64 protein-coding genes (1 of these 64 running past the window's edge) are annotated in these 57,671 nt (G+C 40.2%); 42 read left to right on the forward strand and 22 right to left on the reverse strand.

The window, feature by feature from the left end; genetic code table 11:
- Positions 1-134: 134 nt before the first annotated feature.
- Genes ACFPZG_RS16150 through ACFPZG_RS16160 form a run of 3 tightly spaced genes read right to left on the reverse strand, consistent with a single transcriptional unit; the run spans position 135 to position 1,901 of the window.
- Positions 135-986, reverse strand: a complete 852-nt coding sequence (locus ACFPZG_RS16150; RefSeq protein WP_381427993.1) for an RluA family pseudouridine synthase — start codon at positions 984-986, stop codon at positions 135-137.
- The gene (locus tag ACFPZG_RS16155) at positions 986-1,474 is read right to left on the reverse strand and encodes a thioredoxin family protein (protein WP_283734097.1); all 489 of its coding nucleotides are present in this window, start codon (positions 1,472-1,474) and stop codon (positions 986-988) included. Before ACFPZG_RS16155 ends, ACFPZG_RS16150 begins: the two co-directional genes overlap by 1 nt.
- 1 nt (position 1,475) lies before the next feature.
- Complete coding sequence (locus tag ACFPZG_RS16160) at positions 1,476-1,901, reverse strand: disulfide oxidoreductase (protein ID WP_283734098.1); 426 nt, start codon at positions 1,899-1,901, stop codon at positions 1,476-1,478.
- Between the two features lie 132 nt (positions 1,902-2,033).
- Here ACFPZG_RS16160 and ACFPZG_RS16165 point away from each other — a divergent pair, with 132 nt between their 5' ends.
- Entirely contained in the window at positions 2,034-3,578 is a 1,545-nt protein-coding gene (locus ACFPZG_RS16165; protein WP_317941199.1) for a GNAT family N-acetyltransferase, read from the forward strand.
- Positions 3,579-3,839: 261 nt separating this feature from the next.
- On the opposite strand, the gene ACFPZG_RS16170 is transcribed toward ACFPZG_RS16165, so the two are convergent.
- Complete coding sequence (locus tag ACFPZG_RS16170) at positions 3,840-5,180, reverse strand: hemolysin family protein (protein WP_283734099.1); 1,341 nt, start codon at positions 5,178-5,180, stop codon at positions 3,840-3,842.
- Between the two features lie 165 nt (positions 5,181-5,345).
- On the opposite strand from ACFPZG_RS16170, the gene chrA reads away from it, so the two are divergent.
- The 5 genes from chrA to ACFPZG_RS16195 all read left to right on the forward strand — a co-directional run bounded on the left by chrA (position 5,346) and on the right by ACFPZG_RS16195 (position 12,976).
- Positions 5,346-6,527: a chromate efflux transporter gene (gene chrA / locus ACFPZG_RS16175; protein WP_283734100.1), complete on the forward strand. Its 1,182-nt coding sequence runs from the start codon at positions 5,346-5,348 to the stop codon at positions 6,525-6,527.
- A 461-nt stretch (positions 6,528-6,988) separates the two neighbouring features.
- Positions 6,989-8,728, forward strand: a complete 1,740-nt coding sequence (locus tag ACFPZG_RS16180) for an ABC transporter ATP-binding protein (protein WP_317941200.1) — start codon at positions 6,989-6,991, stop codon at positions 8,726-8,728.
- Position 8,729: 1 nt separating this feature from the next.
- A complete protein-coding gene (locus tag ACFPZG_RS16185) occupies positions 8,730-10,481 on the forward strand; it encodes an ABC transporter ATP-binding protein (RefSeq protein ID WP_317941201.1) in 1,752 nt (583 codons plus the stop codon).
- Between the two features lie 469 nt (positions 10,482-10,950).
- The gene (locus ACFPZG_RS16190; protein ID WP_283734101.1) at positions 10,951-11,349 is read left to right on the forward strand and encodes a hypothetical protein; all 399 of its coding nucleotides are present in this window, start codon (positions 10,951-10,953) and stop codon (positions 11,347-11,349) included.
- Positions 11,350-11,710: 361 nt separating this feature from the next.
- Positions 11,711-12,976 carry an MFS transporter gene (locus ACFPZG_RS16195; RefSeq protein ID WP_317941203.1) on the forward strand — a complete coding sequence of 422 codons (1,266 nt, stop codon included), beginning with the start codon at positions 11,711-11,713 and terminating at the stop codon, positions 12,974-12,976.
- Between the two features lie 167 nt (positions 12,977-13,143).
- Here the strand turns inward: ACFPZG_RS16195 and ACFPZG_RS16200 are convergent, their stop codons facing one another.
- Both ACFPZG_RS16200 and ACFPZG_RS16205 read right to left on the reverse strand, forming a co-directional pair.
- A complete protein-coding gene (locus ACFPZG_RS16200; RefSeq protein WP_283734104.1) occupies positions 13,144-13,302 on the reverse strand; it encodes a hypothetical protein in 159 nt (52 codons plus the stop codon).
- A gap of 47 nt (positions 13,303-13,349) precedes the next feature.
- Entirely contained in the window at positions 13,350-13,553 is a 204-nt protein-coding gene (locus ACFPZG_RS16205; RefSeq protein ID WP_283734105.1) for a YheE family protein, read from the reverse strand.
- A gap of 19 nt (positions 13,554-13,572) precedes the next feature.
- On the opposite strand from ACFPZG_RS16205, the gene ACFPZG_RS16210 reads away from it, so the two are divergent.
- Positions 13,573-14,016 (forward strand): ferritin-like domain-containing protein, encoded by a 444-nt coding sequence (locus ACFPZG_RS16210; protein ID WP_381428002.1) that lies wholly within the window; start codon positions 13,573-13,575, stop codon positions 14,014-14,016.
- A 191-nt stretch (positions 14,017-14,207) separates the two neighbouring features.
- Here ACFPZG_RS16210 and ACFPZG_RS16215 read toward each other — a convergent pair whose 3' ends face one another.
- Positions 14,208-15,008, reverse strand: a complete 801-nt coding sequence (locus ACFPZG_RS16215) for an ABC transporter substrate-binding protein (protein ID WP_317941204.1) — start codon at positions 15,006-15,008, stop codon at positions 14,208-14,210.
- 7 nt (positions 15,009-15,015) lie between these two features.
- A complete protein-coding gene (locus ACFPZG_RS16220) occupies positions 15,016-16,047 on the reverse strand; it encodes a hypothetical protein (protein WP_317941205.1) in 1,032 nt (343 codons plus the stop codon).
- A gap of 155 nt (positions 16,048-16,202) precedes the next feature.
- On the opposite strand from ACFPZG_RS16220, the gene ACFPZG_RS16225 reads away from it, so the two are divergent.
- The 8 genes from ACFPZG_RS16225 (at position 16,203) to ACFPZG_RS16260 (ending at position 21,741) form a co-directional block, all read left to right on the forward strand.
- Positions 16,203-16,850 carry a glyoxalase gene (locus ACFPZG_RS16225; protein ID WP_317941206.1) on the forward strand — a complete coding sequence of 216 codons (648 nt, stop codon included), beginning with the start codon at positions 16,203-16,205 and terminating at the stop codon, positions 16,848-16,850.
- A gap of 30 nt (positions 16,851-16,880) precedes the next feature.
- Complete coding sequence (locus ACFPZG_RS16230; RefSeq protein WP_317941207.1) at positions 16,881-17,123, forward strand: hypothetical protein; 243 nt, start codon at positions 16,881-16,883, stop codon at positions 17,121-17,123.
- Between the two features lie 72 nt (positions 17,124-17,195).
- On the forward strand, positions 17,196-17,723 hold the full coding sequence (locus ACFPZG_RS16235) for a GNAT family N-acetyltransferase (RefSeq protein WP_283734113.1): 528 nt from the start codon (positions 17,196-17,198) through the stop codon (positions 17,721-17,723).
- Positions 17,724-17,860: 137 nt separating this feature from the next.
- Positions 17,861-19,021 carry an acyltransferase family protein gene (locus ACFPZG_RS16240; protein WP_317941208.1) on the forward strand — a complete coding sequence of 387 codons (1,161 nt, stop codon included), beginning with the start codon at positions 17,861-17,863 and terminating at the stop codon, positions 19,019-19,021.
- Between the two features lie 176 nt (positions 19,022-19,197).
- Complete coding sequence (locus tag ACFPZG_RS16245; RefSeq protein ID WP_317941236.1) at positions 19,198-19,728, forward strand: AAA family ATPase; 531 nt, start codon at positions 19,198-19,200, stop codon at positions 19,726-19,728.
- A gap of 83 nt (positions 19,729-19,811) precedes the next feature.
- The gene (locus ACFPZG_RS16250; RefSeq protein ID WP_283734116.1) at positions 19,812-20,591 is read left to right on the forward strand and encodes an SDR family oxidoreductase; all 780 of its coding nucleotides are present in this window, start codon (positions 19,812-19,814) and stop codon (positions 20,589-20,591) included.
- 236 nt (positions 20,592-20,827) lie between these two features.
- Positions 20,828-21,433 carry a hypothetical protein gene (locus tag ACFPZG_RS16255; protein WP_283734117.1) on the forward strand — a complete coding sequence of 202 codons (606 nt, stop codon included), beginning with the start codon at positions 20,828-20,830 and terminating at the stop codon, positions 21,431-21,433.
- Between the two features lie 32 nt (positions 21,434-21,465).
- Complete coding sequence (locus ACFPZG_RS16260; protein WP_283734118.1) at positions 21,466-21,741, forward strand: hypothetical protein; 276 nt, start codon at positions 21,466-21,468, stop codon at positions 21,739-21,741.
- A gap of 257 nt (positions 21,742-21,998) precedes the next feature.
- Here the strand turns inward: ACFPZG_RS16260 and ACFPZG_RS16265 are convergent, their stop codons facing one another.
- On the reverse strand, positions 21,999-22,520 hold the full coding sequence (locus tag ACFPZG_RS16265) for an HXXEE domain-containing protein (RefSeq protein ID WP_381428012.1): 522 nt from the start codon (positions 22,518-22,520) through the stop codon (positions 21,999-22,001).
- A 419-nt stretch (positions 22,521-22,939) separates the two neighbouring features.
- Between ACFPZG_RS16265 and ACFPZG_RS16270 the strand changes: the two genes are divergently transcribed.
- The gene (locus ACFPZG_RS16270) at positions 22,940-23,431 is read left to right on the forward strand and encodes a hypothetical protein (protein WP_283734120.1); all 492 of its coding nucleotides are present in this window, start codon (positions 22,940-22,942) and stop codon (positions 23,429-23,431) included.
- Positions 23,432-23,457: 26 nt separating this feature from the next.
- Here the strand turns inward: ACFPZG_RS16270 and ACFPZG_RS16275 are convergent, their stop codons facing one another.
- Entirely contained in the window at positions 23,458-23,772 is a 315-nt protein-coding gene (locus ACFPZG_RS16275) for a hypothetical protein (protein ID WP_283734121.1), read from the reverse strand.
- 394 nt (positions 23,773-24,166) lie between these two features.
- Between ACFPZG_RS16275 and ACFPZG_RS16280 the strand changes: the two genes are divergently transcribed.
- The 6 genes from ACFPZG_RS16280 (at position 24,167) to ACFPZG_RS16305 (ending at position 29,455) form a co-directional block, all read left to right on the forward strand.
- Positions 24,167-24,502, forward strand: coding sequence for a hypothetical protein (locus ACFPZG_RS16280; protein WP_283734122.1), 336 nt, complete (start codon positions 24,167-24,169; stop codon positions 24,500-24,502).
- 45 nt (positions 24,503-24,547) lie between these two features.
- Positions 24,548-25,024: a hypothetical protein gene (locus ACFPZG_RS16285; RefSeq protein WP_283734123.1), complete on the forward strand. Its 477-nt coding sequence runs from the start codon at positions 24,548-24,550 to the stop codon at positions 25,022-25,024.
- A 429-nt stretch (positions 25,025-25,453) separates the two neighbouring features.
- Positions 25,454-26,023, forward strand: a complete 570-nt coding sequence (locus ACFPZG_RS16290; protein ID WP_317941209.1) for an RNA polymerase sigma factor — start codon at positions 25,454-25,456, stop codon at positions 26,021-26,023.
- On the forward strand, positions 26,010-27,743 hold the full coding sequence (locus ACFPZG_RS16295) for a hypothetical protein (protein WP_317941210.1): 1,734 nt from the start codon (positions 26,010-26,012) through the stop codon (positions 27,741-27,743). Before ACFPZG_RS16290 ends, ACFPZG_RS16295 begins: the two co-directional genes overlap by 14 nt.
- A 166-nt stretch (positions 27,744-27,909) precedes the next feature.
- Positions 27,910-28,233 (forward strand): PadR family transcriptional regulator, encoded by a 324-nt coding sequence (locus tag ACFPZG_RS16300; protein WP_317941211.1) that lies wholly within the window; start codon positions 27,910-27,912, stop codon positions 28,231-28,233.
- Positions 28,226-29,455: a DUF2812 domain-containing protein gene (locus ACFPZG_RS16305; protein WP_317941212.1), complete on the forward strand. Its 1,230-nt coding sequence runs from the start codon at positions 28,226-28,228 to the stop codon at positions 29,453-29,455. The genes ACFPZG_RS16300 and ACFPZG_RS16305 overlap by 8 nt, the downstream gene beginning before the upstream one ends.
- Positions 29,456-29,598: 143 nt before the next feature.
- Here ACFPZG_RS16305 and ACFPZG_RS16310 read toward each other — a convergent pair whose 3' ends face one another.
- The 4 genes from ACFPZG_RS16310 to aepX form a co-directional block, all read right to left on the reverse strand.
- Positions 29,599-30,384 carry a YheC/YheD family protein gene (locus ACFPZG_RS16310; protein WP_317941213.1) on the reverse strand — a complete coding sequence of 262 codons (786 nt, stop codon included), beginning with the start codon at positions 30,382-30,384 and terminating at the stop codon, positions 29,599-29,601.
- Between the two features lie 245 nt (positions 30,385-30,629).
- Positions 30,630-31,745, reverse strand: coding sequence for a 2-aminoethylphosphonate aminotransferase (locus ACFPZG_RS16315; protein ID WP_381428023.1), 1,116 nt, complete (start codon positions 31,743-31,745; stop codon positions 30,630-30,632).
- 5 nt (positions 31,746-31,750) lie between these two features.
- On the reverse strand, positions 31,751-32,887 hold the full coding sequence (aepY, locus tag ACFPZG_RS16320; protein WP_317941214.1) for a phosphonopyruvate decarboxylase: 1,137 nt from the start codon (positions 32,885-32,887) through the stop codon (positions 31,751-31,753).
- A gap of 5 nt (positions 32,888-32,892) precedes the next feature.
- Positions 32,893-33,795 carry a phosphoenolpyruvate mutase gene (gene aepX / locus ACFPZG_RS16325; RefSeq protein ID WP_283734133.1) on the reverse strand — a complete coding sequence of 301 codons (903 nt, stop codon included), beginning with the start codon at positions 33,793-33,795 and terminating at the stop codon, positions 32,893-32,895.
- A gap of 245 nt (positions 33,796-34,040) precedes the next feature.
- Between aepX and ACFPZG_RS16330 the strand changes: the two genes are divergently transcribed.
- The 6 genes from ACFPZG_RS16330 to ACFPZG_RS16355 all read left to right on the forward strand — a co-directional run bounded on the left by ACFPZG_RS16330 (position 34,041) and on the right by ACFPZG_RS16355 (position 39,895).
- The gene (locus tag ACFPZG_RS16330; RefSeq protein WP_283734134.1) at positions 34,041-34,877 is read left to right on the forward strand and encodes a sugar nucleotide-binding protein; all 837 of its coding nucleotides are present in this window, start codon (positions 34,041-34,043) and stop codon (positions 34,875-34,877) included.
- Between the two features lie 51 nt (positions 34,878-34,928).
- On the forward strand, positions 34,929-35,522 hold the full coding sequence (locus ACFPZG_RS16335) for a DUF2441 domain-containing protein (protein ID WP_317941215.1): 594 nt from the start codon (positions 34,929-34,931) through the stop codon (positions 35,520-35,522).
- 357 nt (positions 35,523-35,879) lie between these two features.
- Complete coding sequence (locus tag ACFPZG_RS16340) at positions 35,880-37,049, forward strand: DUF445 domain-containing protein (RefSeq protein WP_381428029.1); 1,170 nt, start codon at positions 35,880-35,882, stop codon at positions 37,047-37,049.
- A 12-nt stretch (positions 37,050-37,061) separates the two neighbouring features.
- On the forward strand, positions 37,062-37,409 hold the full coding sequence (locus ACFPZG_RS16345) for a YlbF family regulator (RefSeq protein ID WP_283734589.1): 348 nt from the start codon (positions 37,062-37,064) through the stop codon (positions 37,407-37,409).
- 69 nt (positions 37,410-37,478) lie between these two features.
- Positions 37,479-38,990, forward strand: a complete 1,512-nt coding sequence (locus ACFPZG_RS16350; protein ID WP_317941216.1) for a coproporphyrinogen III oxidase — start codon at positions 37,479-37,481, stop codon at positions 38,988-38,990.
- A gap of 125 nt (positions 38,991-39,115) precedes the next feature.
- On the forward strand, positions 39,116-39,895 hold the full coding sequence (locus ACFPZG_RS16355) for an enoyl-CoA hydratase (protein ID WP_283734136.1): 780 nt from the start codon (positions 39,116-39,118) through the stop codon (positions 39,893-39,895).
- Between the two features lie 405 nt (positions 39,896-40,300).
- Here ACFPZG_RS16355 and mgsA read toward each other — a convergent pair whose 3' ends face one another.
- A complete protein-coding gene (gene mgsA / locus ACFPZG_RS16360) occupies positions 40,301-40,732 on the reverse strand; it encodes a methylglyoxal synthase (protein WP_317941238.1) in 432 nt (143 codons plus the stop codon).
- Between the two features lie 76 nt (positions 40,733-40,808).
- Positions 40,809-41,024 (reverse strand): YhzD family protein, encoded by a 216-nt coding sequence (locus ACFPZG_RS16365; RefSeq protein ID WP_381428034.1) that lies wholly within the window; start codon positions 41,022-41,024, stop codon positions 40,809-40,811.
- A gap of 159 nt (positions 41,025-41,183) precedes the next feature.
- Between ACFPZG_RS16365 and ACFPZG_RS16370 the strand changes: the two genes are divergently transcribed.
- The 8 genes from ACFPZG_RS16370 to yhaM all read left to right on the forward strand — a co-directional run bounded on the left by ACFPZG_RS16370 (position 41,184) and on the right by yhaM (position 49,603).
- Positions 41,184-41,360 (forward strand): helix-turn-helix transcriptional regulator, encoded by a 177-nt coding sequence (locus ACFPZG_RS16370; RefSeq protein WP_381428037.1) that lies wholly within the window; start codon positions 41,184-41,186, stop codon positions 41,358-41,360.
- A 4-nt stretch (positions 41,361-41,364) separates the two neighbouring features.
- Positions 41,365-41,676, forward strand: a complete 312-nt coding sequence (locus ACFPZG_RS16375) for a hypothetical protein (protein WP_283734138.1) — start codon at positions 41,365-41,367, stop codon at positions 41,674-41,676.
- Between the two features lie 19 nt (positions 41,677-41,695).
- Positions 41,696-41,998, forward strand: coding sequence for a DUF3796 domain-containing protein (locus ACFPZG_RS16380; protein WP_317941217.1), 303 nt, complete (start codon positions 41,696-41,698; stop codon positions 41,996-41,998).
- Positions 41,999-42,061: 63 nt separating this feature from the next.
- Positions 42,062-42,961, forward strand: a complete 900-nt coding sequence (locus ACFPZG_RS16385; protein WP_283734140.1) for an ABC transporter ATP-binding protein — start codon at positions 42,062-42,064, stop codon at positions 42,959-42,961.
- On the forward strand, positions 42,954-44,213 hold the full coding sequence (locus tag ACFPZG_RS16390) for an ABC transporter permease (protein ID WP_317941218.1): 1,260 nt from the start codon (positions 42,954-42,956) through the stop codon (positions 44,211-44,213). Before ACFPZG_RS16385 ends, ACFPZG_RS16390 begins: the two co-directional genes overlap by 8 nt.
- Before the next feature lie 338 nt (positions 44,214-44,551).
- Complete coding sequence (locus ACFPZG_RS16395; protein ID WP_317941219.1) at positions 44,552-45,769, forward strand: metallophosphoesterase family protein; 1,218 nt, start codon at positions 44,552-44,554, stop codon at positions 45,767-45,769.
- 10 nt (positions 45,770-45,779) lie between these two features.
- The gene (locus ACFPZG_RS16400; protein WP_317941220.1) at positions 45,780-48,668 is read left to right on the forward strand and encodes an ATP-binding protein; all 2,889 of its coding nucleotides are present in this window, start codon (positions 45,780-45,782) and stop codon (positions 48,666-48,668) included.
- On the forward strand, positions 48,665-49,603 hold the full coding sequence (gene yhaM, locus ACFPZG_RS16405) for a 3'-5' exoribonuclease YhaM (protein WP_283734145.1): 939 nt from the start codon (positions 48,665-48,667) through the stop codon (positions 49,601-49,603). Before ACFPZG_RS16400 ends, yhaM begins: the two co-directional genes overlap by 4 nt.
- Positions 49,604-49,669: 66 nt before the next feature.
- On the opposite strand, the gene ACFPZG_RS16410 is transcribed toward yhaM, so the two are convergent.
- The gene (locus ACFPZG_RS16410) at positions 49,670-50,536 is read right to left on the reverse strand and encodes a peptidylprolyl isomerase (RefSeq protein ID WP_283734146.1); all 867 of its coding nucleotides are present in this window, start codon (positions 50,534-50,536) and stop codon (positions 49,670-49,672) included.
- A gap of 144 nt (positions 50,537-50,680) precedes the next feature.
- Between ACFPZG_RS16410 and ACFPZG_RS16415 the strand changes: the two genes are divergently transcribed.
- A complete protein-coding gene (locus ACFPZG_RS16415; protein WP_283734147.1) occupies positions 50,681-50,779 on the forward strand; it encodes a YjcZ family sporulation protein in 99 nt (32 codons plus the stop codon).
- Positions 50,780-50,820: 41 nt separating this feature from the next.
- On the opposite strand, the gene ACFPZG_RS16420 is transcribed toward ACFPZG_RS16415, so the two are convergent.
- The 3 genes from ACFPZG_RS16420 to ACFPZG_RS16430 form a co-directional block, all read right to left on the reverse strand.
- The gene (locus ACFPZG_RS16420; RefSeq protein WP_381428048.1) at positions 50,821-51,012 is read right to left on the reverse strand and encodes a hypothetical protein; all 192 of its coding nucleotides are present in this window, start codon (positions 51,010-51,012) and stop codon (positions 50,821-50,823) included.
- Positions 51,013-51,064: 52 nt separating this feature from the next.
- Positions 51,065-51,655, reverse strand: coding sequence for an HTH-type transcriptional regulator Hpr (locus ACFPZG_RS16425; protein ID WP_283734148.1), 591 nt, complete (start codon positions 51,653-51,655; stop codon positions 51,065-51,067).
- Positions 51,656-51,823: 168 nt separating this feature from the next.
- On the reverse strand, positions 51,824-52,186 hold the full coding sequence (locus tag ACFPZG_RS16430) for a YtxH domain-containing protein (protein ID WP_283734149.1): 363 nt from the start codon (positions 52,184-52,186) through the stop codon (positions 51,824-51,826).
- Positions 52,187-52,913: 727 nt separating this feature from the next.
- Here ACFPZG_RS16430 and ACFPZG_RS16435 point away from each other — a divergent pair.
- Together ACFPZG_RS16435 and ACFPZG_RS16440 are read left to right on the forward strand one after the other, a co-directional pair.
- Positions 52,914-53,357 (forward strand): GNAT family N-acetyltransferase, encoded by a 444-nt coding sequence (locus tag ACFPZG_RS16435; protein WP_283734593.1) that lies wholly within the window; start codon positions 52,914-52,916, stop codon positions 53,355-53,357.
- A gap of 331 nt (positions 53,358-53,688) precedes the next feature.
- Positions 53,689-54,027: a hypothetical protein gene (locus ACFPZG_RS16440; protein WP_283734150.1), complete on the forward strand. Its 339-nt coding sequence runs from the start codon at positions 53,689-53,691 to the stop codon at positions 54,025-54,027.
- Between the two features lie 311 nt (positions 54,028-54,338).
- Here the strand turns inward: ACFPZG_RS16440 and ACFPZG_RS16445 are convergent, their stop codons facing one another.
- Both ACFPZG_RS16445 and ACFPZG_RS16450 read right to left on the reverse strand, forming a co-directional pair.
- Positions 54,339-54,863, reverse strand: coding sequence for a tryptophan transporter (locus tag ACFPZG_RS16445; protein ID WP_283734151.1), 525 nt, complete (start codon positions 54,861-54,863; stop codon positions 54,339-54,341).
- 118 nt (positions 54,864-54,981) lie between these two features.
- On the reverse strand, positions 54,982-55,410 hold the full coding sequence (locus ACFPZG_RS16450; protein WP_283734152.1) for an HIT family protein: 429 nt from the start codon (positions 55,408-55,410) through the stop codon (positions 54,982-54,984).
- 147 nt (positions 55,411-55,557) lie between these two features.
- On the opposite strand from ACFPZG_RS16450, the gene ACFPZG_RS16455 reads away from it, so the two are divergent.
- From ACFPZG_RS16455 to ACFPZG_RS16465, 3 genes are all read left to right on the forward strand, one after another.
- Positions 55,558-56,298, forward strand: coding sequence for an ABC transporter ATP-binding protein (locus ACFPZG_RS16455; protein WP_283734153.1), 741 nt, complete (start codon positions 55,558-55,560; stop codon positions 56,296-56,298).
- Positions 56,291-57,499, forward strand: a complete 1,209-nt coding sequence (locus ACFPZG_RS16460; RefSeq protein WP_283734154.1) for an ABC transporter permease — start codon at positions 56,291-56,293, stop codon at positions 57,497-57,499. Before ACFPZG_RS16455 ends, ACFPZG_RS16460 begins: the two co-directional genes overlap by 8 nt.
- 143 nt (positions 57,500-57,642) lie before the next feature.
- On the forward strand, positions 57,643-57,671 hold the 5' portion of the coding sequence (locus ACFPZG_RS16465) for an IDEAL domain-containing protein (RefSeq protein WP_381428059.1). 166 nt of this gene lie beyond the right edge of the window; only the first 29 of its 195 coding nucleotides appear in the window; it begins with the start codon at positions 57,643-57,645; its stop codon lies beyond the right edge, outside the window.

Below are 57,671 nucleotides of genomic sequence, written 5' to 3' on the forward strand. Positions count from 1 at the left end.
AAACGGTGATTACGTGCATTTTTTTGTTTAATTTGCGTGAACACCCCAACAAATATTATAGAACCATAAATTTGATGAGGCATAATATAAGAAAAAACCGGAGGATGGTAATCATCTACTCCGGTTTTTTTTTACTAAATTTCTATATTGGTTTGTTCACCCGTAAATGGATGTAAGAATTGTACTTTCTTTGCTGTCAAACGATACTTACCATCTTCAGTTTCGCTGCCCCCGTATAATGTGTCCCCTTTGACAGGATGTCCAATATGGGAAAAATGTACGCGAATCTGATGCGTTCGTCCAGTTTCAAGGCTTGCTTCAACGAGTGTTGAAGCATCGAACCGTTCAATAATCTTAAAACGTGTGACGGCATCTTGTCCGCCCGGTGAGACTCGTCGTCGTGTTGGATGGTGCCGGTCGCGTCCAATGGGATATTGAAGCGTTCCCCTCACTCGTTTCAACCTACCATCCACTTCAGCTTGGTAGATCCGTGTGATCAAGCGTTCCTCTATCATCCGGTCGAAAAGTGCTTTCGCAATAGGATGTTTTGCAACAAGTACGATGCCTTCCGTGCCTTTATCAAGGCGATGGACATGTTCGGCGTATGTACCGCCGTTTTTAACGACATGAGCCATGACCGCATTCATGAAAGTATGGCCCTTATCGTTCTCATCGGGATGCGTTGCCATTTCTGCCGGCTTTGTGGCGGCGATAAGATGTTCATCCTCGAAAAGTATTGTAACGTTTCTTTCCTCATCAGGTTTGTAGGAAGACATTGCGTCTTTGAAGTGAAACAGCAGCTCTGTCCCATCTGTGAGGGGAGTACGCCAATCCAATGGAACCCCTGCTTTATCTGTAACTGCCTTGTCCATCCTCATTTGATGGACGGTTTTTTTACCTGCTTGCCATTCATTCCGTAGAAGTTCTTCAATTGTTACTCCGTCGCTGCTTGTTTTATAGTGAAATGAAATCATGTTGCTCTCCATCACTTTTCATCGTACTCATCAAAGAACGTGCGAATTGTTTCTTTGACATCCTCATCGCTTCCTTCAGGCAAACCAACCATGCGTTTCACTTCTTTGCCATCCTTGTAATGGATAAGGGCAGGCCAAGATTGGATCCCATAGGGTTGAGATTGATCACCGAATTCCAACATATTGAATTGATAAACATGGATGTTTTCTTCTTTTGCAACTGGCATTAAGAGAGGTGTCATCGCCATACAATATTGGCATTCTGGATGAAAGAAGTAGGCTGTGACGGACTCGCCGGAACTTACCTTATCGTATAATTCATCAGGAAGTACGATATTGCTGTAATTTTCATTACCAATAAGTGCAATAGTCGGCTTCTTCAGATCGTCTTTTCCATAAGGATTGTTTTTCAACTTCTCCTTATCAGATTGGTTGGATAACACAACGATCAATGCGAAGATAGCGATAATGACGCCACCAATAATAAATAATTTTTTCAATTCAATTAGACTCCTTCTGCCATTTTATCAAGAAAAGGCTTGTAATGAGGATTAACACGAATGCCGTCAAAGCCATGAACGGAATCGTGATGAATCCAAGATAATTTACATACTGCCCTGTACAAGGGACATTTCCACACGCGGGAGCGCTGTCATGCAAGAACGTTAACTTTTGTAGGCCGTAATGATAAATTGATATGGAACCGCCCACAATTGAAAATATTGCTGTCGTCAAAGCGATTTTGGCATTTTTTTGATACAAAGCGATTCCCGAAATTAAGACAATCGGATACATAAGGATTCGCTGATACCAGCAAAACGTGCAAGGTTCAAACCCTCGGACCTCCGAATAATACAAGGAACCAAGCGTCGCGATGAGGGAAGTAGTGAAAATGAAAATTAGGCCATTCTCCAACCTTTTCTGCATTGCCTCAACTCCTATTTATAGACTCCCATGATTGATTATACGGTGCTGTTGAATGCAAGTAAAATAATCGGAATCACATGATTTTTCTTCGTTAATTATGGGTATAAAATATGAAGAAAGGGTGAACTGAGGATGAGCGAAGAAATTGATTTATCGTCATTTGAAATGAGCATGATCATCCGAGAGATGGAAGAGGATGATATTGAAAAGATTTTGCAAATGCAGAAGGTCTGTTTCCCGGGTATGGATCCGTGGGAAGTGGGGCATTTGGAAAGTCATTTATCCATTTTTCCTGAGGGACAGTTCGTTGCCGAGTTGGATGGAGAAATAATAGGTTCCTGCTCGGGCCTGATCATCAATTTCGATGAGTATGATGACAGGCATACATGGGATGATATTTCCGACAACGGTTATATTACGAATCATAATCCGGAAGGGTATAACTTATACGGAATTGAAGTGATGGTCCATCCAGACTATCGAAGGATGAAGGTAGGCCAACGATTGTATGAAGCCCGTAAAGAGTTAGTGCAAAGACTGAATTTGAAGTCGATTATTATCGGTGGCAGGATTCCAAACTACCATCGATTTGCTTCCGAAATGTCTGCGAGGGAATACGTTGAGGCGGTAACGAGACATAAAATCTATGATCCAGTACTGACATTTCAATTATTGAATGACTTTACTTTGATGAGGATCAATCCGAATTATTTGCCTGATGATAAAGCCTCAAAAAAGTATGCTACCTTAATGGAATGGAATAATGTCGATTATAAAGCGACGACGAAACGCCATTATAAGACAAGCTATCCTGTGCGGATCTGCGTTGTGCAATATTTGATGCGAAAAATATCATGCTTCGAAGAGTTGGCACATCAATGCGAGTATTTTGTGGATGTTGGTTCTGACTCAAACTCAGACTTCGTTGTATTCCCTGAAATATTTACGACACAGTTAATGTCGTTCCTGGATGAACCATCACCGAGTCGGGCTGTCCGGAAGATGACAGAATATACACCACAATACATCGAACTGTTTACGAATCTTGCTGTACGTTATAATGTGAACATTATCGGAGGTTCCCATTTCGTTGAAGAAGAGGATGAGGAAGTTTATAACATTGCCTATCTATTCAGACGGGATGGATCAATCGAAAAGCAATACAAGCTTCATATTACGCCGAATGAGCGGAAATGGTGGGGAATCAGCCAAGGTGATTCAGTCCGTGTATTTGATACGGATTGTGGAAAGATTGCCATTCAAATCTGTTATGATATTGAATTTCCAGAGCTTGCGCGAATCGCGACGGATAAAGGAGCAAATATTATCTTCACTCCTTTTTGTACAGAAGATCGCCAAGGCTACTTGAGAGTACGGTATTGTGCGCAGGCAAGGGCGATTGAAAATCAGATTTACACCGTTATTTCCGGCACCGTGGGTAATTTGCCGCAAACGGAAAACATGGATATCCAATACGCACAGTCCGCCATTTTCTCTCCATCCGATTTCGAATTCGCCCGCGACGGAATTGTAGGAGAGACGAATGCGAATCTCGAAATGGTATTGATTGGTGATGTGGATCTTGAGATTTTACGCAGACAGCGTCAGGACGGGACAGTAAAACAATTGAAAGACCGCCGTCATGATATCTATCACGTGGAATATAAGAAGGATTGAGGTTTAGTCCGAAATTTTTTTTGTAGATTGAAGCGAACGCCGCAACTAAGAACGGCGTTGCGAGCAATGTTTATTGCGACCCTAAGCGAGCAGGAATGCCAAGATGGCTGCCTTAATTTCTGCAAAAGGCGCAGAAATACGGCAAATCGAACTCTCTCGTGGTTCGATTGGAAAGCGTCCGCCTGAAGCGGAAATCTGGTAGGCAGTCGCTAATTAATCACAATAAAAACGGCATCCCATTGGAATAGGGATGCCGTTTTATTATGACTCAACCGGAATATCTGTCACTCCACTTGATTTTTCAGCCTTGTGCTTCATTGCCTCAAGATAAAGGATATGATGACCTTCAACATCCTTCACGGTAAATTCATACCCTTGTTCAATAATCTTCTCGCCAGGCACTGCCTCAAATCGTTCAGACATGAACCAACCACCGATTGTATCGATATCTTCCTCTTCAATATCAATATCAAGGACGTCATTAACATTTTCAATTAACATTTTTGCATCGAATATATAATGGTTTTCATTAATCTTCTGTACTTCTGGTACTTCGTCTATATCGAACTCATCCTGGATTTCTCCGACAATCTCTTCCAAAATATCTTCAATTGTAACGAGCCCCGCAGTTCCACCGTATTCATCCATCAAAACGGTCATATGGATCCGTTCCCGTTGAATTTTAAGAAGGAGATCCCCTATTGCTACCGTTTCGATAACTCTGATGATTGGCTGCATATACTCGCTAACTGGTTGTTCACCCGTTGTCGGATCCTTGATGAATGCCGTCAATAGGTTTTTCATATTGACCAAGCCGATGACATGGTCTTTATCGCCATCTGTGACGGGGTATCTTGTAAATTGTTCAACACCCATCATCTCAAATACATCACGCAAAGTCATATCCTTTTCAATCGTCATCATTTCTGTCCGAGGCACCATAATCTCTTTGGCAATACGATCATCGAATTCGAATATCTTATTGACGAATTTATATTCGGATTGATTGATTTCGCCGCCTTTTAAGCTATCGGAAAGGATCATTCTCAATTCATCTTCAGAATGGGCCACGTCCGTTTCCGAAACGGGCTTGAAACCGAATAGGCGAATGATGAGACGTGCGGAACCGTTCATCCCTTTTATAACAGGGTACATTATGAAGTAAAAAATAATGAGCGGTTTTGCAGCTGATAAGGTAATGGCTTCAGCCCGCTGAATAGCGATGGTCTTAGGCGCCAACTCACCTACAACAACGTGTAGAAATGTTACGATTGTAAATGCAATGATGAAAGACAGAATCGTAGCTGCACGCGGCTCCAGTTCAAAATGAGCAAAAACCGGATTTAATATCAATTTCACGGTCGGTTCACCTAACATACCTAATCCGAGAGCGGTTATCGTAATCCCTAATTGACAAGCCGATAAATATTCATCTAAGTTGCTGATGACCTTTTTAGCAGTAAGGGCACGACGATTCCCTTCCGCGACGAGCTGATTGATCCTTGTTGTTCGTACTTTCACTATTGCAAATTCACTCGCAACAAAAAATGCGGTGAATGCGATCAAGGCAGCAAAGGCTGCCAATCGTATGGCAATTTCCAAATAAGTTTACTTTGCCCCGCACCCGAATGAGGGGTAGAACAAAGTGCACACCTCCTGTAAGGTTAAAATCGTTAGTTAAGTTAATAATAATTTATTTACAAGGAAATTACAAATAGTTTTGCCTAAGTCTTGTATAATAGATGAAATGTTTATGGAGGTGCGGAATTGAAAAATCTAAGACAGTCAACAGAAATTTTAAAGACATCATTACTTTTAGGGCTAACTTCATTTGGGGGTCCGGCTGCTCACATCGGCTATTTCCGTGAGGAGTATGTGAAGAAAAAGAAGTGGTTGGATGATAAGATGTATGCCGATATCGTGGCATTATGCCAGTTTCTACCGGGGCCGGCAAGTTCTCAAGTGGGCATTGCAATCGGGTTAATGCGTGGAGGTTTGCTTGGCGGTATTTTGTCGTGGATCGGATTCACGTTGCCATCCGTCCTGCTTCTTATGGGATTCGCATGGCTAATTTCCTCTTCTGGATCATTCGATATTGGTTGGATAAAAGGATTGAAGATTGTTGCAGTCGCTGTAGTTGCACATGCCTTGCTTGGAATGGGCAAGTCACTGACTCCTGATCGGACAAGGATTACGATTGCAATAGCCGCGGCGATTTTGACACTATTAATACCTACAGCAATTGGACAGATTGCTATTATTGCAGGAGCAGGACTGTTCGGATACGGTCTTTACCGGAAAGACGATGCCCCTAAGCCAACAGCTATTCATCTTTCATTTGGAAGAAAGACGGGTGTTGCGGCATGGACGATATTCTTTATATTGCTCATCGGAATACCTGCAATTCGAGCGTATTTCCACAACGCAACTATTGCTATCTTTGATATTTTCTATCGTGTTGGGTCAATCGTCTTCGGTGGTGGGCATGTCGTATTGCCAATGCTTGAACGGGAAGTAGTACCAGCAGGTTGGATGGACGCGGAGACGTTCATCGCGGGATATGGTGCAGCACAAGCGGTGCCCGGACCATTATTTACATTATCCGGCTATTTAGGGCAGTTGATGAATGGGCCGGCGGGGGCGGCAGTTGCGGTAGTCGCCATGTTTTTGCCGTCATTCTTACTGGTTATCGGAACGTTGCCGTTTTGGTCGGCGATCCGCTCAAAGAAAGGGATCCAAGCGGCTCTTAAGGGAGTGAACGCTGGTGTTGTCGGCATTTTACTTGCAGCGCTCTATAATCCCGTATTCACAAGTGCCATCTTGCATCCATCTGATTTTGCAATTGCACTAATAGCATTTGGACTATTGCAGTATTATAAATTATCCCCGTGGATAGTCGTATTGGTTACGGCGATTTTAGGAGCATTATCACATATGGTGTTGGGATGAATATTCAGATGTTCATTTACATACAGTGAAAAATGCTGAAATTGTACTAAAATAAAACAATTGCTCGAAATGTATTGACAAATGAAAATTGGAAATGTATTGTAGAATTATCCGAAAGTCAAAATAGTAAGGGAGGTGCGGGAAATGAAAAAAGTAAATCTAATCAAACAACAATTTCATAGTTCCGTGCCGTATTGGTCTTTATCTATTATTTGAAATGATACCAAGACGGCTTGAATTGCCGTTCCTTTATAATGAGCACACGCTTATCCATAGGAGGCGTGTGCTTTTTTGTCTTTTCTGATAAACAAAAATGGTGTTTTCACTTTTAGTGTGATTGCATATAAAAAAACAGGAAAGGGGCGCTGATGATGAATGTCATGAATCAGCAACGGAAACTATTGAAAAAGGACTCTCTTGAAAGTGGATAGTCGATAGAGAAGAAGGAAGAAGGTTGAAAAATGTTTTCAGTTTTATTTAAATTAAAATGGTTTTTTAAAGAGAATCGTAAAAGGTATACAATAGCACTCGTCCTATTAATGGTCGCAAATATCCTTGTGATTTTGCCACCATGGATCATAGGGCAGGCGATTGATGCGATTTATACACAGTCGATGACGGCAAAACTGTTGGCGCTGTTTATTGGAGCAATGTTACTGATCATGCTCTTTTCGTATTTCGGAAACTTTATATGGCAGTATCAGTTATTCGGCGGTGCTTATGTCATTGAGCGGCAATTAAGATCGCGGCTCATGAGGCATTTCCTTAAAATGACTCCGACATTTTATGAAAAGAATAAGACAGGGGATCTGATGGCGCGCTCCACAAATGACTTGCGCGCAATTTCGGAAACAGCCGGTTTCGGAATAATGACCCTCGTCGATTCGACAGTGTATTTAGGGACACTTATTATTACGATGGGCTTTGTCGTCTCATGGAAGTTGACATTAGCGGCAATTATCCCGTTGCCTATATTGGCTTTTATTCTCCAGTACTTGGGGAAGAAAATCCATGAACGGTATATGACTGCCCAACAGGCATTCGGCGATTTGAATGATGAAGTCCTTGAAGCGGTTGCTGGCGTCCGTGTCGTCCGTGCCTACGTGCAAGAACGTGCTTCTGAGAAGCGGTTCGCAGATATGACAGAAGATGTGTACAAGAAAAATATGCATGTCGAAAAGATTGACGCATTATTCATGCCATTTTCAAAAACGCTGACGGCTTTGACGTATATGATCGGTCTTGGATATGGTGCGTTTTTAGTATCGACTGGCGAGATGACGTTAGGAAATCTTGTTACATTCAATGTGTATTTAGGGATGATTGTCTGGCCGATGTTTGCAATCGGAGAGCTGATCAACGTTTTACAACGAGGAAATGCCTCGCTTGACCGCGTCATGGAGACGTTGAATTACGAGGAAGACGTCAAGGATCCTGAACAGCCTGTTGATCTTGAAAAGCCTGAAAATGTCGGTTTCAATGATGTTAGCTTCACTTATCCAATGTCGCACTCAGTGAATTTGGATAAAATCGAACTGAAGTTGGATAGGGGTCAGACGCTTGGAATAGTCGGAAAAACCGGTAGCGGGAAAACGACTTTTGTAAAACAGCTATTGCGTGAATACCCAGCAGGAGAAGGGGAAATCGCCTTTTCTGGTGTTGCCTTGCAATCTTTGAAGAAAGACCAGGTACGTGATTGGATCGGCTATGTACCGCAAGACCATGTTCTCTTCTCAAGGTCTGTACGGGATAATATCCTGTTCGGACGGCCGGAAGCTACGGAAGACGATATTGCGGAATCCATCAGACTTTCCTATTTTGAAAAGGATTTGCAAATGCTGCCGTCTGGACTGGATACACTTGTAGGTGAAAAGGGTGTTGCGTTATCGGGAGGCCAGAAGCAACGGATTTCAATTGCACGTGCTCTCGTGAAAAATCCTGAAATCCTTATCTTAGATGACTCGCTATCAGCAGTCGATGCCAAAACGGAAGCGAAAATCATCGAGAACATCCAATCGGAACGTTCAGGCAAAACGACGATTATTACGACACATCGTCTATCTGCTATCCAACATGCGGATTGGATTATCGTGCTTGACGATGGCAGTGTCATTGAAGAAGGAAGACATGAAGACTTGCTTGCGAATAACGGATGGTATAAAGAGCAATTCGACCGCCAGCAAATTGGGGAGGTTGAATAAGATGGGTACCGGAAAACGTTTAGTGCAGTATGCACTTGATTATAAAAAGTTATTAATTACAGGATTGTTTCTTCTCGCAATAGCGGTTGCGGCGGATTTGATGGGACCGATGATTGCAAAACGGATCATTGATGACCATATTGCAACGTCGATTGACAAATCAATTAATTTTACACCAATCGCTAAGCTGTTAGCCGTATTTTTCGGGCTTGCGGTAGTGACAGCGATTCTAAGGTATTTTCAATATTTATTGTTACAAAAGGCGGCAAACAGAATCATTCAGAAATTGCGGAATGAATTGTACGCGCATATTCAAACATTGCCAATCCGCTATTTTGATAATTTGCCTGCTGGAAAGGTTGTTGCGCGGATTACGAATGATACAGAAGCGATCCGAAATTTATACGTTACGGTCGTGTCGCAATTTGCGATTAGCGGCATGTATATGCTTGGGATTTTCATCGCATTGTTCTTTTTAGATCCAAAGATGGGAGCCATTACGCTTTTCGTCTTGCCTGTCCTTTACGTTTGGATGAAGTTGTATAGAAGGTTCGCCTCTAAAGTGAATCACATCATCCGAAGCAAAAACAGTGAAATGAATGCGATGATCAATGAATCCATCAATGGAATGACGATCATCCAGGCATTCCGCCGTGAAAAACAGATGGACGGGGAATTCAATGCGATAAACGACGAGCATTATACGTATCAAAGCAAGCTTTTGAAAGTTGAAGCTGCGACTTCACATAACCTCGTCGATATTATCCGTTCATTGGCGTTTGTTTTCTTGATTTGGTATTTTGGTGGGGCTTCGTTAACCGCGGAGAGCGTCGTTTCAGTCGGTATGCTTTACGCATTCGTCGACTATATTACAAGGTTGTTCAACCCGATTACGGGGGTCGTCAACCAGTTCGCGCGACTTGAGCATTCACTTGTAGCAGCTGAACGTGTCTTCGGATTGATGGACCGTCCTGGGGAGGCGGTCAGTGATGTGAAAATCGCACGTTACCGTGGGAATGTCCGATTTGAAGACGTGTGGTTCGCTTACAAGGATAAAGAATACGTGTTGAAAGATATTTCATTTGAAGCGAAGCAAGGGGAAACGGTGGCGCTTGTCGGCCATACGGGCTCGGGGAAGAGTTCAATTATGAACTTGTTGTTCCGTTTTTATGATGTATCGAAAGGGAAAATCACAATTGACGACATGAATATTGGGGAAATGTCACGTCAGACAATCCGTGATCATATGGGAATCGTCTTACAGGATCCGTATTTATTCAGCGGAACTGTCGAGTCGAATATTAGCCTCGGTGATACAAGGATTACACGGGAGAAAGTTCAAAATGCGCTTGATGCAGTCGGCGGAGACCGGGTGTTGAAGCATTTACCAGGTGGGATTGATGAGCCAGTCGTAGAGAAGGGGAGCACGCTTTCTTCCGGGCAGCGGCAATTGATTTCATTCGCACGTGCGCTTGCTTTTGACCCCGCGATTTTGATATTGGACGAAGCAACGTCCAATATTGATACGGAAACCGAGGAAATCATCCAGCATGCGATGGATGTGTTGAAGAAAGGGCGTACCACGTTCATCATCGCGCACCGACTATCGACGATTAAGAATGCGGACCGGATATTAGTGCTGGACCGTGGGGAAATCGTCGAGCAAGGCAATCATGACGAATTGCTTGCGCTTGGTGGACAATATGCACAGATGTATAAACTGCAGGCAGGGAATGGATTGAGTGCGGGGTAAGTTTGTTGAGGGAAGGGACTTCTTAAATGGAGTCCCTTTTTTGCTGGATTCATAGGAGTCTCCTTGTAAAAAGCAGGTGTCCTCGCAAACCGTTAAAGTGTGCCCTCAACGGTGCAAGTCTCCCCGCAAATCGTTAAAGTGTGCCCGCAATGTAGGAAAGTGTCCCCGCAATTCGTTGAAGTGTGCCCTCAACGGTGCAAGTCTCCCCGCAAATCATCGAAGTCTCCCCGCAACGCGCGGGTGTCCTCGCAAATCGTTGAAGTGTGCCCGCAATGTAGGAAAGTGTCCTCGCAAACCGTTAAAGTGTGTCCTTAACGTAGGAAAGTGTCCCCGCAACGGTGTGAAGTCTGCACGCAATGGTGAGGAATGTCGATGTATAATCGAGGATTGTTGTTGTTTTTTGTCGAAGCTTTATGTGATATAATTGTGGACAAGTGAGTAATTATTTATATTGGAAAGAGGGTGAATATTGGTGAATGGAGATATCGCAAAACAAATTTTAGCTGAGCTTCAAGGTATTAAGGCGGAAATGACAGAATTCAAAGCGGAGATGGCAGAATTCAAGGCGGAAATGACAGAATTCAAAGCGGAGATGAAAGAATTCAAGGCGGAAATGACGGAATTCAAGGCGGAGATGACAGGTGAAATAAAGGGGATTAAGGATGAACTGAAACTGACGAATGAGAGATTATCCAATTTAGAGGAGAAACAGCAACTGATTTATGATCAAACGGCACATTTGACTGAATTTCGTACGGAGACAACTGAGCGTTTTGAACAGTTGGCGACTAAAAAAGACTTGGAGTTTTTTGATTTCAAAATCATTCAACATGAACGTGAGATTTTCAATCTGACGCATCAGTCTTAAAGTCATTCTTTAAAATTAAATAAAGTATTCTGTGGGAAATTTGAAGTCGACTCAACAGACTTCTTTTTTTTTTGCGTTTTTTTAGTGATTAATGTGCCTGTCAGGGGAGTTATGCTGCATTTTTGGTGTTTATGCGTATATATTGGGATTTATGCATCATTTATTGTGTTTATGCGTTTTTGGAGGGATATATGCGTTTTTCACAGTGTTTATGCGTTTATTGGCACATTTATGCATATTTCGACTACCAAAATAGCAAATCCTTCTTTCGAGGTTTGAGTAGAATGAAAATTCCGTTGCGAAATGTTTCGTAAACACGTATATTTAGAGTATCGAAGCATCTTAGAGCGGAAAGTTGGAAATGCAGATGATACGCGTCGGTGAGTGGAAACATAAATTCTTTTCTTTTAATCGAAATGTAAGACTTTTTATAATTGGAAACGCGCTTCTCCAAGTAGGGATGGGTGTTTTCATGGTCATGTACAATTTATACATACGGGAGTTAGGGATGCCGGAAACGGTGAATGGAAAGGTGATTTCCATGACTGCGATGGCATCTGCAATCATGCTTGTACCCGCAGGATTTTTAAGTGATAAATTTGGGCGGAAATGGATGATTGTTGGCGGAGCACTACTTGCGGTGACGACGTTATTCTATCGGGGAATTGCAGTTTCAGAAACTCCAATAATCACTGCTGCATTTTTAACGGGGTTATTCATGGCATTCGTCCAAGTGTCGGGAATCCCGTTTCTTGCGGAAAACTCTTCCCCTACGGAGAGAGTTAAACTTTTCAGTGTCAACTTTGCAATCATCACGATTGCGAACGTCATTGGTAGTTTATCCGGTGGAATTATTGCGGATGTGTTGGAAACCGTATTGAAGATCAGTGCGGCTGAAGCAATCCGATATGCATTGATGGTTGGAGCATCGATTTACACATTGGGATTAATCCCGTTATTCAAACTGCAAGAAAAGCCCGCGAAAGAGAAAAAGGCGAAACCGCAACCAACCTCTCAGGAAGCCCCTGCATTGGATGATAGTTTCAAGCGAAATTTAATTGTCATTTTCCATTTTTCCTTTGCAAGCTTATTGATAGGCTTTGGTTCGGGTTTAGTAGTTCCCTATTTGAACTTGTATTTCGCGAATCGCTTTGACGCGACAAATTCTTATATTGGTTTTGTTCTTTCGTTAGGTTCTGCGATGACGGCAGTGGCGGCAATGATCGGCCCAGCACTTTCAAGGAAAGTCGGCAAGGTGAAGGCGTTAATTTTATTCCAAGTCCTATCAATCCCTTTCCTATTATTGACGGCATACACGACATCATTATGGTTGGCTTCGCTCGGATTCCTTCTTAGACAGGCGCTTATGAATGCGGGCAATCCGATACAAAGTGCGGTTGCGATGGAAGTTGTGTCGGATAAGTACAAAGGGCTTGCCAATTCCATGAACCAGATGGTTTTTTCCCTTGGATGGGCAATTATGGGAACGGTCGCGACAGGACTTGTCGTCACTCACGGGAATTATTGGGGATATGCATATGCATTCACGATAACTGCTGGACTTTATATCATTTCATCTACTTATTATTATTTTATTTTTGGAAGAAGGAAATTGGCAGGAGAATAAAACAAAAGCGGAGGGGTGCGTTTACAGCCACCCTCCGCTTTTCTTTATTGTCCAGCTCCGGGTGGCAGATACTCGGGTCATAAGTCAGCTCCCCTACATGGCGAAGAGCGCCATTTCGTGGATCTGCCTTACGCCTGTCGCATCTAACCGCCACCCTCCGCTATTCTTTATTCGCCTCTTTGATACTGCGTTTCCTTCCAAGCATTTTGCTCGTCTGGCACTCTGCTTTTATCCTCGAAGACGTTTTCGGTTTTCTGATTTTGGATTTTCAATTGTTCCTTTTCTTTGTACAATTGCTCAGGGGTCTTTTCGTTATCCTTCGCCATATACGTCGCCTCCTTATCGAGGGATAGTATGGTCGGAAAATTTTCCTTCATTCATACACATGGAATGTCATCAGTTCGTGAATCATTTTTTTGACCTTTTCTTCGTCAGAAGGTGTTTCACCATCCCAATTGATGGTACCGTGAGGCATGTAATCTCCGGAGTATCGTTGATTTTGATAGAAGAATGAAAATGTCCAGCCAGGTAAATTAACTCCTGCGAACATTGGTTTATAGCTGAAATGCTGTAGCATCAAATCTCTCCTTTCATAGATGCGCGCCCATCCGCATAAAGTTAAACAAAAGATACGAAAGGGTGCTGACGTGTTTGTCGATAAATTAAAACAAGCGATTGAGGATGAATACAAGGACTATTATTTCTATAAGTCGATGTATGAGAAAACCGATGATGCGCTTTGGCGGGATTTCATCCAGCATGCGTATGAGGATGAAAAAAGTCATTATGAAATGTTGCAGCAAGTCTATTATATGATGACCGGGACGTTTGTACAAAATCCAAAGAAACCGATTCCTTGTTACAATTTTAAAGAATGTGCTAAGCAGGCGCTTGTTGATGCGTTGGATTCGGTAGAGACATATAAGGAGTTGTTGTTGATGGTTCCGTTTCAGCAGGCATATAATCCAATTTTCATTGCGATGCATGATGAGATGGAGCATGCGATTCGGATGTCGACGATTTATAATTCATTGAAGTGATTGAAGACAAGAGACCATCTTTTTGATGTTCCCGTGTTTTTTTGTGTATAAAAACCGTTGATTTGCGCTGCAGGCGGACGCTTTCCAATCGAACCACGAAGAGTTCGATTTGCCTTAATTTCTGCGCCTTTTGCAGAAATTAAGGCAGGGGCTAACTACTTCCCGCTCCCTCGGAGTCGCCACCTTTCGCTTCAATCAACTATAAATCCCAATTCATCACAGAATAACTGTTTAAAATATTGTGCAGCCTCTAACATTCTTGGCCCATACCAGAACATTTCGCCGTCTACGAGGATTGGTTTGGTATTGGGCATTATTGCTGTGAACTCGTTTAAATGCTTTTCTTTAAATGGGAAGGGCTCTGATGCTAAGAATACGTAATCGAGATTCGCTTTTTGGAAAACTTCTGCTGTAACGGCGGGATATCTTCCGTCGGCTTCTGTAAAAGGGTTGGTGAATCCCATCTTATTAAGAAGCGAGTTGATGTATGTATCCTTCCCGACTACCATATATGGTTTCCGCCATATGACATAGGCGATGCGTTTTCCGAGCGCTTTTGGCAATGAATCGAATTCTTGCTGAATGGTGCTGACTAATTTGACAGCTGCTTCTTTCTGATCTGTCAAATCACCCATGTCTTCTATCATCTGGAAAGCTTCATCCACAGACTGCACTTCTGCTACATAGACAGGGATATGCTTCTCTAACTCTTCCACGATTTCTTTTGTATTCTCTTCTTTTTCAACGATGATTAAATCGGGTTTTACGTCTATGATTGCCTCAAGCTTAATGTCTTTTGTGCCCGCAACGGCAGGGATACGTTCAACGATTCCCTTCGGATGAATGCAAAAACGAGTCCTGCCGACGATTTTCTCTTCCAATCCAAGTGAAAGAAGCGTATCCGTAATGCCTGGACATAAAGAGACAATCCGTTTTGGCGGATAGTGATACGTGACGCTTCGACCGACCCGATCGACTACTGTTTTATTCAAAGTTGAATCACTTCCCTTCATTAAAAAACTTTCCTACTTCCTTCGCTACAGTTTCAGGAGATTTTAAGGATAACGGCTCGCCCTGTAAAAAGTTGAACACGTTCATATCGCTCGTTTCAAGCATCCCGATTGTCATGCGTGGAACGAGACGGAAATGGACTTGTTCTGCAGCGTGCTTTTTCACGGGGATATGCATGACTGCATTAAAGCTTTCCACTCCCTGTTCTTTGAAATAAAGGAAGAAACGAAGCATGCTTTTTGCAAGATCCTCGTAATTCCCACTACCAAGTTCATCGAAAGAAGCGGCCTCGAAAATCCCGATGAAATCATAATGACTTTTCGGAGCATAGGCATGTAGCCAACTAATCGAGCCAACGTGCCCAATCCAACGTTCTCCAAGATTACGTTCTTCAGAGACAAGGGAAGTTAAGTAATTTTCTCCCTCTTTTTCATAGAAGGAATGGCTATTCGTCGTGATGGCCGACTGATAATTCGTCGGCTGTTCCGACGCCAACACTTGGATATGCGGATGCAAAATACTTCCTCCTGAAGGCGGCAAGTAGTTCCAATTGATGGAGACATATTCTGTTTGATTGTCAAACTCCAATACCTTTTCAATATACTGATGGGCGGCTTTAAATGAATCCGCAATGAGTTCCTCCGTAAATTCTTCAGGCTTCACATAATGTTGATTGGACATTCTGACGACCGCATTATGCTTGCTGTACGGAAATAGATTCGGGAATACAATCGCTTCCCTGGCGATAAACCGCCCACCTTCGACCAATTCATCGGGAAAACGTGGAGTGATTTTCGAGACGTTTTCGGCACAGAAAGGGCATTTAACTCCTTCCGTCTCTTTCGCAAGCTGAGAATAATCCTTCGGGATGAACGGTGCACCTGGGTCGAAAATAATCCGTGAAGTTTCCCCAGTCAATGGGTCGAAACGAATTTCTGTCTTTCGGTCAATCAACTTCTCGTCTTGCATCGGGTCATGGAATGTAAAGAACTCCTCATGTTTTCGAAATGAAATTGGCATGGTCTTGCTCCCCCTCAAAATAGTCTTTCTCTCATTCTATCGTTAACTTACAGAAAAGTCAGCCGGATGAGTCGCTACATTTTGTTCAACTATGGTAAAATAGATTATAGAATAATTTGTCTACTTAAAGAATACGAGATAGGGGAAAAGTGAATATGTTTAAATCAGCGACACTATACACGAATAATGTAAAAGCGTTAAGACGGTTTTACGGCAATGTGCTGGAATTGGATATTACAGAATCTGCACCAGAACAGTTCACAGTCAGGATCGGGGAATCCCTTCTGACGTTCAAACATACAGACCAACCTGCATTCTACCACTTTGCAATCAATATTCCTGGTAACCAATTTTCGATGATGAAGTATTGGATAACAGACCGCGTCACATTGAATCGGGAAGAGGGGCGGGATGAAGTGTACTTCCCAAGCTTCGATGCGGATTCAATGTATTTCGAAGATCCTACGGGGAATATCGTTGAATTGATAGGTAGGCGAAAACGCGACTTATTCGGTGACCTGACAAAAGAGTCATTCCTTAATATTAGTGAAATTAGCATCACAACCCCCCATGTCGTTGAGGTGGGTGAACAGTTGCAAGACCTTGGGATTCCATTACGAAGTGGAACGGAAGTAGACCCTCATGAACTGAATTTCCTTGGTCGGGGTGACAAATTGATTGTACTTGTCCCACCAGGGCGCAAATGGTATTTTTCAAAAAAAACCGCAGTAACATTCCCGCTTGAAATGACATGGAATGATGTAGTTATCAAATTGGATAGTGAAGGTAAATTGGAGTTATAGAATGGTAGGGGTAAGAGGAGGGGAGTAGTAATGGAAGAAGAATATATGAATGAGAAGAAAAAGTTCGACGAGAAAAAATTAATGATGAGAGAAGCGGGCTTTGTAGTATTAGTGATCATACTTTTTCTTCAATACTTTAAATTTGCCGCTTACTTGGAGAATCAATTCTTTTTTAACAGTCCATTTAAGGGCCTTCTTATCTTGATTTTGGGGATTCCTTTATGTTACTTAGCGGCAAAATATTTGGTTAAGGTGATTAAGAAAATAATATAAAGGATTGAGTTAAGTGTGTGGTGAACAAGAAGACCGTAGTAATAACGGTTGGAATAATCAGGGGGAGATTTAATGTTTCCTACATTAGAGACAGATAGGTTAATATTACGAGAATTAACAAATGAGGATGCAGAAGGTATTTTTGCTTGTTTTTCAAACGACGATGTAACACGTTTTTACGGACAAGAAACATTAAAAAGTATTGAAGAAGCTAAAAAAATCGTGGATTTCTTTTCGAAAAGCTATATTGAAAAAAGAGGTATACGTTGGGGAATTGAGCGAAAAGAAACCAAAGGTATAATTGGGACAATTGGCTTTAACAATTGGTTGTCAAAACATAAACGAGCTGAAATTGGTTACGAAATTCACCCGCATCAATGGAGAAAGGGATATACCTCAGAAGCTGTTTCTGAAGTTCTTTCTTATGGCTTTGATGCTATGGGTTTAACTCGCATAGGTGCAGTCGTATTTATTGAAAATGAAGCCTCGAATAAATTACTAAAAAAAGTAGGTTTTCAAAAAGAGGGAGTTTTAAGAAATTATATGTACCAAGATGGAAAATCATATGATACAAATGTTTATTCCCTTATAAAAGAATAGTATTAAACAATCGGGCGCAAACGGCATAGTGACGGTGCCAGTTTTGCATATCGTGCTTGGTGTTAGGTTCTTGTTGAATTTTGAGTTATTTGAGAACCTAACATTATAGTGCAACTTTAGTGGAAAGGGGTTTATAGGTGATAAAAGAACGTAATCGTTTATATTTCATCGATAATATAAAAATAGCTTTAATTATGCTCGTAGTAGCCCACCACGCAGGACAAGCCTATGGACCTGGCGGTTGGTGGTACTATTTGGATGATGAATCTATTAACTGGTTGGGCAAATTCTTCTCTGTTAATGCAGCATTTTTTATGAGTATGTTTTTCTTATTATCCGCCTACTTTCTCCCGCCATCAATCGCGAGGAAAGGACCGAAACTGTTTTTAAAAGAACGGTTTATAAGAATTGGTATTCCATTACTATTAGGGTTTCTTGTAATGATTCCTATTCTAATGTATTTATATTACATTAATTTCAGAGATTATGGACCCATTTCATTTTTTTCTTACTATCTAAACATTTTTTTTGGACTTGGTAATCAACCTGCGAATTGGACTGGACCATCATGGCCAGATATGCAATTTGGCCATTTATGGTTTTTGCAGCATTTACTTGTGTATGCGGTTGTGTATTCAGTATGGACGATCTTTACATCTAAGAAATCCACACATATATCGGATGGGGAAATTAAGGTTTCTCAGATCTTGACTCTATGGTTGGTCGTTAGTTTAGCGACTTTCATTACAAGGATATGGTTTCCTATTGATCATTGGACAGCTTTCTTAGGATTTATTCAAACTGAATTTGCACATGTACCACAGTATGCGAGCTTCTTTTTTTTAGGCATAATGGCTTATCGTCGTAAATGGTTTTTAACGTTGAGTGCAAAAGCGGGATATATGTGGCTTGCTATTGGTCTATTACTAGTTGCCCTTTTGTATTTTGGAGGGAATTCAGTCTATCCTTTTCTTTTAAAAGGTGGACCATACTTCGGTTCGTTGACCCGATCATTTATCGAGACGTTATTGTGTATTTCGCTTGTAATCGGTCTACTAATTTTATTTAGAGAAAAAATTAACGGCACTAGTCGTTGGTCAAGGACGTTATCAAACAATGTATTTGTTGTTTATTTCATCCATGTCCCAGTAGTAGTCTTCCTTCAATATTCGTTGAATGACCTACCACTCCCGGTATGGACGAAATTTCTTATAACGACATTTTTAGGGATCATTCTAAGTTTCTTGATAAGTCATTTTGTATGGCGAAAGATTCCATACCTTAAAAATATGATGTAAAAGGAAAAAGCCGGCATAATGCTGGCTTTGCTTGGTACCAGGTTCCGGTTGGATTTTTCATAAACGTTTCTATAACTAAATGTATTAAGGAAATTAGATTTTCTTATTCCATAATCGAACAGTAAGCCTATGAGGGCTTGGTCAAGAATAATTGGAAAAAAGGTTTGGTGTTAAACATGTTTTTTGTTCAAATGTCCGGCTTTCCTGGCTCGGGAAAGTCCACACTATCCCGACAAATTGCTAAGAGAACCGGTGCGGTCATAATAGACCATGACATTGTAAAATCTGCTTTATTAAATTCAATAGACGATAGTTCAATTGATGCAAAATTCGCTGGTAAGATATCTTATAATATTGATTGGTCTTTAATTGAATTTTATTTATCTCAAGGACAGAATGTAGTATTTGATAGTCCCTGCTTTTATCAAGAAATGGTTGATAAAGGGTTGGAATTGTCTAAAAAGTATAATGTGAAATACAAATACGTTGAGTGCTACCTTAACGATTTCGATGAGGTTAATAATAGATTAAAAAACCGAGTAAGAATGGTAAGTCAAATAAGTGGGATAAATTCTGAAGAGGATTTTATATACACTTTAGAAAATAGCAAAAAACCTACAGGATGTAAGTGCCTAATAGTAGATACTGGCAAACCCTTAGAGAGCTATATTGATAAGGTAATAAATTACATAAATGAAGCGAAATAGACATTGTTCAGCTAAATGGCTTGATTGCCGATCTAAAGCGTTCAAAAAAAAAGCACAGTGCCGAGCAATCGTAAGGGGGAAATATGGGGATTTTAAAGGGGAAAATAGCAATTGTAACTGGAGCAAGTCGTTCCCAGGGTATTGGCTCTGCAATTTGTTTGAGGCTTGCAGAAGCGGGCGCCGATATTTTTTTTACACATTGGAGCAATTATGATGAAAACGAAGGTGTTGGAGTAGATGAAGGTTATCCAACAGTTTTAAGTAACCAGATAAAAAACATGGGAGTACGTTGCCATCATATGGAGATTGATTTGTCTAAGTTAGATGCACCAACAAACATTTTGAATCGTACTGAAGAAACTCTTGGCGTTGCAAGTGTGTTAGTAAATAATGCAACCTATGAAAAGTTAGTTGACTTCCGTACCTTAACCGCGGAAGTGCTTGATAGACATTATCAAATAAACAACAGTGGACCCATTTTGCTGAGCACAGAATTTGCTAAAAGGTTTGAAAAAGCCTTCCCAGGAAAAAGTGGTGGAAGAATCATTAACCTGGTCTCAAAAGGACCAGATCCCAACAATTTAGCCTATATTGCTTCGAAAGGTATGATCATTGCACTTACTGAACCACTATCAGTTGGACTTGCTCCTATTGGTATTACTGTAAATTCAGTTGACCCAGGACCGACTGATTCGGGTTGGATGGATAAATCAACAAAAGCGTCTTTATCACAACTTTTTCCTACAGGAAATGTTGGAACGCCGGATGATGCTGCAAGGTTAGTAAAATTTTTAGCGAGTGATGAATCTGCATGGATTACTGGTCAAGTTATCAAATCCGAAGGTGGATTTTTAGGCAGATAGAATACGGCAAACGGACGAATAGGCTTTCCTTTTGGAGCTTTGAATCGTCTTGAAATAAAATAAGCGCACCTTACACCGGCCCTCAGGGTTCGTGTGAGGTGTATTTTTGTTGAACATAACAAAATAGTCGGTGTGAAGAGTATGAAATGAATAGTTTGCTGAATAGTCCCTTCGTTGAAACAAAATGTTGTTTCACTCCGTCTAACTCTTATAAAGCTAAGAAGGAGAGGATAGGTTTGAAGAAATTAAGTATAATGGTGAGCATTCTTTTCTTGGCTGCTTGTTCAGCGGAAACAATAACGGATGAAAGAGCAAAACCAGAAGCGAACGTCGTGAAAGTTTCCGAGAAAGCAGTTCAACCTGTAGAGGCAGAAGAACAGGAGTATATCAAAATTTCAAAAGATAATGCTCCAAAACTTTGGAGTGATGCTGATGTTCAACTATGGAAGTATGTGATGGACTTCTCCCTTTCTGAAGAATTGGGTTATAAGCAAGAAATTACAAATTGGAGAAAAGTAGAGGATGAATTTGATAAATCGCTCTCATCACCTAATCAAACTTGGGAAAATCCAGGAAAACTATTGTTAGCATTCATGACTGATGTAGAAGTTAGCAATTACTTAGGTCAAGAAATTTGGGAGGTCAATACACGAATCGAATTTCTGGATGAGAATAATGCATTAGGCTATATCATGAGTTATGGCTTTTTTGATGATTCAACTGCTGGCTATGATACCAAATTAAAGATGAAAAAAGAGAATGGATATTGGTATATAGAATCTGCTGAAGAACGAGACCATTGTTCAAGGGGTATCGGTGAAAAAAGTGGGTTTTGTCTATAAATTCCACTAAGTTCAATATGGGGATGTGTGAAATGGAAAGGAAGTATAGTAAGTACTCCGTAATTTTAGTTGTCGTTGGGATCTTTGTTGCGTATATGATTTTTCCGCCTTTCAATATAACATTTGGAAAGTGGTCTATGGTAGCCATACCGATTGGTTTTGCCATCTACTTAACAGGTGTAATACTTGGGATAAACGCCTTTTTAAAGAAGGAACAGGGGTTTCTAAAATATATCTCAATAATTTCTATTGCATTGGGCGTTTTATATGTTTTATTCCTTTTTACTATATTTGGAGGCGAAATTTAGATTGGGAGAAAGGGGAACTCACGATTAAAAAACAATCCATAGTACTTGTAACGATTTTTGTCCTTATTGTTTCAGGTTGTGGCTCACCCCATCAGACAAACAATAATAGACTTTAAAGTTGTCGATTAGTGGGATTAATTGTACTCCCTGGTGGCCTAACAAAAAACACCATTTCTCGAATAAGAGATTGGCGTTTATTGGTAACAGGTTGATTGATGGAGCAAAAGCCTATGTTTGTGGAAAAAGGTTTAAAATAATTAATTCCACTTCTTTCCAATTTTATGACTCAGTAAAAATAACGGTATAAAGATGATCATAACAGCTATTGCACCAAGGATCGAATTCAAGGATAACATATCCGTGTTATAGAAACGGTAGAAGAATAAACTATAATAAGGAATGATCAATAATAGTGATGTCAAGAGTCCTGGAGTGTAGCACCGTAAGTACAAAGCCTGTAATGGGTGGGTGAAGATGTTTAAAGCAAAAAATAAGTTTACCCCCAAAAACAAATAATAATGTTGTGTCACTACAGCTATCAATATCAATATAGATGCAAAAATAGAAAACACGAAAACTATGACAGCAAACTGTACAGACGTAATATCGTTATAGTGATTAAGTTCTTTTTGCATAGACGAAGGAATTTTATCACGAACACGAGGATATGTTTTTTTGATCCATTTTTCAACCATAATAATTTCTTCCAAGTTATGAAGCATAAATATGATTAAGAAAGATATAATCCATACATTAATATCCACTCTTTCTTCCCCCATTTTAGGGCTAAATTATGTCAATTGCGATAGACATATACCCCTTCCACTTTTGCTCCCTGCCCCTTCTTAATGATTTTTCACTTTTTTTGTCCGTATTTATTCCAATAAACTATCTCGATTATATTAGATTATGAATATTCGGTGATTAAATTCTGGTGCAAACGAATACGCGGAAAGCGTCAGTATCAAAGAGGAAATTTTTATTAGTTACAAAGGGATTGAATAGAAAAACTACATGTAAAGATTGATTTTTTAATGCTAAGTGGTGATAAACCTCGTCTAAGCGGTGATAACCGTCCTTTAAGTGGTGATAAACATGCTCTAAGTGGTGATAAAGTGTGCTTAAGCGGTGATAACCATTTTCCTGATTGAAAATCGGGCAACTTTTATTGGGTTTATACTTTTAATGGAGGAAGTATATGAAAAAACTCACTTTAGTAACATCGATTATTTTATTTGGGTTACTCGTTGTATTTCTTGGTTTCATTTACATTAGTAATCCTATTGTTATGAACGGAAGTTATTCAACTTATGAAGATATGAGCGGAGAAAAAGATATTGTAATTCATTTTTACAACGAAGGAATTAGTAGGGTACTGTTGAAAGAAGTATTAATAAATAAACGAGTTAACAGTAAGGTGGAATTAGGGGTAAGCTATGACACTTTGCAAATTGTTCAAAGTGGGACGGATAACAACCTAATCGTGTTTGGTGAATTAGATAAAGAATACGTAGATCCCAAGATAACGAGCGAAGAAATATTAGGTATTATCAATAAAAAAGAAATGACCCCTATACACTATGGTATTAGAATTAAGGACTATGAAGAACCAATTGAATCCATCACTATTAAGTACAAGTATTTAGGATTCCCTGTTACCAAAGAGATAAAATTAAATATAGGACAATGAAAAACGCTCACGGAGAGCGTTTTATATCAGTATGCCAACTCCACTTGTAGATCCATTTCAATTTTACTCATACTAAAGAACGTGTTCAGTCTTTTTGTAATGGATTCAACCAATTCCTCTGCCATTTCATTGGGAATCGGCTTTTGATAAATCATCGTTAATCCGATAAAATAATCCTCAATCGGATTAAAAGCCGTCCCCTCTCCGCCTTCCCCTTTGCTGATGACTACTATGTAACCAGCGAAAGCTAACGTGTTCAGAATACCCGTATGTAGAATGTCTTTCTCCCGCTCACTCAATCCTGAACGGTCTTGAATCTTAATGTGAATGCCTTGTTTCAATTCTCCAACTCCCTTTTGTTCAACTCTTCGTAAGTTTACAATAGTTGATACTTAAAGTACATAATTTTACCAATTTTTCATCAGTTGGTGATTATTCTGCCATAGAATCAGATGCAAAAATAGTAGAAGTGGAGGCAGCCGTTTTTACATTATGAATTCATGAAACTAATCACTCTTTTAGAACGTATGAATATTAAGGTGATTTTTGGAAGGATATTTGTTCTACAGCTACAATTATAAAGGGGAATACAGGGATTTTAAGCACATTTGTAATTTTGGATGAAATAAAAGTACAAGAAGAATATTATGAACCTGAATTGCAAGTGATTTCTAATTTAGTTTTACAATTAAATAAAAGAAAAACACAAAAAGGGCAGTGGAGGTGTTGGAGGGAATGGAGTTCAAGCTTGGTGGCGGTGCTATTGTACTACCTTCACTACACACTACGATTATAGCAATTATAATTATTATTTTATTAATAAGATGGAGTAAACAGCTAAAAACACGCCGTTTTACTATTTTCTTTTACTTTTTGATTAGCACGTACATCGCTCCTATTTATTCTCAAAATACAAAAGATGGTGTTTTTGAGTTGTGGCTTCCTGTAGGATTTATTTTTATTATGGCTTATCTGTATGGCAGCAAAAAATATCATCCATCAAAAATAAAAGCAAGTATTTTAGGACTTTGCATAGCAATATATCAGTTGATACTTCAATATTTTTGGTAATGAAACACTACAAAGGAAAACACCAATTCAAGGGGGAGTGTTAAAATGAAGAAGTATATAATTTTAGCGGTTTTTTTATCCGCTATAGTTTTAAGTGGCTGTAATAAAACGAATAAGGAATTATCTGGAGATGTTCCCCCAGAAGTCATTATAGAGATTGACGGTGAAACATATGTAACGATACTGGGCTCATATTGTTGGGGTCCGGATTCTAGTGGAACGGCAATATGTGCTGATACTGCTGGCCCAGTAGAACTGCTTGAAGATAAAGAACCAATACAAGTACAAGTTGGCGAGAAAGTTACAGTGATAATGGATTACAAACCAAAGCCTAACGAAATTCATCTTTCACAGATAATGAATGATAAGAGAACGGAAATTGAGTTGAATAATAATCAATTTATGGCTCCAGACGAAAAAGGTACTTATTTTTATGCTTATAGTGTCTGGTGGATGGATGAAGAAGATGAGAATTTATCTCACGGTGATGCATTCTATGCGTTCGTATTGGAAGTTAAATAATCAGCAGTTGCAAAGGAGGAGAGGAAGATTAATTTAGAGTTGGTAAATAGTTCAGTTAACATTGGAGATATAGCATTCACTCTGTTTTCAATTGGATTTATAGTACTGATTATCTTCGTGGTTGTGCTATTGCTCAGAACTATTAATAAGCGGAAACATCAACTCGATAGAATTGAAAAGAAGATTGATAAGCTAAATAATTAAACAAAAAGCAGTAACGGGTAAGTGGATCATACATTAATTATCGCGCTCATTTCTTGAAAAAGAATTTGGACAAAAGGCCGGGATTCTGCCATAAAGAAAAGCAAAAAAGAGCCACGATGCTGCTCTTTTTTGCTTTTCTTTATGTTGGAACTGAGAAATTAAAATTTTAAGGGGTCAAACTTGCGTCGGCATCCGTCTAATGTATGAAAGGAGTTGTAGTTCGAATTGGAAATCAATAAGCAAAATCTTTCAAATGCAGACGAAACAAGTCAAGTTGTCGATCCTGATGAAATACTTTTGAATTATTTAATGAAAGAATACGCCACCAAACTTAAAAGAATTGCCTATCTTTATACGAATGACCATTCAGAATGTGAAGATATCATTCAGGAAGTCTTTATCAGTTGCTATCGGAACTTGTCCAAGTTTAGAAACGAGTCGAATTACGAAACTTGGTTAACCCGAATCACCATCAATAAATGTAAAGACCACCAACGGCTTTGGAGCATAAGAAACCTTATTTACATGCCATTGAAACAACTTGTAAAGACAGAAGGTTCAGCAGAAGAACAATATATACATAGCGAGAATTCGAAAGAAATATTAAAACAGATTTCGTTGCTTTCTCACAAGTTTAAAGAAGTGTTGATTTTGTATTACTTCAATGAGATGACGATGCAGGAAATAAGTGAAACACTTGGCATTAATCACAATACGGTAAAATCTCGGTTGTTACGGGGCAAAAATGCACTTCTGAAAAATTTGGAAGGGAGCAATTATAATGGAACGCTTTGAAAAGGAAATAAAAAAAGAAGTGGATGATTTCCTAAAAAGAAATATCCGGTTTACACATGAAGAGGGCGAACGAATACGGGATCGAATCGCACCAAAAGAGAAAAGGGCCATAAGATTCAACCCTGTGTATTGGACTGTATTGGCAGCAGCGGCAAGTTTATTCATCTTTATTAGTATTTCCTTCATCAATAACCCGAATGGGATTTCCATAGGGAATACCACCCTATTAGGCTTTATGAACGGTGAAGATCAGCATAACAGCTTATATAAAGGAAAATATTTAAAGATTGGGGTTATAGGAGCCATACCAGAGGTCAACGAAAAACAAATCGCTTTCCAGGAAATTAGTTTTGACCAATTTACGATAGAAGAAGTGAGGAATTTTGATGCGGTTTTTGTGATGAAGGAAAGTTTATCAACTGCTGCTGAAAAGCAGTATACCAAAATTTTCACAGACTCCCATATCCCTTTTTTCTTCATTGATTCAAACAAAGGTGCTTATCCATTTATCGATGAGAATTTAGAATATGAGGAAGCTGCTGAGATTCCTAATCATAATTACTTTGCTACCGGATACCTATTGACTATCGACGGAGAGGAAATGACATGGACGTACGAGCCAAGTAATGAAAACAATAAAGTTTCGTTTTCAGCTATCTTTAAAACCATCGAGTATGTTACGCGTATAACGTTTAATGGAAATGAAGATATCACGGATGAAGATTTAACCATTTCCATAGGGGCGGATGCGATTATCTTCTATGGCGAAGGTGCACATTGGAATGTAAGGTATATTTACAATCCGGAAATGTATGATGAAAAAAAGGTAAATTGGGTTGAAATTGAATTGCAAGATTCAGAACTGTCACTGGAAGACTTAAATAATATTGACATTGAGTTTGAAGGTAGAGATGGGGTAATTACAGGAAATGTGGGAGGTATGGTAACAAAAATTAAAGATAACGTCATTTCATTTTTAGTTGGTACCGTTAATAATGAAACATATAAAGAGGATAAATATAAAATCAAGATAAAATTCAATGATCAACAAGATGTCATAAGGTTGAAGTTCCTGTCTAAAGGATCTAACAATAATGAATATGAAAAAGAAGATATCACGTCTATGGATGACTCTAAAATAAGCGATGGAAACGATTTAACCCTTGTTTTAGAGCAATCCGGCAGGGAAGATATTCACCTAAAAATTGAAAAGCTTCCTGTTTTACTGTCCTATTTAACTCAAAGTGACGATCTGGAATTAGAAATGAGCAGATTGCAGAGTACCTTTATTCTTACACATCAAGACAAGGATTACTTTCTCGTGAGTTTCAATTGTGGTGTGAAGCTTTGCGATCAACTATTGGTAGAGCATAGTAGTAAAGATGAAGTTCAATCAATTGTGGTATCAGAATCGAGCCTCCTTCAAGATGTAAAACTACAAGAGGACCATTTGGCGCTCCTATTTGGGAGGAACGAGGGGGTTGCAGTCGTAAGAAATCAAGTTGCACTATTGAACGTAAAGGAGTTCATAAAAGTCTCGCCACCACCGCAACTCGAAGTATTGGAATCCTTTGAATACCCAATCGCACGGATTGAGTGGAAGAATAATGCTTTAAAGGCTGCAATCGCCGATTTAGAGGAACCAACATTTGAAAATATTGTGGAATGGAATAAAAATAATGGAGAGCCAATTCAAGAGTTGCTGTGGGAATTCAAATAGAAGCCTAACAGGTGAAAACGAACAGATCATTGTGTCTGTACGTTCTCACCTGTTTTTAATTTGCCAAAGTGCCGGATTTTTCTATTTACAAAAACAAGTAATATAGATACTATTATGTCATACGATATATCGTGATACGTAATAGCTTCAGAAAGGAGGGCAAGATGTGACATATACAGGAGGACCGATGACTGAAGCGATGTACTATGTACTTCTTGCATTATTGAATCCTAACCATGGTTATCAATTAATGCATTCAATTAGTGAAGTTTCTGACGGGAGAATAAAAATGGGGCCGGGAACACTATATGGCGTGCTTTCGCGCATGCAAAAAGACGGTCTGATTTCTTTGGCGGAAGAGGATGGAAGAAGAAAAACGTATGAGATTACACAAGAAGGAAAAGTTGCCTTACGGGTGGAGTTCAATCGTCTAAAGTCTCAAATCGCGGACGGAAAAATGATAGAAGAAGGTGAGTATGAAAATGGGTAAGTCGGTTTACAAAGTTCGACCAAATGATTATTGGCGGATCGGAGAGCATGAAAACTGGTTTGAAGAGATGGCTGCAGCAGGTCTTCATTTAAAAAAGTTGGGGAGAATGTTCATTTCTTTCAAAAAAGGTGAACCGAAACAAATGAAATATCGGATTGACATCTCAATCGACCGGAAAATTTCTGATGATCAGTTGGAAATGTATGCTGAAAGTGGATGGGATTATGTAACGCGGGATAAATTCTTTTACGTTTTTTCTTCACCAGTAGAGGTAAACGCACCAGAACTACATACAGATTCCGCGGAACAATCATATACGATAGAGAAACTGGACAACAAATTAGCGGGCAATGCCTTTTTCACGGGTGTGGCAACAATCCTTATGATTGGAATGCTGAGTGCGATTTGGTTTTTGGAAGGAACACCGATTTATGTTCTTATAGAAGGTTGGGCAATTCAACAAACCATTCTCGCAGCTTTCATCGGATATACAGCTTACACTTCTCTTCGGGCATCTTTCTCCATTCGTACATTACGAAAGAATCTCATGGAAGGAAAGCCGATTAACCGTCATGCAACTTGGAAAAGTAGCGATCGCCTGCGTTCTGCTTTCGTTGTAGTTTTTACAATTATTATCGGATTAAGCGCGGTGATCCCCATTGTTCAACTCGTTAAAAATACGACTGAAACATTGCCTGAAGAGAATATTGACTTGCCTATTGTCAGGTTGGCGGACATTGAACGAAATCCAGATTTAATTCGTGACGAGTTAGGATACATGGATGATGGAGTCGACTGGGGGAATCGATATACTTTTAAGTGGGGTCCATTTGCGCCAGTGCAATATGAGACAGATGAAGGCGGACTTGTCCCAGGAAAAATGTGGAGCGATGGCAGCGGACGATATTCACCAAGTGTACATACAAAGGTCTATCAGTTAACGATTCCAACGATGGCAGACAGTCTCATCGCTGACTTGGTGAAGTGGTATCAATTTGATGAAAATAAAGAGGATTACGTGGAGATGAACCATCCTAATCTTGATCGGCTAATTGTCTATGAAGAAGCGGATATGAAGAAAATCTTTGCTTCCAAAGGAAAAGGAGTCATCTTCGTCCGTTATTATGGAGATGCAGATACGAATACGATTGTGGACGAAATCGAAAAGAAAATAATGCTCATTTCTGGAAGCGAAAATATTTCTGAAAATGAGGACAAATAAGGACCTTCTCAACTCGTGAAATACCTATTATAGATAGGGTTAATAGAGTTGTGCTTCCTTGTGGAAAATTTATCTCCTTAAGGAAGCACACTGTTAATGCTGTTTCATAGCGCCCATTTGCCGACGGCATACTTTTAACACTTTCAAGTTTCACCTGATTCATTTTGCATTTTTCGTATCTTGACAATTCGATTCCAAATTACCTTATCCTCAATTCGCGCAAATGAGCGGATACTTGGTGTCGTATTCACTTCCAATAATATAGGTGTCCCCTCTTGATTGACCCCGAAGTCAATTCCATACTCTCTATTGGGCAAAGCGGAATGGATTACCATCGCTGCTTGGATTGCAATCTCTTCTATTTTCTTTACTATTTCCTTTTGAAGTTTGATTGGTGTATCTGATAATATTTCGGAAACGGTCACTACGTTTGCGCCCCTATGGGTATTCACAATCCCGTTTTCTGTCGTTAGGCCGGTTTGGGTGGTGCTGATTGCTCCGTACATCCCGCCAATCACCCAATTGCCTTTCAGTTTTTGAACATGAACCCGAATAATAAAAGGCTGTCCATTTTGGTTGTAGCTATGGATATTTTCTTGAATAATATAGAGACCGCTTTCTCTGCCAAGCTTTATAAATGGATGAAGAAGCTGCTGAATTTCGTTAACCTTTGGAAGGGATTTTCGTATGGGTGTTCCTTGAATTGTAGTTCCATTTACGTAGTAGTTCCCATAGATACTTTTGTGAATCTTTAAAATTGCTCTGCCTTGGCCCGTCGTATCATGTTTCACGTAGACAGACTGATAGCGTTTTAAACAATAATCCAAATTGCTTTCACTGTAAAGAAGCGTTTCCGGAATATGTTTTGCGACAAATGGATATTGCTGTAATAATACATTTTGCTCCCATTTCCCCATTGCTCTCTTCATATAAACCACCTCATTTCGTAGTTTTTTTTGCTTTTTCGTTCGTCCTGATTGTCCAACCAATCTCCTTTTAGGTGGCCGCTGTTGTTTCCCTGCTCTTTTCTATTCTATGCATACGGAATAATTGTTTCTGGATATCTAGGAAAGGTTGTATGAAGAGGAGGGGGATACTTAGGCGCTTGTCTATATAAAACTCCAACCAGCCAAATGACCTCCTTTGTTCGGAGGTCATTTGTGTTTTTATCCAATTAGTTCGCAGAATAACCTATATGTTGAAGATACGTTTCCAATAAGGTTAGGAAATGCTCAATATCTTTTTTCGTTAAATCACCTATATTGGCCACCCTAAAGGAATTCAAATTGGCATGCTTTCCAGGATAGATCGTTATGCCGTTTCTGTATAAATAATCATGCATGCTATCAAAATCATATGCCTCACATGCAGGCTCGACGATTGCGGTAATAATTTTTGAATGGTGCTCGGCAGCGACAAGATGATGTAATCCAAGTTTCTTGATGCCAGCGATTAGCGTTTCCCAACATTGAGAATAGCGTTCGTATCTTTCTTTTACGCCTTCTTCTTTTACTTCTTGGATCGCTTGTTTTAACGCATACATTGTCTGAACAGGCGGGGTGAACCGCATTTGACCTGTTTGCTTGAAATGTTTATATTGCGCATATAGATTTAAGTAATAATTCGTTGGCTTTGTCTTTTTCTCTTTCTCTACTTCATCTCTTTTTGCTACAACAAAAGAGACACCTGCCATACCTTGCAAGTTTTTATTGGAACTCGCTGCTAGGTAACTGATGTTCATTTTACTCATTTCAATTGGAATCGCAGAGAACGAGCTCATGGCATCTACCATCATTGTCATCTTGTTTTCCTTACAAATTGCCCCAAGTGATTCAATATCATTTAATAAGCCTGTTGTTGTTTCATTGTGCACAACAGCAAGATAGGAGGCAGGTTGCGCTAATTTTTGAATGAATAATTGAAATTGATCGAGTTGAATCGGTTGATCTAATGGGCTTACATACTCAACCCAATCTAGTCCGTATGCTTCTGCAATTGCACACATTCGTTTTCCATATGCTCCGTTATTAATGATGATGATGACCCCGTCATTCATGACTGAACTCAAGATTGACTCCACTGCAGCAGTACCGGAACCGCCGAACAAGATGGTTGTATAGTCCTCCGTATCTGCAACGATGCTCGTAAGTTCGGAAGATATGAATCGCATAATCTCACCGAATTCCTTTTCACGGGGGCAAATATCTGGGACGATTTGTGCAAATTTAACCGTATCGGTTGTCGTGGCGGGACCGGGATTTAATAAAATGTTTCTCTTCACTTTTCGCATGCTGCTCATCCTTTTTCATTTATAAATCTTTGAAGTCGTGCTTTCACTTCACGAGGCGTAACGTTTGGGCGACCTAAGTTTTGTTTAGATCCTTTTGCAATTTTAATATAAAAAAAAGAGAGACCTTTTGTCTTTTTCCATTCTTGTATTTCATTTTCGAGTTCTTCTATACTATGAATATAAATTGATTTTTCGTACCCGCAAGCGGCCGCAATGTCTACAAAGTTTACATTGTGAGAAACGGTACTTTGCCCTCCAGTTGAATCATGGGTTTGATTATCTAAAAGGATGTGTAGCATATTTTCGGGTTGATAGGCACCGTTTGTTGCTAGACTTCCCATTCGCATCAGCAATGAACCATCTCCATCCATGACAACTACATTGAGTTCTTTTCGTGTAAGAGCTAATCCCAATCCAAGTGAACTGACACACCCCATGGAACCAACCATGTACAGGTTGTTCAGGGCATCTTCCACTTCATACAGTTCTCTGCCCGTTTTACCAGTTGTGGCTAACTGCACGGTCTTCTCATCTTTGCATCGATTGATCACGTTCAACGTTTCCATTCGACTTGGTAGTTCATCTGAGGAGGTTTTTTCGATTTTAATCTTATTTTTATGGTTGGAATGTTCCTCAAGTTTCATGTTTTCCTTTTCAAATGTATCTTTTTTAACTACAAAGAAAAATGGTTGTTGTTTCTCGATCCACTCATTAGCTATTTCAAGCTGTGCCTTTGCATCGTTAAAATCACTTGATAGATACTGCCATTTGATTTGCATGAGGTCTAACAATTGAGGTGTGATTTGTCCCATTAATTCATGCTGAGGTTCATCGATCAAACCGGGTTCTCCTCGCAGACTAACAAACCCAAGCACGGGTAGTTGAAATGGAAAGGTTAAAGAGGTAAGAGGGGAAACAGCATTCGCAAGTCCCGAGTTTTGCATGAGAACAACTGATTTATGTCCTCCTAAGTACGCCCCCGAACAAATCGCGACAGCATCGCCTTCATTCGCAGCAGCAACATAGTTACACTCATTGATAGCGTAGTTAATAAGACTTTTTAAAAATGAACAGGGGACTCCACTGTAAAAGTCAAAACCAAGTTTTTTCAATTCGTTTCCAAATGCACTTGTGTTCAACAAAAAAATCACTCCGTCTCCGGTTGTGATGGGTGAGTAGCGGAAGGCAAATATTTCTTTTCCGCTATTTGAAGTTCTTCTGCATTTTGTAGTCTAAAAACTTCATCAACATTTACAATTGAATTCTCAACTTGCATAAGACTCTCGTCTTTATGGATTTGCTTTGAAATGTCCTGCATAGCCGTAATCGATGCTCGTAAGTTTTGGTTCGCCCAAATGATTGCATTCACTCCTGCTTTTACGAATTCAGAAGTTGGCGTCGAATAATATTTTGTAGGAACAATCACAACTGGATGCCTATTCTTCCACACTTTCATAAAATCTTCAATTTGGGCAAAGTCGGAATCTTTACTATGAATAAGAACCGCATCGGCTCCAGCTTGCCTATAGGCCTCCGCCCGAGCAAGGGCTTCTTCTACTCCCCAACCTGCGATAAAAGCTTCAACCCTCGCGACAACTACAAAATCATCATCCAATTGAGTGTCTTTCATCGCTTTTATTTTCCCGCAGAACTCTTCAATCGGTGCAAGGGGCTGAGCTGTTCCGTTTATAAAAGAGTTTGTTTTTGGAAATAGTTTATCTTCAATGCATACACCGGCTATATCGATTTGTTCGAGCTTCATAACTAACCTTCGGGCGTTGTTGAAATTTCCGTAGCCTGTATCCCCATCCAAGAGAATAGGAATTGTCGTTGCATCACTCATAAACCCAAGAATATCTACTACTTGCGTCCATGAAACTTCATTATTATCACGAACACCCATGGACGCCGATATCGAAAGTCCACTAGCCCAGATCCCTCTAAACCCGGCTTCCTCTACAATTTTTGCAGATAAACCGTTATGAGCCTCCATTAAGTACTCAAGTTGTGGTGAATTCAGTAAACTTTTTAATTTGGTCGTTTTCTTCATGACTATCCCCTACCTTGGGTCTGCTTTAATTTTATTTATTTACCTTTATTAACATACGTAAGAATTTTGTGAATTGGCAGGGCACAACGTCAAAAGGATTATCTTCGTGAGGTGAAAGTCATGAAGACTCTTATTATTGATAGATTATCAAGAGTAAAGTTTTAGTTTCTTCAATCTAACTGTGTGCCATGCAACCTTCTATAAATAGAATCGTCAAAATAATTGTGGAAGTTGAGGGGGGAATTATGAAGGTTCTTGTCTTAGGAGCAAGTGGTTTTCTTGGTGGTCATGTTTATCATAATCTATTAAAAGATAATCGATTCAAGGAGATATTGGGGACAAGCAAATCATCAGAAATAGAAAGTTTATACAATATTGATATTAATGATGAGAAAAAGTTTGGTGAAATTTACAGGAATTATAACCCTGATTTTGTCATTTGGACTGTGATGGGTACTGTTAACGAAGAGACATTAATACATACGGGTTTAAAACAACTGTTAAATATGATGGATCAACATACAAAGTTGATTTACGTTTCGACGGATGGAATATTTTCAAGTGGGGAAGGTTGTTTTGATGAATGTGCTGCACCTTCTTATCTTGATACCCAAAACCCACTATCAAGCTATACAAATGCTAAATTAGACGGTGAAAAAATGATTCAGAAAGAACATCAAAATTATATTGTTGTTCGAACTGGTCCATTGTACGGTCAAGATAGTAAGGGGAATTGGGATTCAAGGGTATTGGCTTTACAATCCGCTTTGTTAGCCAATAAACCTTATAAAAGAGCTGATAATCTTTTTAAAACATTTGTTTATGTTGAAGACCTTGCAAATGCGATAATTGAACTGTTGTCTATTGACTACACGGGATTTTTGCATGTTGGTCCAAAAACAAAAGAAAGCTATTATACCTTTTCTTTAAGGATGGCTGAAAAATTAAAATTGGATAATACGTTACTTGAACCAGATAGAATTCCAATAAAAGAAGCTAAGAAAAGGGGAGTTTCTTTAGATACTTCTTTAAACACTGTAAAATGCAGTACTTTGTTAAAAACAAAGTTTAGAGAAGTATAATTATTTTCATGACTGCTAACAAAAGACTTTCTGAAAATGGGGGCAAATAAAGTGGGGGAAAAACAATTTTATGCGTATCATCTTGTAACAAGAAATAAAATGTACCTTGGACAGATCATCCATTTCGATGATAATCAAAAAAACACCTTATACCGCTTCTTCTTTGAAAAGGAGATAGTGAATTCCAGAGGTGAAGATTATGTACACATCCTTCATAGCCACTACACACGTGAGGGTCTGAATCTAACAAAAGAAGATGCAGATGTTGCCATTATGTCTATAGGGCAAACGAGTAGAGCTATTCGGGAAGTGATAGTGGAAATGGTACGGCTTGAGGAATTCCCTGAATATCCATCACGGTTATCCTGCCTATATGCGGCGAAAAGTTATGAGGATGTCCTTAAGTGGAGGCAAGTATTTGATTCATTCAATCGCAAAGTCTTGCAGATTGTTAAGCTTAAGGTTACCGGAAGTTATTTCGAAGGGGATGGGGATCTACTACCAAAAGAAGACGGCGTTCCTTTCTCAAAAAAAATAGAACAAGCAAGGGAATATTGGCATGGCAATGAACATAACACTCTTCCTGAGCTATTGATAAACGGAAAGATTGAAGTCGTGGAAATTATTGATGATTTTTTTGAATGAACTATATACCGTTTAAGCCGATTACTCCTAACAGTAATCGGCTTTGATTATGAAGTGTCCTGGTTTTAGGTAACTCTGTTATTGAAGTGGAAATCAAACTTCTTATTATTAGAATAACTAAATTCATTAAACGGAGTTCATGGTCCATAGTAACTGCCGCAATCCTTCACCATTAGACTTACAACTTTGGTGAAAGTTTTAAGAAAAAAGAATAAATAGCTCTATTCGAAACTTTTTTACGTCGTACTCGTAAGATTAAGTATACAAAACAATAAGTTGAAACTAATGCTCTGTTTCATAACCACAACGAATACTTTTTCCAAATGATCACATTCTGTTATAATTGGAACCGAACGAATGAGAAATCAGGTGAAGCGATTGGATTTTATATGGACATTGCTATTTATGGCCTTTATCGGAGCATTGATCGGAGGATTTACGAATCACCTTGCGATTAAAATGCTATTCAGGCCTCATGAAGCAAAATATATCGGTAAATGGCGGCTGCCTTTTACACCCGGGCTCATTCCAAAACGCCGAGATGAACTCGCCGTACAATTAGGGAAAACCGTCACAAATTATTTATTAACGCCTGATATGTTCCGGAACAAATTACTTACGCCTGAAAATGAAAAAAAGGCGACGGCATTTCTTCAAAACAAGATTGAGGAACAAGTTCTTCATTCGGACAAGACATTGAATGATTGGTTGCAATTGGCTGGAGTTTCCAATTTAGCGCAAAACGTCGAGAATAAAATGGAAGCAATCATCGACACGCAACTCATGAATGTACGCGCCAAGTTGACGACGGGTACAATTGAAGAAGTCGTCCCGAAGATCTGGCAAGAGCAAGTGAAGGAAAAAATCCCGACTGTTACGTCATATATCCTTAATCGTGCGGAGCAATATATTGACTCCCCCGAAGGAAAAGTGATGTTTCAAAAAATGATCAATGACTTCTTGGAGTCGAAAGGAACATTTGGAGGCGTCTTGGGCATGTTCTTCGGCGATTCGAATTCACTCGTTGAGAAGGTGCAAAAGGAAGCGTTGAAATTCATTAATGCTCCAGGAACTTTTAATCTTCTCCATTCATTGATTGATAAAGAATTCACGAAGCTTCAAAAACGCCCGACAGCTGAATTGCTCTCCGATTTTAACTGGGAAGGACTGTTCACTTCTGTCAAAGCATATGCTAAAAAGGAACTGGCGCTTGAATCGAGATTGGATAAAACAATCCAAGACTATTGGCCACAAGGATCCGAATGGACTTCAGAAAATCTAACTCCGAAGCTTATCGATTTCGGTTTTAATCAAGCGGAAAAGCAACTTGAGTTGTCGCTTAAGAAGTTGAAACTGGATGAAATCGTCAAGGAACAGGTCGATACGTTCCCGGTTTCCGTTCTTGAAGATCTTGTCCTTGGCATTTCAAGAAGAGAATTTAAAATGATTACCGTGCTTGGTGCATTATTAGGCGGTATAATTGGGATTGTACAAGGATTGATCGTCTTTTTCACAAACTTATCGTAGGGGGAATTAATGATGACTGTTAATATTTATGATGACTTAAACAAATTGGAAGCTACACTTCGAAAGACCAATGAATTTGCTCAAGTGCAACAAGCGATTGAAGCTGTAAAGAATGATGAGCAGGCATTGGAACTGTTCAAAAGCTTCCGGAAAATCCAAATGACGCTTCAAGAAAAACAGATGCAAGGTGAGGAAATTGCGGGTGAAGAATTAGAATACGCTCAAAAAACAGCACAACTTGCACAACAAAATGAAAAAATTATGCAAATGCTTCAAGCTGAAATGGGATTGAGTGGAATGATCGAAGAAGTGAACCGCGTATTGATGAGACCTGTACAAGAGTTATATGAGCAAATGTGATGAAAAACCGGCCCAGCCGGTTTTTTTATGTTATATTTTATTTAATTAAAATAGAAGATGGAGTTAAACATGCAAAAGATAATAGTAGATAAACCTTTCGAACAAGATTGGATAAGGATGTTCACGCATCTCGCCAATCTTTTCTTTGAGCAATCAAAAGTAATTAACGACCCCGCTGAAGAGGGGATTCATATTGATATATCCGTCGACAAGGATGAAGACGGATTATTGCGCGGGAACGCAACTCTTAAACAAGACGACAATGAATACAGCGCCACATTCACTGAGCAGGAGACAAGCGATGGTTCAGAAACTGAAAACCGCCAGCTGAAAAGGATTTATTCACATGTATTCCTTGAGGTTTTGGAGCAGTTTACTGGCATGAAACAGTCATGGGGAATCCTCACTGGAATCCGACCGATGAAGCTTTATCATAAATACCGTCAGATGGGGAATGATCGTGAAACGGTCAAGCAGCTTTTAATGGACAAGCATCGGATTTCAGAAGAGAAGAGCGAGCTTTTGGAGACGATTGAACGCGTACAGTTAGGGGCCATCCCGGATTTACATGAATTAAAGGATGAAGTAAGCATTTATATCGGCATCCCTTTCTGTCCGACCAAATGCGCTTATTGCACATTTCCGGCATATGCGATCCATCGTAAAAACGGACGTGTTGAATCATTCTTGGATGGGTTACATGAAGAAATCCGCGAAATCGGGAGTTGGTTAACGAAGCGTGATATAAAGATCACGACAATCTATTTTGGCGGTGGAACCCCGACTTCAATCGAGGCGGAAGAAATGGACGCCCTTTACCAGACGATGTACGATTCATTCCCCTATATGAAGGAAGTCCGGGAAGTGACGGTCGAGGCAGGTCGCCCCGATACGATTACCCCAGCTAAAATCGATGTCCTGAAAAAATGGGGAATTGACCGAATCAGCGTTAATCCGCAATCATACACGGATGAAACGTTGAAGGCAATCGGGCGTCATCATTCCGTTCAAGAAACAATCGACAAGTTCTGGCTGTCCCGAAACATGGGCATGAAAAATATCAATATGGATTTAATTATCGGATTGCCTAATGAAGGGCTTGAAGAATTCCAGCATTCATTAAATGAAACCGAGAAAATGCAACCGGAATCACTGACGGTCCACACCCTATCATTCAAAAGGGCATCTGAAATGACAAGGAATAAAAATAAATATAAAGTTGCTGACCGGAAGACGGTTGAGCAGATGATGCAATTGGGCGAAGAGTGGACGAAGCAAAATGGCTATGTGCCTTATTATTTGTACCGCCAAAAAAACATCCTTGGAAACTTGGAAAATGTCGGCTACGCAAAACCGGGTGAAGAGAGCTTGTACAATATTATCATCATGGAAGAAGTTCAGACGATTATCGGCATTGGCTGTGGTGCTTCAAGTAAATTCATGGAGTCGGCAACCGGTAAAATCACTCAGTTTCAAAATCCGAAAGACCCAGCTGCTTATATTTTAACGTTCGAGGAATATATCGAGAAGAAGATCGAGCATTTGGAAAGGATTTTTCCGGAAGCTGTTAAAGTTGAATAATCGTGGAGAGTACGCCTTGGCAGATCGACCTGCCAAGGTTTTTCTTTTCAAAAGAAGGAGTTACATGACTTTCATCGAATAGTATCAAGTGAATGACTATTCATTTATTGAAGGGGTGTAACGATATGTATTCTACAATTGAACTGACGAAAGAAGGCAGGCTTGCTCGTTTGAAGTTGAATCGACCTGCAGCCATGAATGCTATGGATGACGTGATGATGAAGGAATTGGCAGATGCTTTTGAAGCATTAAAATCGGATACGGAAGCTCAAGTGCTGATCATTCAAGGAGAGGGAAAGATATTTTCAGCGGGAGGCGATATTAAGAAAATGGTCGATCCCGAGTCGCCAATGGATATCGGTAAGATCATGGTCGATGTATCACGTCTTGCAAAGGCGCTATACGAACTACCGCAAATTACAATTGCCGCAATCCACGGTGCTTCAGCTGGACTCGGCTTCAGCATGGCGCTCGGATGCGATGTCATTCTTGCAGAAGAAAATAGCAAACTTGCGATGAATTTCATTGGAATTGGCCTTATTCCTGACGGTGCAGGCCATTTCTTCTTGAAAGAGAGAATCGGCGTGCCACTGGCAAAACAACTTATTTGGGCCGGAGAAGTGTTGAACGGTCAAGCAGCGAAGGAGAAAGGGCTTGTCGACCAAATCGTTCCTGACGGAGCTGTCGGTCAAGCTGCAGAGGGGCTTGCGGCGAAATTCTTATCGGCGCCAATTGCAGCTATGCTTGCTTCAAAGAAGATTCTGCATGAACAAAAGATTGGCGAGCTGGAGAATGTCTTACGCATGGAAAGCGAACAGCAAGTCGCCATGCGTCAGACGGAAGATCATCTGGAAGGCATCAAGGCATTTGTCGAGAAGCGGAAACCGGAGTTTGCAGGGAAGTAAACGAGTTCTCATTAAATGTGGGAGACTTCCTGTTATTGCGGTAAGAGTTCTCGTTTAAAGTGAAAGAGTTCTCATTAATGTTGGAAGAGTTCTCTTTAATGCAGAAAGATTTCTCGTTAATGCAGCAAGAGTTCTCATTAATGCAGAAAGAGTTCTCGATTCAAGGCCATTCTTTCGCGCTAAGGTCCATTCTTTCGCGCCAAGGTCCATTCTTTTGCGTAAAGGTCCATTCTTCCCGATTTAAGGTCCATTCTTTCGCGCCAAGGTCCATTCTTTTGCGTAAAGGTCTATTCTTCCCGATTTAAGGTCCATTCTCTTGAGCTAAAGGTCCATTCTTCTCGATTCAAGGTCCATTCTTTCGCACAGAATAATCCATATCGATCAACGAAAAAAGGACCTGCTCCCTCACGAGGGATCCGGTCCTTTTGATTTGTATTTTTCCGCAGTATTGCGCCATGAGAAATAACCTTTCTCGACTGATTTAATCAATAACTCAGCAGTGGCGATATTCGTTGCAAGCGGTATTCCGTAAACATCACAAAGTCGTAATAGTGCACTGACATCCGGCTCATGCGGTTGCGCTGTCAATGGATCGCGGAAGAAAATGATCAAGTCCATCTTGCCTGTCGCAATCATCGAACCAATTTGCTGATCCCCGCCTAATGGTCCAGACATCATACGATGGACTTGAAGTCCTGTTTCTTGCATGATGCGTGTACCTGTTGTTCCAGTTGCATAAAGTTCGTATTTGGAAAAGATATGCTCATAAGCAATCGTGAAATTCACCATTTCATCTTTTTTCTTGTCATGTGCTATGAGTGCAATTTTCACAGGCAGCGCCTCCCAATCATGTTGTACATCTAAAGGGTATCACAAGGTCCGAAGCGCAGCCAAATTTTCCACTCGAATTTCCTCAGCTATGAAACAATAATAACTTTCCTGCAGGAGAAGCAAGGCGATGAGTTTGCTCAAGAAGATTTTTATCTGTAAGCATTGCAAGGCCTTTTTCTTTTGCCAAATCATCATTCTCTGCAGTAAAAGTTTCCTCGGTAATCAATTCCCCATTTTTTTCATATGCAGTCAATTTATAAGTTCCCAAGCCATTCATCCCCTTGAACGTTTTCTCCATTATACTACGAAACCATAATCAATGAATAGTCATTCATTTAATTAACAAAAAATATTTGTAAAGGTTGCTTGACATTCTGCATATAGTAAAGTAACCTTTACGTAAAGCGACCTTTACAATGTAAGGAGGTTAATTTAACTGAAAAACCAAATTAAAGATATGCGAACCGAGATGGGATTGACGCAGGATGACCTTGCGGAAAAGCTGGAAGTCTCAAGGCAGACAATCATCTCGCTCGAAAAAGGTAGATACAATCCGTCACTGATCTTAGCGTTTAAAATTGCAAAACTATTTAACTGCACAATTGAGGATATATTCCAACCGGAGGAGGAGTGAAGAGATGTACGAAGGATTCGATATTTGGGCTTTTTTACTTGGCTTACCATTAGGATTGGTCATATGGGCAATCGTCTGGTTTTTTGTAAGGAAAAAAGCGAAGAAAGAGCGCCTGTTTGACGAAAGGTATACAAATCTCCATCGACACGCAAGGTCAATCTCCTGGAAGGTGATGACCGGTGCAATTATAATCGCGTGGTTCATCGTGATGATTGTCGAAGGGGCCAAATTGGCGTTTTTCATTCTAACTGCGCTATGGGTCATTCATATGCTCTCCTGGGCGATAGGAGCAGCAATCGTCAATAAACATCATTAATCGGAAAGGAAGAATATCTATGATTCCATCAATCGAAAGCATATCGGGGTTTATTACAGGTGCGGGAATCGTACTGCTGATTGCCTTCCTTTATTTCAAAAAGGGAAGCAAAGAACGCCGCTTCGATGAAAGATACCAGGAGGTCCATGGAAAAGCGAGAACGGTCTCCTGGACGATAACACTACTTACACTGTTGTTCATGTGGGTTGGGGTCCTCATTTTTGACGGTCCGAATTTGGCATTTATCCTATTGGCAACTGCATATGGGGTGATGCTCATTTCATATGGTATCGGTGCGATGATTTACAATAGAAGAATTTGATGAAACTATTTGTCAAGTAATCACGTAGTACAAAATAGTGGGAAATAGGAAAGGGGATTTATAATGGCTTTACAACTTGAAAACGTAACAAAGCGGTTCGGGAATTTTACTGCCGTTGATAATTTGAATTTAACGGTTGATAAAGGTACAATGTACGGTTTCTTAGGGGCGAATGGTGCCGGTAAAACGACAACGTTTCGGATGATCCTTGGATTGTTGAATGCAAACAAAGGACAGATCGCCTGGAATGGCAAAACGATTTCATACGCGACAAGTCCTGAAATCGGCTATTTGCCGGAAGAACGCGGTCTTTATCCGAAGATGAAAGTGGAAGAGCAACTCATCTTCCTTGGTGAACTGAGGGGAATGAGTAAAGCGGACGCCAAGAAAGCAATCAAGTATTGGATTGAGAGATTTGAAGTACCACAGTATTTGAATAAAAAAGTAGAAGAATTATCAAAGGGAAATCAGCAAAAGATTCAAGTGATTGCTTCCCTGATGCATGATCCGAAACTTCTCATCCTTGACGAACCGTTTTCCGGACTCGACCCGGTCAATGTGGAAATGTTGAAGAAAGCGATTGTGGATTTTAGAAATAATGGGGCTACTATCCTCTTCTCGAGCCACCGGATGGACCATGTGGAGGAGCTATGTGAACAGCTAAGCATCATTCATAAAGGAGAACAAATTGTGAGTGGATCATTGCGTGAAGTGAAGCGTTCATTCGGAAGGCAAAATGTGCGAATCCGATCTGATTATGATTTGACAAGTCTTGATCGCACCCGAGGAGTCATTTCGGTAGCTCATTCAGTGGAAGGGGCCGTCTTCCAAATCGAAGAGGAAAGTGTGGCCAATCAATTATTGACTGCAGCATTGAAGGAAGGGCCAATCCGTCATTTTGAAATAGAAGAGCCTTCCTTGCAAGACATTTTCATCGCAAAGGTGGGGAAAGAACATGCGTGAATTCTGGATTATCTTCAAACAATCATTTACAACGAAGGCTAAGGCGAAGTCTTTCATTATCACAACTCTGATTATGATGGCGGCAATTTTCTTGCTTGCGAACATGCCGAAAATTATAGATACCGTACAACATATGTCAGGTGAGGATGAGAAAGAAATCCTTCAAGTCATTGACTCAAGCGGAGTACTTGTCGACAAGTTGAAGGTGCAACTTGAGGCGGGGGGAAGCGGAGTCAATGTCGAGGCGACTGGAAAATCGGTGGCTGAGCTTACTGATGAATTAAATGCAAAGAATATCGATTCCTTCCTTTCCTTATCATTGGATGAACAAGGCATTATCCATGCAAATTATACAACGATGAGCTTAATAGTTTTCAATTTACCAGCTCGCATTCAAGATGCTTTGCAATCGATACAGACTCAAATGAAAGCAGATGAGCTCGCTTTATCCAGCGCAGAAGTCCAAACACTGTTCACACCCATTCAATTTGAACAGCAAAATGTCTCACCTTCTGCAAAATCGGAAGAAGAGTTGATCACTGCACAAATACTTGTCTACATCCTGATGTTCGTTATATACATTTCTGTTATTATGTATTCGACTATGATCGCGATGGATGTTGCGAATGAAAAGTCATCAAGAGTAATGGAAATCATGATTTCAAGCGTATCTCCTGTAAAGCATATGTTTGCGAAAGTATTAGGCATCGGGTCACTTGGAATCTTGCAAATCATCATCTACGGAATTACAGGTTTCATCGCTTTCAAAACGTCTGCAACTGAAGTACCAGGAGGGTTTTCAGAAATCTTCAGCTTGAAAAATGTAAGTCCGAGTACATTGGTGTACGCAGCAATTTTCTTCGTCTTAGGTTATTTCCTATATGCGACACTTGCTGCATTATTGGGGTCATTGGTGAGCAGAACGGAAGATGTTCAGCAAATGATCATGCCGATGACGGTGCTTATCGTAATTGGATTCATCATCGCTGCAACTGGTCTTAACAACCCTGAAGCAGCCTATGTGCAATATACATCATTTTTCCCTTTCTTCGCCCCGTTTGTCATGTTCTTGCGGGTAGGAGTTTTAGGTTTGCCGATGTGGGAACCAGTACTTGCGATTGCTATCATGCTATTTACCATTTTCATCCTTGGGTGGTTCGGAGCAAGAGTCTATCGTGGGGGAGTCCTCATGTATGGCCCATCTCGCTCATTAAAGGATATTAAAAAAGCGATTCAATTAGGGAAAGAATAAAATTAAAGCCGCTTCGCGTTGATGAAAACAACGCCGGGGCGGTTTTTTTATGGCATTTAAAAGTTATCGGTCACTCCGGGGAAGTTATCGGTCATCGGCGAGGATATCGATCATTTCCCGGATTTTATCGGTTATTTCCCGAGATATATCGATCAATTGGGAGAAGATATCGATCATTTCCCGTATTATATTGATCATTTCCCAAGATATATTGTCATTTTAGGACCTTTGTCTCGCTTCCCCGCAACCCCCCCACACCCACGTTTGATTATTTCTATAAACCTCCCCCATATGGTAGAATTAGAACAAATATTCGTTTTGAAAGGAGGCCATTTAAGTTGTCGACAATCCGATTTATACATGCGGCGGATTTGCATCTGGACAGCCCATTTAAAGGGATGACGGGGCTACCACCAAAGCGTTTGAATGAACTGCGAGAAAGTACATTTACAGCATTCAATCGGCTCATTGATCACGCCTTGCAAACCCACCCGGATTTCATCCTCATAGTAGGTGATTTGTATGATGGGGAGGATCGAAGCTTGCGCGCACAGCAGAAATTCCGGGAGGGGATGGAGAGGCTGAACGAAGCTGAAATTCCGGTGTTCATCACATACGGCAACCATGATCATCTTGGCGGGAATTGGACACGGTTTGAGATGCCTCCGAATGTTTTCGAGTTCAAGGAGAATATCGAAGAAGTGTCGTTAAGCGTCAGGGGGCAGGAAGTCATCCTACATGGATTCAGTTATCCTAAACGGCATGTGCGTGAGGAAATGGTGAATCATTTTCCTGTCGCTACGGATCCTCACGCCTTCCATATCGGACTGTTGCACGGAAGCGTTGCGGGGAATGAATCGCATGCAGTATACGCGCCTTTCACGCTATCAGACCTACAGTCGAAGCATTATGATTACTGGGCACTCGGGCATATCCATACCCGGCAGCAGTTAAGCGTTGATCCGCCCGTTGTCTATCCGGGGAATATCCAAGGCCGCCATCGAAATGAAACGGGCGAAAAAGGGTTTTACGAGGTCGAGTTAAGTAAAACGGATACTACGCTTTCGTTTATCCCAACATCGGCTGTCCATTTCGGACAACTTGAGATACCATGCAGTGGAATCCGCCATGCGAATGAATGGCTTCGCCAATCGGAAGAAGCTCTGAATGAATACACCTCAGATAAAGGGCCGTCCATCGTCGATCTGACAATAATGATCATGGACGTGGAAACAGCCGACTTCTTTGCACAGTCCCCTGATGAAATATGGCTCGAGGCAATCCGTGAAATGTTCGACGGCAAGGAGCCATTTGTCTGGGTGCAGCGTATTACAATTAAGAACTTGGTTCGTTCAGAAAGCAGCAATAATCTTCTTGAAGCCGTCCTCGGTCAAGTCGAGAACTGGTCATCCGACGAATGGAATCATATACTTGGAGACCTATACCAGCATGTACGGGCAATCCGCTATCTTGATGCGTTTACTGAAGAGGATCTCTCTGAATTACAAGAGGATGTTGAACAGCTACTGTTAAAGGAGTTACCATCGGCGAAATGAGGTGAAAATCGTGAAGATCAAAAAGATCGTTATTTATGGCTTCGGCAAGCATGAGAATAAAACGATAGACTTTGATGACGGGGTCAATGTGATCTATGGACAAAATGAAGCCGGCAAGACGACAATCCAGCAATTTATCGTTCAGACGCTTTTCGGCTATCCGCAAAAAAATAGTGCACAGCTACGATATGAGCCGAAATCCGGTGGGAAATATGGGGGACAAGTCCATTTACATGACGAGGTTTACGGTGATTGCATCATTGAACGGGTTCGTGGGAAATCATCCGGAGATGTGACGGTGATTTTCGAAGATGGATCACAGGGCGGAGAAGAAGCGTTGCAGAACTTGCTCAGGCAGTATGACCGTGCTTCATTTGAATCGGTATTCTCATTCTCTCTTCTACAACTACAAGGATTTGAACGGATGGACGAGATCGAGTTAAGCCGTACGCTATTGGCTTCCGGAACAACCGGAATCGATTCACTGTTAAGTGTGGAAAGAAAGTTGGAAAAGGAAATCGGTGATTTATTCAAAAAGACTGGACGAAATCCGGAGATGAACGTACGGCTTCAAGAATTAAAGGATTTGGAAGCTGATTTAAAAAAGGAACAGGAAAGTGTATCTGACTACTCACCTAAAGTAAAGAGGATTCGCGAAATTGAGCATGAATGGACGGATGCTAAAGAGGCATATGATAGAGTTCGTGAACAGAAACAGTTGCTTGGTCTCCAACTGCAGTTATTACCTTTACACGAACAAAAACAGACACTTTTAACCAAGCTGGATCGTCTGGGGGAAGTTGTTTTTCCGGCAGATGGAATTAGACGTTTTGAAACGGTCAAAAGTAAGTTGACTGAAATGGAAGCGAAGATGCGGGGACTTAATGATGAAATCGAGGGTTTGAATAAACAATTGTTAGATCGTCCGGACAATCAAACAGTCATGACTATCGATGGATTACTCAACAGGGAACCCGAGTGGCATAAATGGCGCACTGAGTTAGGCACGATCCGTGAGCAAATAAGGCATTTAAAGGAAAAGAGGCTTCAGTTGCTCGACCGCCTTGGTCTGGATACGGATGATTTAATCCTTGAAGCAGATGTATCCATCCATCAGGAAGAAAGTTTATACGATCAGCTGCAAACAATTGCGGAGTTTGATAGGCAGCTTGGCTATATCGACCGACAGCTTACCCAACTGGAGAATGCCCTTGGTGAAGTGAGAAACGATCAGCTTGCCTTAAAGAAAAATCCCCCGTCTGATGAAGAACAGAAACGGGTGGATGAATGGCCATCGATCGAAAGTCGCCTATCTGAAGCAAAAGCCTATCTTCAATTCAGCCAATCTAAGAGCACGAGCGGGAACTCCCTTCCTTTCCTATTAATGTTCATCGTTGCGATTTTGGCAATTGGGTTCGGTCTAATGGATAAGCAATGGTTGTTTGTTATTATTGGCATCTGTATCGCAGGAGCGGCTGTTATTTTAGGATTTGGGAATAAAAAGCAACCCGATGATTCGAAAACGGTAGAAATGCAAAAGTTTGTTGACACGTATTCAGCCTACGAGAATCAAATGAGGGGACTAACTGAAAAAATTGCTGCCTACCGTCAGAGGGATAGTCAATTAACCGAAACCGCTCGTACTTATGAGCGGCAGATGAGTGGAATTGAAACTGAATTTGAAAATCTTTCACGTAAGAAGGAGAATCTTGAGGAAGCTTTAAGTGGATTTTTCATTGCGTATGGCATGCGTAAGATTCCGAATTCGGGTATTCTTCATGAATTCTTCGGGATGGCTCGGATGATACAAGAAATTAATCGGGAATCCTTTGAACTGAATGATAAACACGGTCAATTGATAGATCAAATCCAGGAAAGACGGGAACAAATTGAATCCATTATTGGATTGGAAGTACCTGAAGATACTCTTTATGACAAGTTAAGAAGTGAGTTCATTCGAAGAAAATCTGATATGCAAACCTTCACGACAATATCTAAGCGATTGGAAATAGTACTTACAGAACGAAATGATCTAAATGCAATCATTGAGTCATTGCAAGAACAACGAAATCATTTATTCAAAGAAGCTTGTGTTGATACGGAAGAGCAATATTATCAGGCGTACACTGACTTTGAGGAGAAGGCCCGGTTAGGTAAGCAATTAGAAGACACGGATTCCCAATTAGGAGTTCATGAAGAACGAGTGGGAGATTATGACCTATCCGAGGAAGAGCTGAAGATGAAGATCAGGGACGCGGAAAAAGAACTTTTTGAATTAGAAGCCCGACTGGATCAGTTCGTGCAGGAAAAGACGACATTGAAAATCGAGACGGAAAAATTGTTGACGGATGATGCTTACCAGCAAAAACAGCAGGTCTTCGAATTGAAGAAAGCTGAGTTCGCCGAGCTTGCGAAAAAATGGGCTGTTCGTCAAACGGCCGTGACGGCTATAAAAGGCATGATGAAAGATCTGAAGGATAAAAAACTTCCTAAAGTATTGTCAGGGGCCGAAAGCCTTTTCCGTGAACTGACCGGGGAGGAATATGTTTCCCTTACCATACTGGAGAATGGCCTTTTCCAGGCGGTATCACGGGATGGAATGCGATACCCGATTATCGAGCTTAGCCAGGCGACAAAGGAACAGGCATATATCTCGTTAAGGCTATCGTTGGCGGTGGAAATGGAAAGGACAGCACCATTTCCAATCATTATGGATGACCCATTTGTCCACTTTGACGAATTAAGACTTTCCCGCATGAAAAAAATTGTGGAGCAGTTAAGCATAAAGCATCAGTTCATCTACTTCACTTGTCATGATAAGATAGTAGAAGAATGGACAAACGATAAAGTTATTACCGTTTCCAATATCGGAAGCGTCAAGGGGGCGATCATAAAATGAAAAAAATCATGGAACACCAAGTCGGCGAGACTGTCGATATTTTTTTACTCATTAAACAATCGACGAAAGGAATCACACAACAGGGCAGTCCTTTCATGACCCTCATTTTACAAGATAAGAGCGGTGATATAGAAGCGAAGCTTTGGGATACTGGCGATGATCATGAGAAATTATATGCAGCTGCGACAATCGTGAAAATTGGCGGAGAAGTCCATGAGTACCGGGGCAAAAACCAACTTCGTATTAAAAGCATCCGCCCGGTAAAAGAAGATGAAGGCGTGTCAATATCCGACTTAGTCCCTTCAGCTGCAAAAAGCAAGGAAGCCCTTTATGAGGAACTAATGCAGTATTTCTTTGAGATGAAAAATCCGCAAATTCAACGGATTACCAGACATTTATTGAAAAAACATCAATCCGATTTTCTTGTGTATCCGGCAGCGACAAGAAATCATCATGATTACGTATCCGGGTTATTGGATCATGTCGTGTCGATGTTGAAGCTTGGAAAGGCAATTGCCGAATTGTATCCTACCTTGAATAAAGACCTTCTTTACGCAGGTATCATTTTGCATGATATTGGTAAAGTGATTGAGCTTTCAGGACCAATCGGAACACAATATACAGTCGAAGGAAATTTGCTTGGTCACATCACCATTATGGTCAATGAAATCTCAAAAGCGGCCGAAGAATTGGAAATAATCGGTGAAGAAGTAATGCTACTTCAACATATGGTCCTCTCCCATCACGGTAAAGAGGAGTGGGGAAGCCCGAAACGTCCAATGCTTATGGAGGCGGAAGTGCTCCATTATATCGATAATATCGATGCGAAAATGAATATGCTCAATCGAGTGATGTCAAAAACCGCAAATGGCGAATTTACGGAGCGAGTTTTCGCGCTCGATAATCGATCATTTTATAAGCCAAACTTAGACTGATACCCGAAGTTAGACACTAAAAAAGAGCTCCAGAAAGTCAAAGACTTATCTGGAGCTCTTTTACTATTATTTATTTTCTTTGTTCGGCAAGTACATATCAAGTACATGTTTGAACTCGTCAGCTTTAATGTCGATATCTGCAGCTTTGATCAATTCTTCAAGTTTTGCTTCGAATTGAGCACCTTTTTGAAGATTTTCAAGTTCTGCTTTTATTTCTTCTTCAGTTTTGTCGGTTTCAGCAGGACGTGTTTCAAGCAATTCGATAATGTGGTAACCATAGCTTGTCTTCACAGGCTCACTGATTTCTCCAACTTTAAGAGCGTATGTCGCATCTTCAAATTCTTGAAGCATCTTACCTGGGCCGAACCAACCTAAATCGCCACCTGTTTGTTGAGCAATTGGTTCAGTTGAAAATTCCTTCGCTAACGCTTCGAAATCTCCGCCTTCATTTAACTTTTTGATGATTTCTTGGGCTTTCTTTTCATCTTCCACAAGAATATGGCGGGCGTGGACTTCAGTTTTTGCGCGTTCCAAGCCTTTTGCAAGTTCTTCTTCATCTACTGTCAACGACTCAATCAATTTACCTTGAAGCATTTCAGCCTTCACTTGGTTTTCGAAGAATCTTTCATTGATACCTTTTGATTGAAGGAATAATTCGAAGTTTTCGCCGTATCCTTCTTTTTGTTTTTTGATTTCATCTTTCAATTCCTTGTCGGAAATTTTATATTCATTCTCCAAAGCTTGCTGAAGCAGAAGGTTTTCGAATACTGTTGCGCCAATCGCACCCTTCATTTCTTCATAGAGGTCCTCTTTAGTGATTGTCCCGGACTTTGTTGTTGCGAAAACCTCATCATCAGTTGCTTTTTCGTTGTTACATGCAGCGAGGGCTAAAACCGAAGCCGCCATCGTCATTGCAAGGACTGTTTTTTTCATATCTATTCTCTCCTAACTTTTGTGTACGACAGTTGATACTATATCATATAAACAACATGAAGATAAAACAAAATGGTTCTTTCCGGTTTGCCTATAACGCGAAATCTGCTCAGCATAGGATACATATAGAGAGGAGGTGCTCGAATGAGTGGATTCAGCCATGGGCAAGGAGCTTCCGGGTTTGCGTTAATCGTAGTATTGTTTATTTTGTTGATTATTGTAGGGGCTGCATTTTTGTACTAAGATGAAAAGTCCAACTTCCCAATAGGGGAGTTGGACTTTTATTATACTTTCAATAGAACCTCTAAATAGAACGACAGTATTAAAATAGTAACTAGGATGTTGACCGTTCGATATATTTTAGGTTGCTTTTCTTCTGGAATTTCTCTAGATTGGCATAATGCAAATGTCATTTTGTTTATTTGAAATAAGTAAAATAATGAAAATAGAACTGTAATGACAAGGATCAAATCCATTCCTCCTCTTCAACGCTTCTTTAATAATAGCAGACGCCAAACGAAAATGACATTATTTTTCATCGACAGCTTGTAATTCTGGCTCCCTCTTTGTTACAGAAATTAATTCTCCATCTGTTTCGTCAAAAGCACTGTCGATTCGCTTAAATCCTTGTTCGAAGATTTCCATGAAATCTTCACCGTAAATATTCCGTATAACCGACATCACTTCTAAAAATTCAGGGAATTTACCGTATATACTTTTAATAGGGAGTGAACCTTCAAGAATTCCATGATTGGAATCATAGTAGTTTTCATTCATTTCTTGAAGGACCACTTCACCTTCTTCTGTGACAGCGATGTATGTATTCCGACGATCGTCTTCTTTTTTAAAGAATTCGAGGTAACCCCGTTCTTCCAGTTTCTTTGAGAAGTTAAACGCAGTGGATACGTGCATGACACCAAATTTAGCGACGTCTGAAATTGTAGCCCCTTGGAGGTGGTAAGCGATCCAAAGGATATGGTGTTCATTAATATTCAAGTCATAAGGTTTTATCCATTGTTGCCAGTCTTTTTCGACGGCCTTCCATAAGGCCTTTGACATTTGGGCAACACGCTGACTATAAATCATCGCCTCTTTTTGCGAAAACTTTTGTTCAGACATAAAATACCTCCAAGATTAAATAGTGTGTTTATTTTCATTATAGCAGGAAAACTTCAAATAAAAAAGTTGGAATTGCAAAAATACTTATTTGTGAGAAATAAATGTTGCTTTTCGTTACAAGCTAAACAAAAAAAGTTATCCGATAGTGAGATCGGATAACTTTTTTGCTTATTTCTGGTGGTTTGAAATTGTTTGTTCCAGTTCTTCGAGAGAGGACTGGATCGCTTGTATTTTCTTTTCAAGTCGCTGTTTGTTTGATTCAGTGGAATGTTGCCATTGTTCAATTGATCCTTTGATATCCTGAACTGTTTCAGGCACCAATTCTTTTGCTTCCTTCGTCATATGCGAGATGGAAGTCTTTAACTCGGAAATTTTGACTTTAACGTCATTCAATTTATGCTTCATGTCAGTTGAAGCGCTTTTAACGGACGAGCGTATTTCGCTTCCCGTCTGTGGAGTGGAAAATAACACAGTGACAGCAGCCGTCACTGAACCTGCAAGTAATCCTACTAAAAATGTAGATGTTTTCATGGATTACACTCCTTTCAATAAATAGTATTCCTTCTATACTATAATTAAAACATGGTAAGAAGTTTCCGGCAAATAAAAAAAGTACAATCTAATACACCGTTGATTTGCGCTACAGGCGGACGCTTTCCGCGGGGCGCGGGTGAGCCTCCTCGTCGCTTCGCTTCTGCGGGGTCTCACCATTCGCGCTAACCCCCGCAGGAGTCGCCTCCTTCCGCTACAATCAACTGATATCTGCTTTTTACATGGATACCTCGGTACACCAGGAGAAATCGGTAAAAAGCATAACATATGGTGACGCAATCCAGACTTGAATCGATGTCCCATTTTGTTGTTGTATCATCGTTTAAGTCAATTAACGATATTAAATCGCACTATAATTGCATTGTTACAATGTTTACTAATTGGTTAGTGGAATGGCTTCCTTGAATGTAATTCTGGATTAATTGGAAATGTCGGAAGATACAATGAGTTTTGTGCTAAAATAGATTTACAAGAAGATGTCTTTCAGCAATCGGGCCATTATGTGGCATAGAGTTATAATAATAAAGTGATGCAATGCGACTATATGAATGACTATTATCAAGGAGAACTGATTCAAAATCAATTGGAGCATTAAGTTTTAGGATTTCAATGTTGTATTAAAATTTATTTGCCAATTCCACTTTTCAAAAGTTGAATTATTTACATTAAACATCCTTGGCTATGTTTGGAAGGAGATATTTCTTTGGTGGAGTTAAGAACGATTAATAGTGACAATTATGAGGAATGTTTAAACTTGCAAACAACTGATACCAATGTGGACTTTGTAGACCCTGTAGCGTGGTCTTTAGCAGAAGCGTGGGTGCTTTATGATGATTCACGTCCTTTTGCAATTTATGCCGATAATGTGATGGTGGGCTATGTTTTAATGTATATTGGCGAAAATAATCCCCAAATCATAAATTTTATGATAGACAGCCGTTTTCAAAAAAGAGGTTATGGATCAGCAGCAGCTAGGCTTTGTGTTGAATATTTGTGTAAAGAATACAGTGCAAGTAGAATTTCCATACCAGTTAATTTAGAAAATATAACCGCACAGAAATTTTGGAGTAACATAGGCTTTGAAATAACAGACGATATGGAGAATGGTTATCTTTATATGCGGTTGTACATACCAGAAAAATATGTCTGAGCATATGAAGATGGAACCCATTTCCATAATCGGGCGCATTAATGTATAACTGCTGCACTGCAAATTAACATCCTTCGAATAATAACATTTTGTTTTCAAAAGGAGTATCACATGGAAAAACTATTAAAGTTTATAATCGCCATTTCATTATTAATTCTTGCACTTAATAGTTTCCGTATTGTTAGCTACCTTCGTAACCTAACGGAATTAATGGGAGCATTAATAAACGCTACAAATTAGAAGCGATTAATTGTCCTGCAAACGGGCGCAGTTACGGCAAGGACTGCACTTTAAACGGGTTGGAATTATCTTAGGCATAGTAGTAATTGTTGTGGTAGTTTTTATATTAGTAAATAAATTATATTATCCTTCATTGCCGATAGATAATTTATCAGCAAAAGAAGCAATTGAAAAACTAAAAAGCTCAGATGGGAAGATAGTAGAGATTGCAACAGAAGATGATTACATCTGGTATATTACAGGAACTGAAAATGAAGGTATTTTGATAGCAGATGATAATATTATTGGAAAGACAAGTGTGCAATTGTACAGACACAGAAAGGATTTAATCTTCGTATCACTAATTTCAATCAAGGGAATATATTTAATGATTTATTTGATTTTGCTACTGCCAATGAAATACCGATTTCCAAAACAAAGGATTACCTAATTTTAGAGAAACCGCAATGAATGCAATAAGCAGGAAGTGAACTTAATGGTGTTTTATGGTGTTAATGCCATTCCAGAAAAGAGAGTGCGATAGTTGAACAACTAACACAAAATTTCATTAGGAAATTTTGTAATTAAAAAACCACACAGGCATAATAATCTGTGCGGTTTTTCTTGCTTTTTTATTGTTAATCTATGTTTAAAATATATGCTGAAACGGTTGTTATTTTACTTGCTATTAGTTTTTTTCTTCCCACCAACCGAACCCGTTAAAGAAAAACCTTTGCCTGGATTCTTATAGTTACCTTTATTTCAATTGGATAATGCTGTTTTGAAGGATGTGCGCTTAAGCAATCCTTTGATGATTGGATAAATGATGAAAAATACAATACCATTCATTGCGACTGTAGGTAAAACGACAGTAACGAATAGGAGTCCGAAAGGTACAGTTGCTCCCATCACATAGATTGCAACTAATAGGAAGATACTTCCGGAAAGTATTGTTCCGGCGCAGGTGATGGCTGTTGATACGGCCAAATGGTTTACAGTTTTCTTTAGCAATAGAATTACGGCGTAAACGACAAATGCTGTAATCGGCTTATCGATAATATTCGGGATGAATCCACCAGGGAAACTTGTAAATATCCCAGAAAGGACCCCAGTTGTAGCCCCAAGTAAAAAGACGCTTCGGACATCCGGGAATAGTAAAATCCCGATGATCATCATCGTCAACATAAAGTCAGGCTTCATGCCCTCGCCGTATCCTGGTATGACCAAGTACAAAGCGGCACCGACGGCTACTAATAATGCCATCAGCGTAAGTTGTTTCGTATTCATTTCTCATCTCTCCTCAACTCAACTATTATTTTGGGGTTTTCCTGACGTATCCTCGTGATCGGCAGCGAAAACTTATCTGTAATTGTACGCTTATTTTTCTAACTAATCAATGGATAGTTTATTCCTGCCCAAATCGATTACGGATTTGTACTGCGATTTCTTTGATCCTATCTTGTGTGAACTCTTCCACTTTAGGATTCCAGTTGGAACTATAGCCGTCCGTCTCGTCAAAACGCGGGATGAAGTGAAGATGGAAATGAAAGACAGATTGATCTGCATGAGAGCCATTGTTTTGCAGTAGGTTCATGCCGGCAGGGTTGAATTCTTCCTTTAGGATATTTGCGATTTTTGGTGCGACTGCAAATAAGTTGGATGCTTCTTCTTCTGTCATATCATAAATGTTTTCCCGATGGTTTTTAGGAATCAATAAAACATGCCCTTTCGTTACAGGCATGATATTCATAAATGCAACGACATGCTCGTCCTCATAAATCTTTTCACTTGGTAAAGAACCTTCTACAATTTTACAAAAAACACATGATGTCATTTTTTATTTCATCCTTTCTGTTTGTGATCGCTAAATACATATTCATGATTGCCCATAGTGTAGCATATTTTCTGTTAATACGTGAAAGATGGACAAAGCATTCCTGGGCAATGTTTGGTAAAATACATATAAGAATGGAGGATGGCTATGACAATTCTTGAAGTGAAAGATGTGACAGGCGGATATACACGAAAGCCAGTTTTACATGATTTGTCATTCGAAATTGGTGAGGGCGAATTGGTCGGATTAATTGGTTTGAATGGGGCTGGGAAAAGTACAACCATTAAACATATTATCGGACTCATGAATCCTCATAATGGCGAAATAATCGTGGACGGTGTCACATTTGAAGAAGATCCCGAAGCATATCGAAAGGCGTTCACATATATACCGGAAACACCGATTTTGTATGAAGAACTTACGTTGAAAGAACATCTTGAGCTGACAGCGATGGCATATGGTCTTGATAGGGAAGTGTTTGAAGCCCGTTCGGAGATGCTACTGAAAGAATTCATGATGGAGAAGCGTTTAAATTGGTTCCCCGCGCATTTCTCGAAAGGGATGCGTCAAAAAGTAATGATCATGTGTGCTTTTCTTGTGGAGCCTTCACTGTACATTATCGATGAACCGTTTGTCGGTCTTGATCCGATAGGAATCCGTTCATTGTTAGAACAGATATCGGAGCGTAAAGCGAATGGCGCATCCGTTTTAATGTCAACGCATGTTCTGTCCACTGCGGAAAAATATTGTGATCGGATAATCGTCCTTCATGAAGGGCGGGTCAGGGCACATGGAACGATGGATGATTTAAGGAAAGCTTTTAACCGTCCAAAAGCCTCATTGGATGAACTTTATATATCCATGACAGAGGATCAAGACAATGAATAGTTTGCGTGAAATATGGGCAAAACGATTTGTCCATTATATGACCGAACTGCAAAAATACATGAAATTCGTGTTTACTGGCCATCTGGCGATTGTACTTCTGTTCACGATAGGGGCGGGGGGCTATGCATATAGCGAATGGTTGAAGGAAGTGCCAACGAACTTTCCATCCGCGATCATCGCCTCTGTCCTTATAGGATTGGCACTTGTTTTCGGGGCTCCCGTAACATTGCTTAAGCCGGCTGATAGTGTCTTTTTCCTTCCAATGGAAAAGAAGCTTGAAGACTATTTAAATAGATCATTACGGTACTCATTGTTATCACAATTGCCGATTCCCTTTATCCTATTGATTGTCATGATGCCGTTATTGGCGGCGACGAATGTCGCGGGGAAGCCACAGTTCCTGCTTACTGCCATTATTATCTTACTTGTTAAATGGATTTATGTTGAAACGGAGTACCATTATCGACGTGCAAATGACGGCGAAGGAATCTTGATAGATCGACTTGTTCGGTTTATCCTCTCAGCCTCGCTCATCTATGTGATGCTTGCAGGGTATCCGCTGTTTATCCCAGTGATTGGTTTGATCATTGCTTTATATTATTTGAACTATAAGAAAAAAAGCGCGGCCAAACCATTTCCATACCAGCATTTCATCACACTTGAACAAAATCGGATGATGCGTTTCTATCGTTTCGCCAACTATTTCACGGATGTGCCCCATTTGAAAGGCTCAATCAGTCGACGTGCTTGGCTTGGTTTTCTTATGCGTCCTGGGAAGTTTGGACAGACTTCACCGCAGCGCTATCTGTTGCAGAGGACACTTATCCGGACAGACGATACGTTTTGGCTATGGGTAAGATTGACGGGACTTTCCATTCTTGGAGTCGTCCTAATTCCGTTCACGATTGTGGTCTACATCTTTATCGGTGCTTTGGCTTTCGCCTCATCGATCCAGCTTGTTCACGCCTTACGTGCTGGAAATGACTTCCGAATGGATATGCTTTTCCCGGAAGCAACAAACACTCGGACACCCGCAATCCGCAAAACGGTAAGCTCGATTCAATTATTACAGGCACTATTTATCCTTATCACAGGATTTCTTGTTGGAGGCATTTCTGTGACGCCTATCATTATGGCAATCATTGTTGTACTCGTCTCTACTGCAACAATTCGTTTTTCAAATGAAAAAAATACGGACTGATGATCTAATCCTTCAAGAAAAAATAAAATAGAATATTCTCAAAAACCTTGCAACTGGACCTGTGAATTAGGTATAATAAAAAAAAGGCATCAGGGGTGAGGGAAATAGAAAATAATTATTCATATGCCGAGTTCTTAAAAGCCGTGGGAAAAAATAGTTCTTCTGCACAAGC

Origin of the sequence: Sporosarcina thermotolerans (genome assembly GCF_042658975.1) — a bacterium.
Lineage (GTDB): Bacteria > Bacillota > Bacilli > Bacillales_A > Planococcaceae > Sporosarcina > Sporosarcina thermotolerans.

Bases quoted from the DNA above. Each gene is read 5' to 3' on its own strand.
- ACFPZG_RS16150 (WP_381427993.1), bottom strand. From the start codon at position 986: ATGGAGAGCAACATGATTTCATTTCACTATAAAACAAGCAGCGACGGA.
- ACFPZG_RS16160 (WP_283734098.1), bottom strand. From the start codon at position 1,901: ATGCAGAAAAGGTTGGAGAATGGCCTAATTTTCATTTTCACTACTTCC.
- ACFPZG_RS16165 (WP_317941199.1), top strand. From the start codon at position 2,034: ATGAGCGAAGAAATTGATTTATCGTCATTTGAAATGAGCATGATCATC.
- ACFPZG_RS16180 (WP_317941200.1), top strand. From the start codon at position 6,989: ATGTTTTCAGTTTTATTTAAATTAAAATGGTTTTTTAAAGAGAATCGT.
- ACFPZG_RS16185 (WP_317941201.1), top strand. From the start codon at position 8,730: ATGGGTACCGGAAAACGTTTAGTGCAGTATGCACTTGATTATAAAAAG.
- ACFPZG_RS16195 (WP_317941203.1), top strand. From the start codon at position 11,711: ATGCAGATGATACGCGTCGGTGAGTGGAAACATAAATTCTTTTCTTTT.
- ACFPZG_RS16200 (WP_283734104.1), bottom strand. From the start codon at position 13,302: ATGGCGAAGGATAACGAAAAGACCCCTGAGCAATTGTACAAAGAAAAG.
- ACFPZG_RS16205 (WP_283734105.1), bottom strand. From the start codon at position 13,553: ATGCTACAGCATTTCAGCTATAAACCAATGTTCGCAGGAGTTAATTTA.
- ACFPZG_RS16210 (WP_381428002.1), top strand. From the start codon at position 13,573: ATGCGCGCCCATCCGCATAAAGTTAAACAAAAGATACGAAAGGGTGCT.
- ACFPZG_RS16220 (WP_317941205.1), bottom strand. From the start codon at position 16,047: ATGCCAATTTCATTTCGAAAACATGAGGAGTTCTTTACATTCCATGAC.
- ACFPZG_RS16225 (WP_317941206.1), top strand. From the start codon at position 16,203: ATGTTTAAATCAGCGACACTATACACGAATAATGTAAAAGCGTTAAGA.
- ACFPZG_RS16230 (WP_317941207.1), top strand. From the start codon at position 16,881: ATGGAAGAAGAATATATGAATGAGAAGAAAAAGTTCGACGAGAAAAAA.
- ACFPZG_RS16235 (WP_283734113.1), top strand. From the start codon at position 17,196: ATGTTTCCTACATTAGAGACAGATAGGTTAATATTACGAGAATTAACA.
- ACFPZG_RS16245 (WP_317941236.1), top strand. From the start codon at position 19,198: ATGTTTTTTGTTCAAATGTCCGGCTTTCCTGGCTCGGGAAAGTCCACA.
- ACFPZG_RS16250 (WP_283734116.1), top strand. From the start codon at position 19,812: ATGGGGATTTTAAAGGGGAAAATAGCAATTGTAACTGGAGCAAGTCGT.
- ACFPZG_RS16260 (WP_283734118.1), top strand. From the start codon at position 21,466: ATGGAAAGGAAGTATAGTAAGTACTCCGTAATTTTAGTTGTCGTTGGG.
- ACFPZG_RS16265 (WP_381428012.1), bottom strand. From the start codon at position 22,520: ATGGGGGAAGAAAGAGTGGATATTAATGTATGGATTATATCTTTCTTA.
- ACFPZG_RS16270 (WP_283734120.1), top strand. From the start codon at position 22,940: ATGAAAAAACTCACTTTAGTAACATCGATTATTTTATTTGGGTTACTC.
- ACFPZG_RS16280 (WP_283734122.1), top strand. From the start codon at position 24,167: ATGGAGTTCAAGCTTGGTGGCGGTGCTATTGTACTACCTTCACTACAC.
- ACFPZG_RS16285 (WP_283734123.1), top strand. From the start codon at position 24,548: ATGAAGAAGTATATAATTTTAGCGGTTTTTTTATCCGCTATAGTTTTA.
- ACFPZG_RS16295 (WP_317941210.1), top strand. From the start codon at position 26,010: ATGGAACGCTTTGAAAAGGAAATAAAAAAAGAAGTGGATGATTTCCTA.
- ACFPZG_RS16305 (WP_317941212.1), top strand. From the start codon at position 28,226: ATGGGTAAGTCGGTTTACAAAGTTCGACCAAATGATTATTGGCGGATC.
- ACFPZG_RS16310 (WP_317941213.1), bottom strand. From the start codon at position 30,384: ATGAAGAGAGCAATGGGGAAATGGGAGCAAAATGTATTATTACAGCAA.
- ACFPZG_RS16315 (WP_381428023.1), bottom strand. From the start codon at position 31,745: ATGCGAAAAGTGAAGAGAAACATTTTATTAAATCCCGGTCCCGCCACG.
- aepX (WP_283734133.1), bottom strand. From the start codon at position 33,795: ATGAAGAAAACGACCAAATTAAAAAGTTTACTGAATTCACCACAACTT.
- ACFPZG_RS16330 (WP_283734134.1), top strand. From the start codon at position 34,041: ATGAAGGTTCTTGTCTTAGGAGCAAGTGGTTTTCTTGGTGGTCATGTT.
- ACFPZG_RS16340 (WP_381428029.1), top strand. From the start codon at position 35,880: ATGAGAAATCAGGTGAAGCGATTGGATTTTATATGGACATTGCTATTT.
- ACFPZG_RS16345 (WP_283734589.1), top strand. From the start codon at position 37,062: ATGACTGTTAATATTTATGATGACTTAAACAAATTGGAAGCTACACTT.
- ACFPZG_RS16350 (WP_317941216.1), top strand. From the start codon at position 37,479: ATGCAAAAGATAATAGTAGATAAACCTTTCGAACAAGATTGGATAAGG.
- ACFPZG_RS16355 (WP_283734136.1), top strand. From the start codon at position 39,116: ATGTATTCTACAATTGAACTGACGAAAGAAGGCAGGCTTGCTCGTTTG.
- ACFPZG_RS16365 (WP_381428034.1), bottom strand. From the start codon at position 41,024: ATGGAGAAAACGTTCAAGGGGATGAATGGCTTGGGAACTTATAAATTG.
- ACFPZG_RS16370 (WP_381428037.1), top strand. From the start codon at position 41,184: ATGCGAACCGAGATGGGATTGACGCAGGATGACCTTGCGGAAAAGCTG.
- ACFPZG_RS16375 (WP_283734138.1), top strand. From the start codon at position 41,365: ATGTACGAAGGATTCGATATTTGGGCTTTTTTACTTGGCTTACCATTA.
- ACFPZG_RS16380 (WP_317941217.1), top strand. From the start codon at position 41,696: ATGATTCCATCAATCGAAAGCATATCGGGGTTTATTACAGGTGCGGGA.
- ACFPZG_RS16385 (WP_283734140.1), top strand. From the start codon at position 42,062: ATGGCTTTACAACTTGAAAACGTAACAAAGCGGTTCGGGAATTTTACT.
- ACFPZG_RS16390 (WP_317941218.1), top strand. From the start codon at position 42,954: ATGCGTGAATTCTGGATTATCTTCAAACAATCATTTACAACGAAGGCT.
- yhaM (WP_283734145.1), top strand. From the start codon at position 48,665: ATGAAAAAAATCATGGAACACCAAGTCGGCGAGACTGTCGATATTTTT.
- ACFPZG_RS16410 (WP_283734146.1), bottom strand. From the start codon at position 50,536: ATGAAAAAAACAGTCCTTGCAATGACGATGGCGGCTTCGGTTTTAGCC.
- ACFPZG_RS16415 (WP_283734147.1), top strand. From the start codon at position 50,681: ATGAGTGGATTCAGCCATGGGCAAGGAGCTTCCGGGTTTGCGTTAATC.
- ACFPZG_RS16420 (WP_381428048.1), bottom strand. From the start codon at position 51,012: ATGGATTTGATCCTTGTCATTACAGTTCTATTTTCATTATTTTACTTA.
- ACFPZG_RS16425 (WP_283734148.1), bottom strand. From the start codon at position 51,655: ATGTCTGAACAAAAGTTTTCGCAAAAAGAGGCGATGATTTATAGTCAG.
- ACFPZG_RS16430 (WP_283734149.1), bottom strand. From the start codon at position 52,186: ATGAAAACATCTACATTTTTAGTAGGATTACTTGCAGGTTCAGTGACG.
- ACFPZG_RS16445 (WP_283734151.1), bottom strand. From the start codon at position 54,863: ATGAATACGAAACAACTTACGCTGATGGCATTATTAGTAGCCGTCGGT.
- ACFPZG_RS16450 (WP_283734152.1), bottom strand. From the start codon at position 55,410: ATGACATCATGTGTTTTTTGTAAAATTGTAGAAGGTTCTTTACCAAGT.
- ACFPZG_RS16455 (WP_283734153.1), top strand. From the start codon at position 55,558: ATGACAATTCTTGAAGTGAAAGATGTGACAGGCGGATATACACGAAAG.
- ACFPZG_RS16460 (WP_283734154.1), top strand. From the start codon at position 56,291: ATGAATAGTTTGCGTGAAATATGGGCAAAACGATTTGTCCATTATATG.